Source organism: Aeromonas sp. 30P, from assembly GCF_051919805.1.
GTDB classification, from domain to species: Bacteria; Pseudomonadota; Gammaproteobacteria; order Enterobacterales; family Aeromonadaceae; genus Aeromonas; species Aeromonas veronii.
This window is the reverse complement of the sequence record NZ_JBQBEA010000001.1, coordinates 3,973,517-4,029,785: the sequence shown is the minus strand read 5'-3', so window position 1 is coordinate 4,029,785 and position 56,269 is coordinate 3,973,517. Positions and strand designations below refer to the sequence as shown.

General features: G+C 59.2%; 45 protein-coding genes, 12 tRNA genes and 4 pseudogenes (2 of these 61 cut by a window edge). 41 read left to right on the top strand and 20 right to left on the bottom strand.

The annotated features are described in order from the left end of the window. The 5 genes from ACTG2B_RS18835 to ACTG2B_RS18815 all read right to left on the bottom strand — a co-directional run. Positions 1 to 842: the 5' portion of an EAL and HDOD domain-containing protein gene (locus ACTG2B_RS18835; RefSeq protein ID WP_064335439.1), read on the bottom strand. The gene continues 262 nt to the left of window position 1, outside the view; only the first 842 of its 1,104 coding nucleotides appear in the window; it begins with the start codon at positions 840 to 842; the stop codon falls past the left edge of the window. Between the two features lie 4 nt (positions 843 to 846). Continuing rightward, positions 847 to 2,487 (bottom strand): sensor domain-containing diguanylate cyclase, encoded by a 1,641-nt coding sequence (locus tag ACTG2B_RS18830; RefSeq protein ID WP_439996613.1) that lies wholly within the window; start codon positions 2,485 to 2,487, stop codon positions 847 to 849. A gap of 254 nt (positions 2,488 to 2,741) precedes the next feature. After that, entirely contained in the window at positions 2,742 to 4,778 is a 2,037-nt protein-coding gene (locus tag ACTG2B_RS18825) for an exoribonuclease II (protein ID WP_429146848.1), read from the bottom strand. Positions 4,779 to 4,877: 99 nt separating this feature from the next. Further along, positions 4,878 to 5,777, bottom strand: coding sequence for a LysR family transcriptional regulator ArgP (locus ACTG2B_RS18820; RefSeq protein ID WP_439996612.1), 900 nt, complete (start codon positions 5,775 to 5,777; stop codon positions 4,878 to 4,880). Between the two features lie 201 nt (positions 5,778 to 5,978). Continuing rightward, a complete protein-coding gene (locus ACTG2B_RS18815; RefSeq protein ID WP_042081537.1) occupies positions 5,979 to 6,629 on the bottom strand; it encodes an acyl-homoserine-lactone synthase in 651 nt (216 codons plus the stop codon). 62 nt (positions 6,630 to 6,691) lie between these two features. Between ACTG2B_RS18815 and ACTG2B_RS18810 the strand changes: the two genes are divergently transcribed. Continuing rightward, positions 6,692 to 7,474, top strand: a complete 783-nt coding sequence (locus ACTG2B_RS18810; protein WP_005335753.1) for a LuxR family transcriptional regulator — start codon at positions 6,692 to 6,694, stop codon at positions 7,472 to 7,474. 207 nt (positions 7,475 to 7,681) lie between these two features. Continuing rightward, positions 7,682 to 8,290: an L-lysine exporter gene (gene lysE, locus ACTG2B_RS18805; RefSeq protein ID WP_439996959.1), complete on the top strand. Its 609-nt coding sequence runs from the start codon at positions 7,682 to 7,684 to the stop codon at positions 8,288 to 8,290. 81 nt (positions 8,291 to 8,371) lie between these two features. On the opposite strand, the gene ACTG2B_RS18800 is transcribed toward lysE, so the two are convergent. Continuing rightward, positions 8,372 to 10,381: a methyl-accepting chemotaxis protein gene (locus ACTG2B_RS18800; RefSeq protein ID WP_439996611.1), complete on the bottom strand. Its 2,010-nt coding sequence runs from the start codon at positions 10,379 to 10,381 to the stop codon at positions 8,372 to 8,374. A gap of 260 nt (positions 10,382 to 10,641) precedes the next feature. On the opposite strand from ACTG2B_RS18800, the gene ruvA reads away from it, so the two are divergent. From ruvA to ACTG2B_RS18675, 25 genes and pseudogenes are all read left to right on the top strand, one after another. Then, complete coding sequence (ruvA, locus tag ACTG2B_RS18795) at positions 10,642 to 11,256, top strand: Holliday junction branch migration protein RuvA (protein WP_005335746.1); 615 nt, start codon at positions 10,642 to 10,644, stop codon at positions 11,254 to 11,256. 8 nt (positions 11,257 to 11,264) lie between these two features. Next, a complete protein-coding gene (gene ruvB / locus ACTG2B_RS18790) occupies positions 11,265 to 12,275 on the top strand; it encodes a Holliday junction branch migration DNA helicase RuvB (RefSeq protein WP_005335744.1) in 1,011 nt (336 codons plus the stop codon). 934 nt (positions 12,276 to 13,209) lie between these two features. Further along, entirely contained in the window at positions 13,210 to 14,766 is a 1,557-nt protein-coding gene (locus ACTG2B_RS18785) for a cytochrome ubiquinol oxidase subunit I (protein ID WP_439996610.1), read from the top strand. Between the two features lie 11 nt (positions 14,767 to 14,777). Then, positions 14,778 to 15,914, top strand: a complete 1,137-nt coding sequence (cydB, locus tag ACTG2B_RS18780) for a cytochrome d ubiquinol oxidase subunit II (RefSeq protein WP_005335741.1) — start codon at positions 14,778 to 14,780, stop codon at positions 15,912 to 15,914. Positions 15,915 to 15,928: 14 nt separating this feature from the next. Then, entirely contained in the window at positions 15,929 to 16,045 is a 117-nt protein-coding gene (gene cydX / locus ACTG2B_RS18775) for a cytochrome bd-I oxidase subunit CydX (protein ID WP_005304933.1), read from the top strand. Further along, positions 16,032 to 16,343, top strand: coding sequence for a cyd operon YbgE family protein (locus ACTG2B_RS18770; RefSeq protein ID WP_374996054.1), 312 nt, complete (start codon positions 16,032 to 16,034; stop codon positions 16,341 to 16,343). The genes cydX and ACTG2B_RS18770 overlap by 14 nt, the downstream gene beginning before the upstream one ends. A 105-nt stretch (positions 16,344 to 16,448) precedes the next feature. After that, complete coding sequence (gene ybgC / locus ACTG2B_RS18765) at positions 16,449 to 16,856, top strand: tol-pal system-associated acyl-CoA thioesterase (protein WP_407957540.1); 408 nt, start codon at positions 16,449 to 16,451, stop codon at positions 16,854 to 16,856. Further along, positions 16,846 to 17,534, top strand: a pseudogene (gene tolQ, locus ACTG2B_RS18760) (protein TolQ). Before ybgC ends, tolQ begins: the two are co-directional and overlap by 11 nt. Beyond that, a complete protein-coding gene (tolR, locus tag ACTG2B_RS18755) occupies positions 17,534 to 17,980 on the top strand; it encodes a protein TolR (RefSeq protein WP_005354757.1) in 447 nt (148 codons plus the stop codon). The pseudogene tolQ and the gene tolR overlap by 1 nt, the downstream one beginning before the upstream one ends. Before the next feature lie 5 nt (positions 17,981 to 17,985). Beyond that, a complete protein-coding gene (gene tolA / locus ACTG2B_RS18750; RefSeq protein ID WP_013723471.1) occupies positions 17,986 to 19,119 on the top strand; it encodes a cell envelope integrity protein TolA in 1,134 nt (377 codons plus the stop codon). A gap of 95 nt (positions 19,120 to 19,214) precedes the next feature. After that, positions 19,215 to 20,537: a Tol-Pal system beta propeller repeat protein TolB gene (gene tolB / locus ACTG2B_RS18745; protein WP_439996609.1), complete on the top strand. Its 1,323-nt coding sequence runs from the start codon at positions 19,215 to 19,217 to the stop codon at positions 20,535 to 20,537. A 49-nt stretch (positions 20,538 to 20,586) separates the two neighbouring features. Continuing rightward, positions 20,587 to 21,111: a peptidoglycan-associated lipoprotein Pal gene (gene pal, locus ACTG2B_RS18740; protein ID WP_005304908.1), complete on the top strand. Its 525-nt coding sequence runs from the start codon at positions 20,587 to 20,589 to the stop codon at positions 21,109 to 21,111. A gap of 158 nt (positions 21,112 to 21,269) precedes the next feature. Beyond that, complete coding sequence (gene ybgF / locus ACTG2B_RS18735; protein WP_021231759.1) at positions 21,270 to 22,070, top strand: tol-pal system protein YbgF; 801 nt, start codon at positions 21,270 to 21,272, stop codon at positions 22,068 to 22,070. Positions 22,071 to 22,244: 174 nt separating this feature from the next. Continuing rightward, positions 22,245 to 22,320, top strand: a tRNA-Lys gene (locus tag ACTG2B_RS18730). Positions 22,321 to 22,351: 31 nt separating this feature from the next. Continuing rightward, positions 22,352 to 22,427: transfer RNA gene (locus ACTG2B_RS18725), tRNA-Val, on the top strand. A 23-nt stretch (positions 22,428 to 22,450) separates the two neighbouring features. Further along, a tRNA-Lys gene (locus ACTG2B_RS18720) sits at positions 22,451 to 22,526 on the top strand. 16 nt (positions 22,527 to 22,542) lie between these two features. Continuing rightward, positions 22,543 to 22,618, top strand: a tRNA-Val gene (locus ACTG2B_RS18715). Positions 22,619 to 22,640: 22 nt separating this feature from the next. Continuing rightward, positions 22,641 to 22,716, top strand: a tRNA-Lys gene (locus tag ACTG2B_RS18710). Positions 22,717 to 22,732: 16 nt separating this feature from the next. Continuing rightward, positions 22,733 to 22,808, top strand: a tRNA-Val gene (locus tag ACTG2B_RS18705). A 35-nt stretch (positions 22,809 to 22,843) separates the two neighbouring features. Next, positions 22,844 to 22,919, top strand: a tRNA-Lys gene (locus ACTG2B_RS18700). Positions 22,920 to 22,935: 16 nt separating this feature from the next. Further along, positions 22,936 to 23,011 (top strand) — tRNA-Val (locus ACTG2B_RS18695). 23 nt (positions 23,012 to 23,034) lie between these two features. After that, positions 23,035 to 23,110: transfer RNA gene (locus ACTG2B_RS18690), tRNA-Lys, on the top strand. A 16-nt stretch (positions 23,111 to 23,126) separates the two neighbouring features. Then, positions 23,127 to 23,202: transfer RNA gene (locus ACTG2B_RS18685), tRNA-Val, on the top strand. 22 nt (positions 23,203 to 23,224) lie between these two features. Next, positions 23,225 to 23,300, top strand: a tRNA-Lys gene (locus ACTG2B_RS18680). Positions 23,301 to 23,317: 17 nt separating this feature from the next. Continuing rightward, positions 23,318 to 23,393 (top strand) — tRNA-Val (locus ACTG2B_RS18675). A gap of 329 nt (positions 23,394 to 23,722) precedes the next feature. Here ACTG2B_RS18675 and ACTG2B_RS18670 read toward each other — a convergent pair. Beyond that, positions 23,723 to 25,036, bottom strand: coding sequence for a sodium-dependent transporter (locus ACTG2B_RS18670; RefSeq protein WP_439996608.1), 1,314 nt, complete (start codon positions 25,034 to 25,036; stop codon positions 23,723 to 23,725). A 431-nt stretch (positions 25,037 to 25,467) separates the two neighbouring features. Here ACTG2B_RS18670 and ACTG2B_RS18665 point away from each other — a divergent pair, with 431 nt between their 5' ends. Next, the gene (locus tag ACTG2B_RS18665) at positions 25,468 to 26,187 is read left to right on the top strand and encodes a substrate-binding periplasmic protein (protein WP_182963242.1); all 720 of its coding nucleotides are present in this window, start codon (positions 25,468 to 25,470) and stop codon (positions 26,185 to 26,187) included. Between the two features lie 3 nt (positions 26,188 to 26,190). On the opposite strand, the gene ACTG2B_RS18660 is transcribed toward ACTG2B_RS18665, so the two are convergent. Further along, on the bottom strand, positions 26,191 to 27,504 hold the full coding sequence (locus tag ACTG2B_RS18660; RefSeq protein ID WP_069554891.1) for a sodium-dependent transporter: 1,314 nt from the start codon (positions 27,502 to 27,504) through the stop codon (positions 26,191 to 26,193). Between the two features lie 211 nt (positions 27,505 to 27,715). Then, positions 27,716 to 28,554, bottom strand: a pseudogene (locus tag ACTG2B_RS18655) (isopenicillin N synthase family dioxygenase). A gap of 207 nt (positions 28,555 to 28,761) precedes the next feature. Here ACTG2B_RS18655 and ACTG2B_RS18650 point away from each other — a divergent pair. Next, positions 28,762 to 29,325 carry a DUF2799 domain-containing protein gene (locus ACTG2B_RS18650; RefSeq protein WP_005362971.1) on the top strand — a complete coding sequence of 188 codons (564 nt, stop codon included), beginning with the start codon at positions 28,762 to 28,764 and terminating at the stop codon, positions 29,323 to 29,325. A 51-nt stretch (positions 29,326 to 29,376) separates the two neighbouring features. Here ACTG2B_RS18650 and ACTG2B_RS18645 read toward each other — a convergent pair whose 3' ends face one another. Together ACTG2B_RS18645 and ACTG2B_RS18640 are read right to left on the bottom strand one after the other, a co-directional pair. Beyond that, on the bottom strand, positions 29,377 to 30,195 hold the full coding sequence (locus ACTG2B_RS18645; RefSeq protein WP_439996607.1) for a Cof-type HAD-IIB family hydrolase: 819 nt from the start codon (positions 30,193 to 30,195) through the stop codon (positions 29,377 to 29,379). Between the two features lie 110 nt (positions 30,196 to 30,305). Next, positions 30,306 to 31,535, bottom strand: coding sequence for an MFS transporter (locus tag ACTG2B_RS18640; RefSeq protein WP_439996606.1), 1,230 nt, complete (start codon positions 31,533 to 31,535; stop codon positions 30,306 to 30,308). Positions 31,536 to 31,641: 106 nt separating this feature from the next. Between ACTG2B_RS18640 and ACTG2B_RS18635 the strand changes: the two genes are divergently transcribed. Together ACTG2B_RS18635 and ACTG2B_RS18630 are read left to right on the top strand one after the other, a co-directional pair. Next, positions 31,642 to 32,265 carry a helix-turn-helix transcriptional regulator gene (locus ACTG2B_RS18635; protein ID WP_069529701.1) on the top strand — a complete coding sequence of 208 codons (624 nt, stop codon included), beginning with the start codon at positions 31,642 to 31,644 and terminating at the stop codon, positions 32,263 to 32,265. A 311-nt stretch (positions 32,266 to 32,576) separates the two neighbouring features. Continuing rightward, positions 32,577 to 33,053 carry an Lrp/AsnC family transcriptional regulator gene (locus tag ACTG2B_RS18630; RefSeq protein ID WP_005304871.1) on the top strand — a complete coding sequence of 159 codons (477 nt, stop codon included), beginning with the start codon at positions 32,577 to 32,579 and terminating at the stop codon, positions 33,051 to 33,053. Positions 33,054 to 33,172: 119 nt separating this feature from the next. Here the strand turns inward: ACTG2B_RS18630 and ACTG2B_RS18625 are convergent, their stop codons facing one another. Continuing rightward, the gene (locus ACTG2B_RS18625; protein WP_005343224.1) at positions 33,173 to 33,490 is read right to left on the bottom strand and encodes a hypothetical protein; all 318 of its coding nucleotides are present in this window, start codon (positions 33,488 to 33,490) and stop codon (positions 33,173 to 33,175) included. A 145-nt stretch (positions 33,491 to 33,635) separates the two neighbouring features. Further along, complete coding sequence (locus ACTG2B_RS18620; RefSeq protein ID WP_005335715.1) at positions 33,636 to 33,863, bottom strand: hypothetical protein; 228 nt, start codon at positions 33,861 to 33,863, stop codon at positions 33,636 to 33,638. 195 nt (positions 33,864 to 34,058) lie between these two features. Here ACTG2B_RS18620 and ACTG2B_RS18615 point away from each other — a divergent pair, with 195 nt between their 5' ends. Beyond that, positions 34,059 to 34,514: a nucleotide triphosphate diphosphatase NUDT15 gene (locus ACTG2B_RS18615; RefSeq protein ID WP_139474067.1), complete on the top strand. Its 456-nt coding sequence runs from the start codon at positions 34,059 to 34,061 to the stop codon at positions 34,512 to 34,514. A 58-nt stretch (positions 34,515 to 34,572) separates the two neighbouring features. After that, positions 34,573 to 35,739 (top strand): chromate efflux transporter, encoded by a 1,167-nt coding sequence (gene chrA, locus ACTG2B_RS18610; RefSeq protein ID WP_439996605.1) that lies wholly within the window; start codon positions 34,573 to 34,575, stop codon positions 35,737 to 35,739. Positions 35,740 to 35,813: 74 nt separating this feature from the next. Here chrA and msrB read toward each other — a convergent pair whose 3' ends face one another. The 4 genes from msrB to malQ all read right to left on the bottom strand — a co-directional run bounded on the left by msrB (position 35,814) and on the right by malQ (position 42,874). Next, positions 35,814 to 36,200: a peptide-methionine (R)-S-oxide reductase MsrB gene (msrB, locus tag ACTG2B_RS18605; RefSeq protein ID WP_005354730.1), complete on the bottom strand. Its 387-nt coding sequence runs from the start codon at positions 36,198 to 36,200 to the stop codon at positions 35,814 to 35,816. Positions 36,201 to 36,268: 68 nt separating this feature from the next. After that, positions 36,269 to 38,425: a glycogen debranching protein GlgX gene (gene glgX / locus ACTG2B_RS18600; protein ID WP_421284342.1), complete on the bottom strand. Its 2,157-nt coding sequence runs from the start codon at positions 38,423 to 38,425 to the stop codon at positions 36,269 to 36,271. Next, positions 38,425 to 40,602: a 1,4-alpha-glucan branching protein GlgB gene (gene glgB, locus ACTG2B_RS18595; protein ID WP_439996604.1), complete on the bottom strand. Its 2,178-nt coding sequence runs from the start codon at positions 40,600 to 40,602 to the stop codon at positions 38,425 to 38,427. Before glgB ends, glgX begins: the two co-directional genes overlap by 1 nt. 82 nt (positions 40,603 to 40,684) lie before the next feature. Continuing rightward, positions 40,685 to 42,874, bottom strand: a complete 2,190-nt coding sequence (gene malQ, locus ACTG2B_RS18590; protein WP_439996603.1) for a 4-alpha-glucanotransferase — start codon at positions 42,872 to 42,874, stop codon at positions 40,685 to 40,687. A 348-nt stretch (positions 42,875 to 43,222) separates the two neighbouring features. On the opposite strand from malQ, the gene gap reads away from it, so the two are divergent. Continuing rightward, positions 43,223 to 44,218 (top strand): type I glyceraldehyde-3-phosphate dehydrogenase, encoded by a 996-nt coding sequence (gap, locus tag ACTG2B_RS18585; protein WP_005335708.1) that lies wholly within the window; start codon positions 43,223 to 43,225, stop codon positions 44,216 to 44,218. 86 nt (positions 44,219 to 44,304) lie between these two features. Continuing rightward, a complete protein-coding gene (locus ACTG2B_RS18580) occupies positions 44,305 to 45,171 on the top strand; it encodes a D-hexose-6-phosphate mutarotase (RefSeq protein ID WP_139406780.1) in 867 nt (288 codons plus the stop codon). Positions 45,172 to 45,241: 70 nt separating this feature from the next. Here ACTG2B_RS18580 and nadA read toward each other — a convergent pair whose 3' ends face one another. Then, positions 45,242 to 46,315, bottom strand: coding sequence for a quinolinate synthase NadA (nadA, locus tag ACTG2B_RS18575; RefSeq protein WP_005335706.1), 1,074 nt, complete (start codon positions 46,313 to 46,315; stop codon positions 45,242 to 45,244). Positions 46,316 to 46,455: 140 nt separating this feature from the next. Here nadA and ACTG2B_RS18570 point away from each other — a divergent pair, with 140 nt between their 5' ends. Beyond that, positions 46,456 to 48,561: a methyl-accepting chemotaxis protein gene (locus tag ACTG2B_RS18570; RefSeq protein ID WP_439996602.1), complete on the top strand. Its 2,106-nt coding sequence runs from the start codon at positions 46,456 to 46,458 to the stop codon at positions 48,559 to 48,561. Between the two features lie 69 nt (positions 48,562 to 48,630). Here ACTG2B_RS18570 and ACTG2B_RS18565 read toward each other — a convergent pair whose 3' ends face one another. Beyond that, positions 48,631 to 49,086, bottom strand: a complete 456-nt coding sequence (locus ACTG2B_RS18565; RefSeq protein ID WP_005335704.1) for an NfeD family protein — start codon at positions 49,084 to 49,086, stop codon at positions 48,631 to 48,633. Further along, positions 49,083 to 50,006, bottom strand: a complete 924-nt coding sequence (locus tag ACTG2B_RS18560) for an SPFH domain-containing protein (protein WP_005335703.1) — start codon at positions 50,004 to 50,006, stop codon at positions 49,083 to 49,085. Before ACTG2B_RS18560 ends, ACTG2B_RS18565 begins: the two co-directional genes overlap by 4 nt. Positions 50,007 to 50,203: 197 nt before the next feature. On the opposite strand from ACTG2B_RS18560, the gene cysG reads away from it, so the two are divergent. The 5 genes and pseudogenes from cysG to cysC form a co-directional block, all read left to right on the top strand. After that, complete coding sequence (cysG, locus tag ACTG2B_RS18555; protein ID WP_439996601.1) at positions 50,204 to 51,640, top strand: siroheme synthase CysG; 1,437 nt, start codon at positions 50,204 to 50,206, stop codon at positions 51,638 to 51,640. A 72-nt stretch (positions 51,641 to 51,712) separates the two neighbouring features. Then, a complete protein-coding gene (cysD, locus tag ACTG2B_RS18550; RefSeq protein WP_439996958.1) occupies positions 51,713 to 52,645 on the top strand; it encodes a sulfate adenylyltransferase subunit CysD in 933 nt (310 codons plus the stop codon). Between the two features lie 12 nt (positions 52,646 to 52,657). Then, positions 52,658 to 54,084: pseudogene (gene cysN, locus ACTG2B_RS18545) on the top strand (sulfate adenylyltransferase subunit CysN). Positions 54,085 to 54,088: 4 nt separating this feature from the next. After that, positions 54,089 to 55,811 (top strand): annotated as a pseudogene (locus ACTG2B_RS18540) (SLC13 family permease). A 138-nt stretch (positions 55,812 to 55,949) separates the two neighbouring features. Beyond that, positions 55,950 to 56,269, top strand: the 5' portion of a protein-coding gene (cysC, locus tag ACTG2B_RS18535) for an adenylyl-sulfate kinase (protein ID WP_100645126.1). Its footprint extends 271 nt past the window's final position; only the first 320 of its 591 coding nucleotides appear in the window; it begins with the start codon at positions 55,950 to 55,952; its stop codon lies off the right edge, out of view.

Genomic DNA, 56,269 nt, shown 5'->3' with positions numbered 1-56,269 from the left:
CTTGCCTCCGCTTTACCGAGGGCGGTGAGGGCAATCAACTCGCAGAAGCGGCCGCGGGCGATGGCCATTCGGGTGCAGGCCTCCGGCATGTGCTGGCTTACCCGGGCCAGACCGTTGATCAGCACGAACTTGCGGATCTCCTGCTCCCCCAGATAGGAGAGGGCGCGGGGTACCGAGGTGATGGGGGCGGCATGATCGAAGCCGGGGGCGTTGACGTAGGTGAGCAGCAGGCCGGGCAGCCAGGCATCCTGCTCCAGCAGGCGGGCTACCTGGGCGAAGGAGAACTCCTCGTGGCAGATGAGCTGAAGGATCTGCTGCACCAGCGCCATATCGGGCTGGTTGGCCCGCTGATTGACCAGCTCCGGACGGGCGAGAAAGCCGCCGGCAAAGAAGTCGACCCCCGCCTCCCGCAGCGGGAGAAAATCCGCCCAGGTTTCGATGTTCAGCGCCATCCGCTTGTGCTCGGTGGGCTGGCAGATCCCCTCTTCCCCCATCCAGTACACCAGCAGGCGGCTGGCGCCGAGCCAGCGTGGATCCCGGTTGGCGCCATGTACCGCCAGTCTGCGCCGGCTGTCGCGCCACTGCTCCAGCACCGGGAACGAGTTGGGCTGGCGTTCACTGGAGGCTTCAACCAGCGGGATCGCGTCCTGATCCAGCAGCAGGGGACGCTGTTCATCGAGCTGTTCGTGGGTGAAGGGCACCAGATATTGGCGCCCCTGCGCCAGCAGGCGGCAATGTTGCGCCAGTGAAGGCCATTCGGCCGGTGAGCTGAGCTGATAGTCGATGCCGTAGGCCACCAGAGCCAGGCGACGATTGAAGATGGGGTAGCGACGCAACAGCATGGGATCACCGATAGGCCAGAGTGCGTGCCCTCCCTTGTGACTTGGCGTGGTAGAGCGCCTGGTCAGCCTGTTCAGTCAGGGTCTGCCATGCTCCGTCCTGGGAGGGAACCAGATAGCTAAAGCCTATGCTAACCGTAATGAAATCAGCAACCCGCGAGGCGGGATGGGGCATTTTCAAGCGGGCAAGACCATCGTGGATCCGTCCGGCCAGCTGTTCGGCCTCACCGGGTTGGGGGGCGCAGAGCAGAATGACGAACTCTTCCCCGCCGTAACGGGCGACCAGATTGGTGCAGCGCCGCTCTGCATCCCGCAGCACATGGGCCACCTGTTGCAGGCAGAGATCCCCCTTGGCATGGCCGAAGTGGTCGTTGTAGGCCTTGAACTCGTCGACGTCGATCATCAATACCGCCAGCAGGTTCTGGGTGCGCCGTGCCCACTCCCACTCCCGCTGCATGGTGATGTCCCACTGGCGCCGGTTGGCGATGCCGGTGAGGGGATCTTCCAGCGACAGCAGGGAGAGGCGGTGATTGGCCTCCTCCAGCGCACGGTTGGTCTCGGCCAGCTGCATGGTGCGTTCGGCGACCCGGGCCTCCAGCTGGCGGTTGAGGGTTTCCAACTGCTCCTGAGTACGCTGGCGGATCAGCAGTTGTGACAGAATGGCGGCGTACTGTTTGAAGATCTCGCTCTGATAGGCCTTGAGCGGACGGTGCCAGAGCAGGTTGTCGGCGGCGATCCAGCCGATGGGGGTGGTGCCATCCCACAGCGATATCATGGCGTTCCAGCCACGGCCCACCTGCTGCTTCTCGTAGTAGAGGGGGGTATCTTCCATCACCAGAACGTAATCCTTGCGCCTGAGCGCCTCTTGCACCGTGGGGTGATCCGGAATGGGGCTGATGAAGTTGTGTTCATCCATCAGCTCACCGTCCTCGCTGGTGCCCCAGGTGCCGCGCATGGTTTTGCCATCGGGTTCGATCAGGAAGATGGCGACCCGATCGAATTGCAGCTCCTTGCGGGCCAGCAGCACGGCATCCCGCAGCAGATCGTTCTCGCTGCGACTGCGGGAGAGGGTGACACTGACCATGTGCAGCGCCTGCAACATGGTGAGGAAGGAGCCCTGCAGTGCCTGACTCTGTACCAGATCGGTCTGGGTATGGAGCCGCTGGTCCCGCTCCTGATTGACCTGGCTGGAGAGCAGGTGATTGCTGAGCTCGGCCGTCAGATAGTGGATAAGGAGCTGGATGCCCTGACGCTGGTGGGAGGAGAGGCGGTCGATGCGGCGGCGGGTCTCCAGATAGATGACCCCTTCCAGTTTCATGTGACGCTTTAGAGGGAAACAGGCGCGTAACTGCGGCTGGGCAGGCTCCACATTTTCGTCGGGATCAGGCGGTGGTGGGAGCTGCTCGATCACCAGTTGTCCCTTCTCCATCGCCTTGTCGATCAGGTGGTGGGGCAGGGTCAGTTGGCCGAGATGGGCGAGATCAAGCGTGGTCAGCCCGTGATCGAGCTGAAAACTGTAGAGCTGCGGTTCGGGGGCTTTCAGCCAGAGGTAGAGGCGTTCGGCATCGGTCTTTTCACGGATGGTGGCGAGGCTCACTTCGCATAACTGAGCGAAGTTGGTGAAGTGTTCCGGGTCCCATTCCTGCATACCAATATCCCTTGGATTGTACCCAAGCGAGTATAGACATATTTCTCCTTGATTAATATGTCAGAAAGGAGAGGCAGCGCACATAACGGTTGCTTTCAGCCATTCTGGTGGAGACATTCACTGTGTTCTCTGCCAATCGTGGCTAGAACTGTGTGCCATAACGGTATATATGGCAGCTTGTAAGGCGGGGTGTTGGGTAAAAAAGAGCCCGCACGATGGCGGGCTCTCGGGCAGATCAGATGATTCTGCGCGGCTTATTCTGCCTTGGGGGCAGCCTCAGCGGGCGTTTCACTGCTATCGGTTGGCGCACTCTCGGCCGCCGGGGCTTCCGGTGCCGGACCCGGTACCAGATCTACCGCCGGTTTGGCGATGAGAGAGCGGGTCTCTTCTACCGCTTCGGTCAGCTTCACCTCGATGATCTGGCCGAGCTCGTAGACCACCTCGGTCTTGTCCAGATAGACGCGGCCGTTGTCCCAGTTGCACTCCAGCCGATCCTTGTTGTCGAGAATATGGCGGGCAGGCAGGAAGACCACAGCGCCGTTCTCCTGCAGACGGAGCTTGAGGCCGGCACGCATCACGTCGATGATCTCGGCGTTGAACACCTGATCGGTGCCAGCGGCGGCTTTCAGGTAACGGACATAGAGCCAGTCGCCGATGTCGCGCTCCACCATGCGGTGCAGACGGCGGCAGGCGGTCAGATGCTCGGTGAGCTCGGTGCTCGGGCGCTCACCCGGGGTCTTGCCGGCGATAACCGCTTTGAGCAGACGATGGTTGACCATATCGCCGTATTTACGGATCGGGGAGGTCCAGGTGGCGTAGGCATCCAGACCCAGACCGTAATGGGCGCCCGGTTCGGAGGACATCAGCGCATAGCTCTGGAAGCGGCGGATCTTGCCGTCCAGCCAGCGGGTGTCGAGGTTGTCGATCCAGCGGCGCAGGGCACAGAAGCCGGAGAGACTGGCGATCTCGTCGCGCTCGAACGGGGCTTCGGCACTCTTCAGCAGGTCGATTGCGCCGTCGAGAGACTCTTCGTCAAAGCCGGTGTGAACGTTGAAGATGCCGTAACCGACGCTCTTGCCCAGCACGCGACCAGCGCAGATGTTGGCAGCGATCATCGACTCTTCCACCATGCGGTTGGCGATGCGGCGCGGCTCGACGTGGATAGCCAGCACTTCGCCATTCTCGCCCAGCTCGAAGTCGTAGTCGGGACGATCCGGGAACACCAAGGCATGCTCGGTGCGCCACGCGATGCGCGCCTCGGTCATTGCCTTCATCAGCGGCAGCTGGGCCAGTACGCCTGCGTCTATGGACAGCTCTTTGCCATGCTCGGCCCAGTCGGAGACGTCGTCATAGTTGAGGCGGGCGTGGGAGCAGATGCGGGCGGCGAAGAACTCGGTCTCCTCCAGCAGCAGACCATCTTCGGCGATGAGCAGACGAGCGCACAGAGTGTTGCGCTCCTCACCCTCTTTCAGGGAGCAGAGCTCGTCGGAGAGGGTGCGCGGGATCATCGGCACGTTGCGGCCCGGCATGTAGACGGTAAAGGCGCGCTGGGCGGCCTCTTTGTCCAGCTCGCTCCCTTCGGCCACATAGGCGGTCGGGTCAGCGATGGCGACCAGCAGCTCCCAGCCGTTATCCAGCTTGGTGATGGCCAGCGCATCGTCCATGTCCTTGGTCTTGGCACCGTCGATGGTGAAGAAGGGCACCTTGGTCAGGTCACGACGGGGCAGCTCTTCCTCTTCGATCACCTTCCACTCCGGCAAGTCAGCCGGCTCGACCTGGGCCAGATTGTGGCGCGCCAGCACCACCCACCAGGGCACATTGTGATCTTCCTGGGCGGCGATCTTCTGGATAATCTCGGCAGAGAAGTTGCCGTCGACCAGCGCATGGCGCTTGAGGGTCGCCACCACCCAGTCACCTTCCTTGAACTCTTTCTCATCCAGACCCTTCTTGACGCGGGCCTTGATGGCATCCTTGATCAGCGGATGGTCGGCCACCACGTTGAGGCGGTCACGGAACATCTTGACCCGGGCCACGAAGCGGGTGACGGACTGCTCCAGCAGGGTATCCGGCTCGGCCACTTCCTTCTCTTTTTCAGTGCGGATCAGGGCGGTCACCCGGTCACCGTGCATCACCTTCTTCATGTAGGGAGGCGGCACGAAATAGCTGGTCTTCTCATCGACTTCCAGAAAGCCGAAGCCCCGGTCCGAGGCGCGGATAACACCCTCTTTCTTGGGGATGTTTTCGCGGATTTGTTGCTTGAGCTGGGCCAGCAGCGGATTGTCTTGGAACATAAGTGAGGAACCTGAAGTGAAAACCTGGGTGGAGACCTGATGAAGGATCGCCCAGCACTATACGTTTTTAGCCCTGCAAAGCCAAGGTGAATGGCCTGCTCAGCGTGGTTTCAACTGCGATCTGGCATGGTCGATAAGGCGTTGGGAGAGCTGCTTGTGAACCCCTTTTTCCAGTACCCAGCGGTGCCAGTAGAGGCGTTCCGTCAGGACGTGGTCGGGACTGAGGTTGAGCAGTGACCCGCCTGCGAGCTGGCCTCTTATCTGCAATTCGGGAATGAGACAGTAGGCCAACCCCTGCTCGGCCATGGCGACGAAGGCCTCTGACGAGTGGACCGTATGGCAGGGATAACCGCCCGGCTCCAGCCCGAAGTGTTCTCTCATAAAGCTCACATGCATGTCATCGCGCTGATCGAACGCCACCGCCGGTGCCTTGGCCAGCGCATCGCGGGTCAGGCCATGAGGGAAGTGGCGGGCTACGAAGGCGGGGCTGGCGGTAAGCAGATAGTTCATCTCACCGAGCTCGTCGACGCAGCAACCCGCCAGCGGCTGGGGATGCAGGCTGACCGCACCAAAGGCCTGACCCTCGCGGACCTTGTCGAGGGTGCGGCTTTCGTCATCGACCAGCAGGTTGAGTTCGATGGGGTGCTGTTTCAACAAGGGGGCAATGGCGGGCAAAAACCAGGTGGCCAGGCTATCGGCATTGACGGCGATGCTGATCCGGATTGGCCCTTGCGGCTGGTCGGGGGTCAGCTCCCCCGCCAGTTCGAGCTCAAGCTGATGTACTTGCCGATAGTGAGCCAGCAGCTTCTGGCCGAGTGGCGTGGCCTGCAGCGGCTGGCTGCGAATGAGCAGCGGCTCGGCAAATTGCTGCTCCAGCTGCTTGATCCGCTGGGAGATGGCCGACTGGGTGATATGGAGCGACTTGGCCGCCCGATCGAAGTTCTGCTCCTGCAGTACCGCATCCAGAGCCCGCAGCAGTTTGTAGTCCAGCTCTTTCATCTTCTCCCCCTTCCGTTGCCCAAGGGCTGACTCTACGTTACTCGGCAGGGGACAACAATGGGCGGTGGAAGGGGCGTTGCGCTGTGATTTTTGACAGTAGTGGTCAGGCCATTGAGGGAGGATACTCTCTGGTGCCGCATGGGGTAGCCCTGCGCAGATCGTAGCGACATCTTTATCCCGGGTCTGTTTTCCCGGGATTTTTTATGAGTGAACTGCCAACACCGGTGACGGTTGCTGCAGTGGATAATGGCTGGTTTGATAATGGCCCAGCAGAGGTTGGGAGACCGCCTGCGCGAAGCGCTCATCCAGATGGAAGCGGATGCCAACGCCCCTTACCGCACCCAGATCGACCGCCTGCCGATGACCGAGCCGCTCGATGGGCAGGCCAAGTCGGCGGAAGATGCGCTCCACCGGCAGGCTGACGACGGCGACCAGCTCCCGGATCCCGTGGGCATGGGCGAAGGCATAGACCTCGCGGAAGATGACACAAGTGAGTTCGCTGACGCCATTGCTCATGCGCGGTGCGCGCTGGGCATCGATAGCCAGACGGGTGAGTTCCCAGACATCGGGGGTGCGTGGCGCGCTTTCACCGGCAAGGGCGGTGGGGAAGATGGTGGGCAGCATATAGGCATCGGCACAGTTGAGCAGACGAATACAGCCACACAGCCCTTGTTCGTCCTCGATCAGAACCCAATGGGTGTCTGGCGTGTCGAAGCTGTCACGCTCCAGGCCCCGATGAGACTCGACATCCCAGCCTAGCCGGTCGGAAAAGACGCGATTTCGAAAGCGATAGAGTTCATTCTCCACCTCGTTTCGTGGATGTTCTCTCAATTTTCCTTTAAAAACCAACATTATGGACCCTCTATCTTGCTATTCGCCGTTATAATCACATGTCTGGCCAAGGGGGCTTTCATATGAACAGAGACCAACTGCTTGAGTACCTCGAACATTTCACTTCGGTGACGGACGGCAATCGTCTGGCCGAACTGATCGGTCGCTTTACGCTCGGGATGGGCTATGACTACTATCGCTTCGCCCTGATCCTGCCGATGTCGATGCAAAGGCCCAAGGTGGTGCTGTTCAACCAGTGCCCCGATTCCTGGGTGCAGGCCTATACCGAAAACAACATGCTGGCGTGCGATCCGGTGATCCGGCTGGCACGCAAGCAGACGCTGCCCATTTACTGGAACCGCCTCGATGAGCGGGCCAGTTTTCTGCAGGAGGGAACCATGGACGTGATGGGGTTGGCAGCCGAGTTCGGGTTGCGTAACGGCATCTCCTTCCCTCTGCACGGTGCTGCCGGGGAGAACGGTATTCTCTCCTTCATCACCTCCGAGCGGGCCTCGAGCGACCTGCTGCTGGAGTCCTCGCCGATCCTCTCCTGGATGTCCAATTACATCTTCGAGGCGGCCATTCGGGTGGTGCGTTTCAGCATGATGGACAGTGCGGGGAAAGACCCCTTGACCGAGCGCGAGACCGAGTGCCTGTTCTGGGCCAGCGAAGGGAAGACCTCTAGCGAGATCGCCTGCATCCTCGGGATCACGGAGCGCACGGTCAATTACCATCTCAATCAGGTCACCCGCAAAACCGGCTCCATGAACCGCTATCAGGCCATTGCCAAAGGGGTTAGTACGGGGCTTTTGCTACCCAATCTGGAGCAAGTTGTGGTTACCAACTTCCCCAGATTGCTGCAGTAGGCTGAGCCCACAGGCGCAACAGATTCTCCTGCCGCACTCTGAGGGTCACAATTGTCAGATCCGGTAATTGACAAGGGCTGGAACAGCGGCTGGGTATGCCGGTTTTTATTAGCAAAATGAATCAATCAGTAAATCAATGAATTTCTAAGAAGGAACCACCATCGCTATAGTGCCGCTCATTCATCATTTCGAACGGTGCTCTCCATGATGCTCGCAACGACACTACAAGGCTTCACCATCGGTCTGGCCATGATCATCCCCATCGGCGCCCAGAATGCCTTTGTGCTGAGTCGGGGCATCCATCGCAATCACCATCTGCTGACTGCCACGCTCTGCAGTTTCTGTGATCTCACCCTAATTGCTATCGGCGTATTTGGCGGAGCCAATGTGCTGGCCGTCAGCCCCCTCGGCATGGCGCTACTCACCTGGGGGGGCGTGCTGTTTCTCGGCTGGTTTGGTGGCCGTTCCCTGCTCAGTGCCTGGCGCGGTAAAGGGGAGGGAGTTGCCGATTCTGCTCAGCAGATGGGGGTCAAAAGCGTGCTGGCGATGACACTGGGAGTTACGCTGCTCAATCCTCACGTCTATCTCGATACCCTGATGCTGCTCGGCTCCCTTGGCAGTCAGGTGAGCGAGTCCCTGCGTCCGGCCTTTGCTGCGGGGGCCATGCTGGCCTCGTTGGTGTGGTTCTACTCGCTGGCGCTGGGGGCGGCGGCACTGGCGCCCTGGTTGGCCCGCGGCCGGGTGCAGCAGGGGATCGATCTGCTGGTAGGCATCATCATGTTGAGCCTGGCTGTTCAACTGGCCATAGGACATTGAGGAAGTTAAGGCGGCAGGAATGAGCGACCGGTAACAAAAAGATGCCACTCACATGAGTGGCATCTTTGCTATTGAAAGGGGTCAGACCCTGAACTGGGAGAGCAGGCGCTGTTGCAGCAGGCTGGCTTGATGGAGCGAGGAGGCGAGCTGCAGGCACTCCTGTGCCTCCTGTTCGCCGGTTCTGGCTTGCAGACTGATACCGGAGACCTTGTCAGAGGAGTGGCTCAGGGTGTGTGACAGCTGTCCTGTAGCCACGGCCACCTGTTGCACCATGTCGGCCAGCTGGTCGATGGCGCCTTCTACCTTGAACAGGATCTGTTTGGTGTTCTCGGAGTCCTGCATGCCGGACTCCACCGTCTTGAGGTTGCGCTGCATCATCAGGTAGGCGGTCTCGGTCTGCTGCTGGATACTGCTGATCACCTGGCTAATTTCGGCGCTTGATGTCGCCGTGCGATTGGCTAGGGTGCGCACCTCGTCCGCAACCACCGCAAAGCCACGTCCCATCTCCCCCGCGCGGGCCGCTTCGATGGCCGCATTGAGGGCCAGCAGGTTGGTCTGCTCCGAGATACCGCTGATGGTGGAGATGATCTGGCCAATCTGACCCGCCTGCTCCTTGAGGGAGTTGATGGCGATGGCACACTCGCTCACCTCCTGTACCACCCGCTGCATGCCCGCGCTGGCGGAGGCGACATACTGGCTGCTCTCGGTGGTCAGCTGGCGCACCTCGTTGGCATTGTGGGCCGCCATGCTGCAGTTGTCCGAGATACCTGTGGCGACTTGCACCATCTGTTCACTGTCGTGGTGCAGGGCCAGCGCATGTTCGGCGGTCTGGCGGCTGCTTTGGCTGATTGCCTCCACCCGGTTGACCGAGGTGTGAACGTGTTCGCTGATGTGCTGGTTGTTGTCCATGGTGGAGCTGATCATCTTCTGCAGTTTCTCGATGAAACGATCCACGCTGTTTGCCAGCGAGCCTATCTCGTCATCCCGTTGCAGGTTGATGCGGGCGTTGAGGTCTCCCTCGCCGGCGGCGATATCCTGCATTCGTTTGTCCACTTGCAGCAGCGGGGTCACCAGCTTGCGGGTCAGCCAGAAGCCGCAGAGGGTGACCATGATCAGGCTCAGCAACAGGCCACCCAGCAGCAGGGTTCGGGTCTGGCTGATGATGCCGTTGAGCTGGGCCACCTGATCCTCGACGGTGGCATCGCCGCTCTCCTCGATGGCAACCAGCTGTTGTCGCAGCTCATCGGCACTGACCTCATAGACGGACTGCTGGGCCTGATAGCTGCCGAGCGCATCGACCCACTGTCCCATCAGTTGCTGATGCCGGGCCAACAGGGCGCGATATTCTGCCGACAGTGTCTTGCCGGCAAATTCGCCGGTTCCCTCGATATCGAACAGCCCGGTGCCGAGCATGCTGTCGACCGCTTCGTGGTAGAAATCGGTCGCCTCTTTCAGCTCGGCCTTGATCGCCTCTGTGACTCCTTGTCTGCGCATCTTTTCCAGCGCATAGAGCTGGCGCAAAAAGCCTATGTTGGATTCCATCCCCCCATCGGCCGCTTCCCAGCGAGTGGAGAGGCCGCTGTTCCAGCTGATGGTCTGGTCGGGGGATTGGGTCAGCGCCTCGACCGCGCCATCGCCAATCACCTCCAGCTGGGTCGAGAGGCGAGCCATCAGATCGGCGTTGTGATGCAGGGTCTGATCCACCTCGGTATAGGCGTGATAGAGCGCCAGCAGCTTCTCTTGTTGCTGTTGATAGTCCTGCTTGTGCTGTTCCATGTTGGCAAGGGCTGCACCATCAATGAGCTGCCCTTGGCTGACCCGGGCCAGTGCGTCATCTGTCGCCGCCTTGGCTGCATCGAGTTCGGCGCGATTGAGCGGGGTGCCGTTTTGCATCTTCTGAATCTGTAGCTGTTGGTTGCCCAGCTCTATGGAGCCCTCCATGGCACCGTCGGCGGTCTGCCAGGCGGCGCCCAGGACATAGGAGAGCAGATTGGCTAGCCGCTGGCTGCCATACCAGCCAACGACCCCCATGCCCAGCGTACAGCCGAGCAATATGGCAAGACCCAGATTGGAGGTGGTAACAATTTTCATGTGATGGCCTTCCTTGGTATCGACATTGGCACCAGTTTCGGTTCCGAACGGGTTTAGTGTAGTGGTTTATCCCCCGCTCGGGGGCCGGTGCGGCGCTGAAACATCCCGTGCACTGGCTGCACCCGATCAAGCATGGTGGAAAATGGGATAAAAAGCCTCTCTGACTACGCGGGTGTTGCTGCCCTATGCTGGATACTTATCCAGTTATTCTTTATGCTATGAGCCAATTTACGAATAGTTGTATTGGTGAGGAGAGAGCCGTGATTGGTCGCTTGAGAGGCATTGTCATTGAAAAGCAGCCCCCCGAGGTCCTGCTGGAAGTGGGCGGGGTTGGCTATGAGGTACAGATGCCGATGAGCTGCTTCTATGATTTGCCGGAGATCGGCAAGGAAGCGACCATCCATACTCACTTCGTGGTGCGGGAAGATGCCCAGCTGCTCTATGGTTTTAACCACAAACAGGAGCGGGCGCTGTTCCGCGAGCTGATCAAGACCAACGGAGTCGGCCCCAAGCTGGCGCTGGCGATTCTTTCCGGCATGACAGCTACCCAGTTTGTGCTGAGTGTCGAACGTGAAGAGATAAGCTCTCTGGTCAAACTGCCGGGAGTCGGCAAGAAGACCGCCGAGCGGCTGGTGGTGGAGATGAAGGATCGCCTCAAGGGGTGGGTCAGTCACGACCTCTTCTCCCCAGCCATGGTCACCCTGCCAGCCAGTGAGCCCGAATTGCGGGCACCGGATGTGACCGAAGAGGCGGCCAGTGCGCTGGTGGCCCTCGGTTACAAGCCGCAGCAGGCGAGTCAGATTGTCAGCAAGATCGCCAAAGAGGGGATGTCGGTGGAAGATATCATCCGTGAATCCCTGCGTAGCCTGGTATGAGGTAGTTGATGATTGAAGCAGACCGCCTCATTTCGGCCAGTGCCGCCCGTGAGGATGACATTATTGACCGGGCTATCCGCCCCAAGAAGCTGGCTGACTACACCGGTCAGGATACCGTCTGCGAACAGATGGAGATCTTTATCGAAGCGGCCCGTCAGCGGGGTGAAGCACTCGATCACCTGCTGATCTTCGGTCCGCCGGGTCTGGGCAAGACTACCCTCGCCAACATCGTCGCCAACGAGATGGGGGTCAATATCAAGACCACCTCCGGCCCGGTACTGGAGAAAGCAGGGGATCTGGCCGCGCTGCTCACCAACCTCGAACCGAACGATGTGCTGTTCATCGATGAAATCCATCGCCTCAGCCCTGTGGTGGAGGAGGTGCTCTATCCAGCGATGGAGGATTACCAGCTCGACATCATGATCGGGGAGGGACCCGCAGCTCGCTCCATCAAGCTGGATCTGCCTCCCTTCACCCTGATTGGCGCTACCACCCGGGCAGGTTCACTGACCAGCCCGCTGCGGGATCGCTTCGGCATCGTCCAGCGGCTGGAGTTCTACAACGTCAAGGACCTGACCGATATCGTCTCCCGCAGTGCCCGTTGTCTGGGGCTAGACATGACGGAAGATGGTGCCATTGAGGTCGCCCGTCGCTCTCGCGGCACGCCGCGGATTGCTAACCGTTTGTTAAGGCGGGTGCGCGACTTTGCCCAGGTGAAATCCGATGGCCGGATCGACGGCCCCATTGCTGCTCGCGCCATGGACATGCTGGATGTCGATAACGAAGGCTTCGACTTCATGGACCGCAAGTTATTGTTGGCTGTGATAGACAAGTTTATGGGGGGCCCTGTGGGTCTCGATAATCTGGCCGCCGCGATCGGGGAAGAGAAAGATACTATCGAAGATGTGTTGGAGCCTTATCTGATCCAGCAAGGGTATCTGCAACGTACACCCAGAGGACGGATTGCGACCACACGAGCCTACGCTCATTTCGGTCTTCAGCGACCAGATGAGAAGTAAAAACAGTCGTTTGAACATGAAACCGCCGTCAAAGGCGGTTTTTTATTATCCGGGCAAAAAAAAGCCCACGGCGGATGCGGTGGGCAAAGACAATTCAGGATGGATGTTCACAGACAGTGAGTGCGTCTGGACACAGACCGGAAAATAAACAGGTGAGCCGTCGCGAGCTCTCAGAGTCGGTTCAGTTGATAGAGCTGAACAAAGGAAAGCTTGTAGTAACGGATGGTTTTAGCAACAAACTTTTTCATCTTCGATTCCAATAGACAGGTTCAAATTGATCGTCGAATACGTACCGTGAACCCGGATTAACCGGCCTGTATCCAAGGGTATGCCCTCACTGCGAGGCGCATTGTAGGAGTTCGAATCGACCCCGGCAAACAAGAAAAATTGCACTCTTCAAATTAGTTTATCTAATGTCTTTATTGATGAAATTGGTTCGCATGAGTATGCATTCTTTGCAATTTTAAATTGAGTTTTCGAATCAGATTGCCTGACTCGGATAACATGGAAAAAGGCGCGTCATTCACGCTTTTCAAATTAAACCGAGCGGTGGGATGTTAAATTCTTAAATTGATTTAAATCAATGTTTTACGCTTTATCGTGTTTTGTGATCTGGCTCGCGTCAATAATCGTGAAATAGATTAAAAATGCCTTTCAAAGCCATGTATGGCGGGTCCTTTTACATTGATTTCAATCAAATAAAGGTGATATAAAAACCCGGTCATCATGGGCGAGAATAAATTTAGGCTGATTGTTTTGGAATTGTTAAACATTAGCTTTATTTGTGTTCTCGTATTGCCTTGTTGTTAATGCCAGTGGTTACTGAACGCGTTTTGTTGTGACACGTCCCAATAAGGCTCATTCGCTAACCTCCAACGGAAGCTTTGTGCTTAAAACTTAAAATAGCCGTGCCAATAATCGGTGAGGAAACATCATGATTGCTGAGCATGTGGTAGACCTATCGCGGTTCCAGTTCGCTGCGACGGCCCTTTATCACTTTTTGTTTGTACCCCTGACGCTGGGAATGGCCTTTCTCCTGGCGATCATGGAATCCGTCTATGTGATGACCAACAACACCATCTACCGGGACATGACCAAATTCTGGGGTAAGTTGTTTGGTATCAACTTTGCCTTGGGGGTCACCACAGGTCTGGCCATGGAGTTCCAGTTCGGGACGAACTGGGCTTACTACTCCCATTATGTCGGCGATATCTTCGGGGCCCCGCTGGCTATCGAAGGGCTGATGGCCTTCTTCCTGGAGTCCACCTTCGTCGGTATGTTCTTCTTTGGTTGGGATCGTCTGAGCAAGCATCAGCATCTGGCTGCCACCTGGTTGATGGCGCTGGGTACCAACCTTTCAGCCCTCTGGATCCTGGTCGCCAACGGCTGGATGCAGAACCCGGTCGGTGCCGAGTTCAACTTCGAATCCATGCGGATGGAGATGATGAGCTTCGCTGACGTGGTGCTCAACCCGGTTGCTCAGGTCAAGTTCGTCCACACTGTGGCGGCTGGCTATACCTGTGGCGCCATGTTTGTGCTGGGTATCTCCTCCTACTACCTGCTGAAGAATCGTGATGTGGCGTTTGCCCGTCGCTCCTTCGCCATTGCCGCTGCGTTCGGTATGGCTTCCATCGTGTCCGTGCTGATCCTCGGTGACGAATCCGGTTACGAGACCGGTGAAGTGCAGAAGGTGAAACTGGCCGCTATCGAAGCTGAGTGGGACACTGAACCTGCTCCGGCTGCCTTTACCCTGTTCGGTATTCCGAATCAGGAAGAGATGCGCACCGACTACGCCATCAAGATCCCCTATGCGCTGGGCATTATCGCGACCCGTTCTCTGGACGGTCAGGTAACCGGTCTGAAGGATCTGAAGAGCGAGCACGAACTGCGCGTTCGTAACGGTATGACCGCTTACGACTTGCTGACCAAGCTGCAATCCGGTGACAAGTCTGACGAGACCCGCGCTCGCTTCGACGAAGTGAAACAGGATCTGGGCTACGGTCTGCTGCTCAAGCGCTACACCAGCAACGTGACCGATGCTACCGACGAGCAGATTAAGGCCGCCGTGGATGACTCCATCCCGCAGGTACTGCCGCTGTTCTTCGCCTTCCGCATCATGGTTGCCGTCGGCATGCTGATGCTGGTGCTGATTGGTATGGCCTTCTATGACAGTGCCCGTCACCAGATCGGCAAGCGCAAGTGGCTGCTCAAGGGTCTGCTGTGGGGTATCCCGCTGCCGTGGATCGCTATCGAAGCTGGCTGGTTTGTTGCTGAATATGGTCGCCAACCGTGGACCATTGCAGAGGTGTTGCCGACTTCCCTCTCTGCATCCAATTTGCCTGCAGCCGAGATCTGGTTCTCTCTGATCGGTATCTGCCTGTTCTATACCGTACTTCTGGTTATCGAGATGTACCTGATGTTCAAGTATGCCCGTCTTGGCCCCAGCAGCCTGAAGACTGGCAAGTATCACTTTGAACAGATCAAGGCATAAGGAGAGCGACCATGTTTGATTACGAAACTCTGCGTGTCATCTGGTGGGCTCTGGTCGGCGTACTGCTGATCGGTTTTGCCATCACTGACGGCTTCGACATGGGGGTAGGCGCACTGCTCCCGTTCGTCGGCAAGAAAGATGTCGAGCGCCGCGTGATGCTCAACACCATGGGACCGCACTGGGAAGGTAACCAGGTTTGGCTGGTCACTGCCGGTGGTGCCTTGTTCGCCGCCTGGCCGATGGTGTATGCCGCGACCTTCTCCGGCTTCTACATCGCCATGATCCTGACGCTGATGGCGCTGTTCCTGCGTCCGGTCGGTTTCAAGTACCGCTCCCTGCGTGCTGATGCCAAATGGCGCAGCAACTGGGACTGGGCCTTGTTCGCCGGCAGCGCCGTACCGCCCATCGTCTTTGGTGTGGCCTTTGGCAACCTGCTGCAAGGCGTTCCGTTCGAGTTTAACCAGTTCATGATGTTGACCTATCACGGCAACTTCTTTGGTCTGCTTAACCCGTTCGGCATTCTGGCTGGTCTGGTGAGTCTGTTCATGCTGCTCACCCAGGGCGCAACCTGGTTGATGATGAAGACCGACGGTGAAGTGCTGGCGCGTTCCCGCACTGCCGCCATGATCTGCTCACTGCTGACCCTGGTGCTGTTTGCTGCCGCGGGTTGGTGGGTAAGCGGTATGGAAGGGTATGTCATCGTCAAGGCTGCCGCGACTGACGCAGTATCCAACCCGATGAACAAGGAAGTTGTCCTGCAGGCTGGTGCCTGGATGAACAACTACACCCTCTATCCGTGGATGGTGGCTGCCCCTGTACTGGGTCTGGCCATGAGCCTGCTGACTGCGCTGTTTGCCCGCATGAACATCGGCTGGCTGGCGTTTACCAGCTCCTCGCTGGCGATTGCCGGGGTCATCCTCACTGCCGGTTTCTCCATGTTCCCGTTCGTGATGCCCTCAAGCCTTGAGCCGTCACTGAGCCTGACCATGTGGGATGCTACCGCCTCTTTCAACACCTTGCAGGTGATGACTGTGGCCGCAGCGATCTTCGTACCGATTGTGCTGGGTTACACCATCTGGACTTACATCAAGATGTTTGGCCGGGTAACCAACAAGCACATCGAAGATAACCAACAATCTCTCTATTAAGAGGTGCGCTGACAATGTGGTATTTCACCTGGATCCTGGGGCTGTTGCTGGCCTGTGCATTTGGCATCATCAATGCGCTGTGGCTGGAACACACCGAGAACATGGATCGTCAGATCGATGAGAACAAGTGATCGACTCGCCAGGCTCGCCGCTCCACTGGAGCGGCAGCCGTGGCAGGGGTTGATGTTACTCGCGGCGGCCTTGTTGGCCGTCGCTATTTTACAGGCCCCCAATCTGATCGCGGCCAACACCAGCGAGCATGGTCTCTGGCTTGCTCCCTGGCTGATGTGGGCCGTCTGTTGTGGCGTACTTAACGGGCTTGGCTTTCATCTGAAAAGCCTGCCCGGACGAGTGCTGTTCAACCCCTGGCTCGCCTGGCCCAGTTTGTTGTATGGCCTCTGGCTGACACATTCATATTTCCTTTCATAAAAAACGGGGGGAGGCAGGATTTCCCTGTCTCCCCCTGCTTCTTTCCTATTCAGCCCTGCGCTATGATAGCCCCCCATCTGACTGTCGAATGGATCACAGATTGTTATGGGGGAAGTCTTTGAGTTTCCGGTGCGTGTCTACTACGAAGACACCGACGCCGGGGGCATCGTCTACAACGCCAATTATCTCAAGTTTATGGAACGTGCTCGCACCGAGTTTCTTCGTGCCAAAGGGGTCGAACAGGACGTCTGGCTGCAGGAGGGATATGCCTTCGTGGTGAGCCGAACTGAGATCGATTTCCGCTCGGCGGCCCGTTTTAATGAACTATTGAATGTATTAACGCAAGTGATTGAAGTGAAACGCGCATCCCTGCGCTTTTCGCAGCAGATCCTGGCGGCTGATGGACGACTGATCACCCAGGCCATGGTACAGATAGCCTGTGTCAGTCATCCGCATATGAAACCTGTAGCTATACCTGAAAAAATCAAGGGAGTGCTGTTAAGTGCACGCTGAAATTTCGTTTATTGGCCTGTTTTGGCAAGCCAGCCTGTTGGTAAAACTGGTCATGATGACCCTGATGAGCATGTCTATGTCTCGTGGGCGCTGATTATCCAGCGTTCAAAGGCGATCAAGGCGGCCAATCTCGCATCGGAACAGTTTGAAGATCGCTTCTGGTCAGGGGTCGATCTCAATCGCCTCTATCAGGAGTCCTCTTCCCGCCGCGATGATATCGAAGGCATGGAAGATATCTTCTACTCCGGCTTCAAGGAGTATGCCCGCTTGCTCAAGGCCGGTGCCCGTGGTCAGGATGCGGTGATGGATGGTACCTACCGCGCCATGCGCGTCTCCCTCTCCCGCGCGGTGGATGATCTGGAATCCAACTTGCCGGTGCTGGCGACCATCGGCTCCATCAGCCCCTATATCGGTCTGTTTGGTACCGTATGGGGGATCATGAACGCCTTTATCGCCCTGGGTCAGGTGCAGCAGGCTACCTTGCAGATGGTGGCACCGGGTATCGCGGAAGCGCTGATCGCTACCGCCATGGGTCTGTTTGCCGCTATCCCGGCGGTTATCTTCTACAACCGCTTCTCCAACAAGGTCGAGCGGCTGGAGAACGCCTACGCCAACTTCATGGACGAGTTCACTACCATTCTGAACCGTCAAATTGCACAGCAGCAGGGTGATCAGTAATGCAAACCTATCAGCGGATCCGGCGTAAGAAGGTGGCCGAGATCAACGTGGTTCCCTATATCGACGTCATGCTGGTGCTGCTTATCATCTTTATGGCGGTCACGCCGGTGATCACGCAAGGGGTCAAGGTGGATCTGCCACAGGCTGAGTCCGAGCAGTTGCCGGAAGATGCCAAGCCGCCCTTCATCGTCAGCGTCAATACCGAAGGCGAGTATGTCATCAAGGCTGGCGAAGCCGATGACGAGCCGGTGCCAAGCGGCACGCCAGAGGCGATGCAGCAATACATCACCGAAAAAGCCATGGGCTATCTGGCGATCAACCAGAATGCCCCCGTGGTGGTCGCGGGTGACAAGGCCGTGCGCTACGAAGAGGTGATCCTGTTGATGGTGGCCCTCAAGAAAGCGGGTGTGCCTCAGGTTGGCCTGATGACAGATCCGGTGAACTAACGGAGATGGATGTGAAGCGTGGTATTTCCGGTTATCTCATCGCGTCGTTTCTGCTGCACCTGATCATCGGCATCATCCTGTTTGTCGGGCTCGATTTCAGCAAACCGAAACGACCCGAATCGAAGGGGCAGATCGTCAATGCCGTCATGCTCGATGAGAACTTCCTCAACGAACAGGCCAAGCAGATCCAGCAGCAGAAATCTCAGCCCAAGCCTCAAAAGGTAGAGAAAGAGAAGGATAAGGAAGACACGGATCTCGCCAAGCGCGAGCTGGCTCAGAAACAGGAGCAGCTTCGCATCGCCGAGACCAAGCGCAAGCAGGCCGAAGAGGCGACTCGCAAGGCCGAGGCCGAGAAGCAGAAGAAGGTGGCCGAGCAGAAGCAGGCGGAAGAGAAGGCCCAAAAAGCCGAGGAAGCCCGCAAGCTGGAAGAGCAGAAGGCCAAGAAGGCCGAAGCCGAGCGTAAAGCGGCGGAAGCCGAGAGCAAGGCGTTGGCGTTGAAGAAGAAAAAGGAACAAGAGAAGAAAGAGGCCGAAGAGAAGGCCAAGGCGGCAGAAGCCAAGGCCAAGAAAGCGGAAGCTGACAAGAAGGCCAAAGCCGAAGCCGAGAAGAAAGCCAAGGCAGAAGCAGAGAAAAAAGCCAAAGCCGAGGCCGAGAAGAAGGCCAAGGAAGAGGCTGAGAAAAAGGCAAAAGCTGACGCAGAGAAGAAAGCCAAGGCAGAGGCCGAAAAGCAGGCCAAGATCGCGGCTGAGCGCAAGCGTAAAGCGGCCGAGCAGGCCAAGCTGCAAAAAGAGATGGAAGAGATGATGCAGCAGCAGCTGTCGGCTGAGGCCAATGCTCGCAGTCAGGCGGCATCGGCAGCAGCCCAGGGCGAAGTCGACAAATATGCGGCGCTCATCAAGGCCACTGTTGAGCGGTATATGATTTTGGATCCCACCATGCGGGGCAAAACATGTACTATCGGCGTACGTCTTGCGAGCAGTGGCTTTGTCATATCGGTAGATAACGGCCAGGGTGACCCGGCGGTCTGTCGTTCCGGTAAGGCGGCTGTTCTGAAAGCCAATCAACTGCCTGTGCCCAAGGATCCTGCGGCATTCGAGATGTTGAAGGAATTTAACCTGAAGTTAGAACCGAGTATCTAAGCGTGATAAAACGAGGTTGCTTGCCTCCGGTTGGCAACCTCTCGCCGAGAAAGGAATTTAACCTCTCATCTATATTGGAACCGAGTATTTAAGCCATGATCAGAAAAGTATTTTTTGCTTTGGTTGGCTGTTTGTTGCTGGGCCAGAGTGCCCAGGCGGCCCTGGACATCGTCATCACCGGCGGTATTGATAGCGCACGCCCCATCGCCGTCGCCCCCTTCAAGTGGGAAGGTAACGGGCAGTTGCCGCAGGACATCGCGGAAGTGGTCTCCAACGACCTGATGCGCAGCGGCAAGTTCAAGCCGCTGGCCCGTGGCCAGATGCCGCAGACCCCGAGCAGCAGCAGCGAGATCAACTTCGCTCCCTGGGCCTCCCAAGGGGTTGAAGCCGTGGTGGTGGGTTCCATTTCGGCAGTCGGTGACGGCACCTACAAGGTCAACTTCGAGCTGGTCGATGTGCTGAAAGGCCAGCTGGCCAAGGCGCAAGGTGGCGAGAGCAACGGTTACATTCTGGATAGCCGCATGGCGACCATCCCGGGGGCCCAGATGCGCCAGTTTGCCCACCGTATCTCAGATATCGTCTATGAGCGTCTGACTGGCGAGCGCGGTGCCTTCCTGACCCGTCTGGCTTATGTCTCTGTACAGCAGGGTACCCAGTTCCCGTACCAGCTGCGTATTTCTGACTACGACGGTTACAACGAGAAAACCCTGCTGCGCTCCCGCGAACCGTTGATGTCTCCAGCCTGGTCGCCGGATGGCAGCAAGCTGGCTTACGTGAGCTTCGAGAACCAGAAGTCCGAAATCTACGTACAGGATTACACCCAGCAGCGCAGCCTGATCACCAGTTTCCGCGGTATCAACGGGGCGCCGGAGTGGTCTCCGGATGGTCGTCGTCTGGCTATCGTTCTCTCCAAAGATGGTTCACCGAACCTCTATGTGGTTGATGTCGCTAGCAAGCAGCTGACCCGCGTCACAACCAGCCGTGTGATCGACACCGAACCCTCCTGGATGCCGGACGGGCAAAATTTGTTGTTCACCTCTGAACGTGGTGGCAAACCCCAGATTTATAGCGTAAATTTGGCGACTGGTATGACTCGCCGGATGACTTGGGAAGGTGAATCCAACCAGGGTGCATCCATCACTCCTGATGGCAAAATCATGGTGATGGTGACCCGTGTTCAGGGACAGTATCGTATTGCCCGTCAGGACATGGAAAACAATGCCCTGTTGGTCCTTACCCAGAGTGCTCTGGATGAGTCGCCAAGTGTGGCTCCCAATGGCAGCATGATCATTTATGCCACCATCTATCAGGGTCGTAAGAGTCTCGCGTTGGTGTCGACTGATGGTCGCTTCAAGGCTGTGCTTCCGACCAGTAGCGGTGAAATTCGTGCACCAGCTTGGTCGCCCTTCTTGAATTGATAAAAATCCAATTGTTTTTTGTTTTGTTATAAAGGTTTAAGGAAATAGCATGCAACTCAATAAACTGCTCAAGGGTTTGGCCATCGCACTGCCACTGTTCACCCTGGCCGCTTGTAGTTCTTCTTCTGATTCTGACGCCGCTGGCGCTGAATCAGGTATGACCGACGGCATGGGCGGTGTACAAACCGGCGGCGCCAACGGCATGTTGTCCCCGGAAGAGCAGATGCGTCAGAAATTCGAAGCACTGCAGCGTGACAACGTGATCTACTTCCCGTTTGACGGTTACGATATCCAGGGTCAGTACGCTGATCTGCTGGATGCCCACGCCAGCTACCTGCGCGAGCGCCCGAGCGTTAAAGTCCTGATCGAAGGTCACGCCGATGAGCGCGGTACTCCGGAGTACAACATCGCCCTGGGCGAGCGTCGTGCCAAGGCTGTTGCCAAGTATCTGCAAACCCTGGGTGTGCAGGCCGAGCAGCTCTCCATCGTCAGCTATGGCGAAGAGAAGCCGCTGGACATGTCCCACACCGAGGATGCCTTTGCCAAAAACCGCCGCGCGGTTCTGGTTTACTAAGGTTTAAACCGAACGAAGTTCGTTTATATGCAAGCGGCCATTTCGATGGCCGTTTTATTTGCACTAAACGCCAAGGTTTGATCCGAATGAAATCTGCATATGCGAGCGACGATGGCGCTGGCCGTTTTATCTGTACTAAACGCTAAGGTTTGATCCGAATGAAATCTGTGTACAAGCAAGCTGTCGTTGCGCTGGCCGTATTGGTTGCTCTGAATGCGCAAGCTGCGGCTCCTGTCAGCGATCTGGGCGGTGACTCAAGTGGTGGGGTTGTCCTTAGCGGCAACAACGGCGCCATCGTGCCCACCGGTAGCCTGGAAGATCGGGTTGCCCTGCTGGAGCGCACCCTCAATGCCCGTCTGCGACTGCAAGCTGAATTGCAGCAACAGGTCGACTCCCTGCAAGGTGAGGTTTCCGAGCTGCGTGGTCAGCTGGAGCAGCAGACCTACCAGATGGAACAGTCGCAAGAGCGCCAGCGTCAGCTCTACCAGGAGCTCGACAAGGTTGCCAGCAGCCAGCAAGCTGCTCCAGCCGCCCCGGCCCCTGCTGCTGCCACACCGGCTGCTGCCGCCAATTACTCAACCAATCAGGATGAGAACCAAGCCTACGACGCAGCGGTCAACATGGTGCTCAAAGAGAAGAACTACGACAAAGCGATTCCGGCTTTCCAGGGCTTCATCAAGCAGTACCCCAATTCGGGCTATGTTCCCAATGCACACTACTGGCTCGGCCAGTTGCTGTTCAACAAGGGTGACAGAGCCGGTGCCTCGGCCCAGTTTTCGACCGTGGCCAACAAATACAGCAAATCCCCCAAGCGAGCCGATGCGCTGCTGAAGCTGGGTATGCTGGCGCAGCTGGATGGCAAGAAGGCGGAAGCCAAATCCTTCTATGAGCAGGTGATCAAGGGCTATCCCAACACCTCGCCGGCCCAGTTGGCCAAACAGAGTCTGGCCAAGCTGTAACATTGCTGTATGTCACTGTTTTCGTAACGCTACTGTAAAAACAGCCTGCATTTGTACGCACAGTGAGCAAACGGATTTAAATTACGAATTTTCTGTTGCACCGGAAATTTAAATCCGTAATATAGGCCGCCGTCAGAGCCGAAGCAGTAATGCAGTCGGAACTGGTCGTGGTGAGGGTCGTTAGCTCAGTCGGTAGAGCAGTTGACTTTTAATCAATTGGTCGCTGGTTCGAATCCAGCACGACCCACCATTTTCTCCACTCGGTGGAGACAGAATTCCCAGGTCGTTTAGCTCAGCTGGGAGAGCACCTCCCTTACAAGGAGGGGGTCACTGGTTCGATCCCAGTAACGACCACCAGTTTGTAAAAAAATGATTTAGATGGGTCGTTAGCTCAGTCGGTAGAGCAGTTGACTTTTAATCAATTGGTCGCTGGTTCGAATCCAGCACGACCCACCATCATTTCAGAATCCCAGGTCGTTTAGCTCAGCTGGGAGAGCACCTCCCTTACAAGGAGGGGGTCACTGGTTCGATACCAGTAACGACCACCAGTTTGTAAAAAATGATTTAGATGGGTCGTTAGCTCAGTCGGTAGAGCAGTTGACTTTTAATCAATTGGTCGCTGGTTCGAATCCAGCACGACCCACCATCATTTCAGAATCCCAGGTCGTTTAGCTCAGCTGGGAGAGCACCTCCCTTACAAGGAGGGGGTCACTGGTTCGATCCCAGTAACGACCACCATATTTGCAGTAAAAAGTTTAAAAAATGATTTAGATGGGTCGTTAGCTCAGTCGGTAGAGCAGTTGACTTTTAATCAATTGGTCGCTGGTTCGAATCCAGCACGACCCACCATCATTTCAGAATCCCAGGTCGTTTAGCTCAGCTGGGAGAGCACCTCCCTTACAAGGAGGGGGTCACTGGTTCGATCCCAGTAACGACCACCAGTTTGTAAAAAAATGATTTAGATGGGTCGTTAGCTCAGTCGGTAGAGCAGTTGACTTTTAATCAATTGGTCGCTGGTTCGAATCCAGCACGACCCACCATCATTTCAGAATCCCAGGTCGTTTAGCTCAGCTGGGAGAGCACCTCCCTTACAAGGAGGGGGTCACTGGTTCGATCCCAGTAACGACCACCAGTTTGTAAAAAATGATTTAGATGGGTCGTTAGCTCAGTCGGTAGAGCAGTTGACTTTTAATCAATTGGTCGCTGGTTCGAATCCAGCACGACCCACCATCATTTCAAGAATCCCAGGTCGTTTAGCTCAGCTGGGAGAGCACCTCCCTTACAAGGAGGGGGTCACTGGTTCGATCCCAGTAACGACCACCATATTCGCAAGCGATGCTGAGATATCAGCTGCGATTGCAGAGAAAGTCCCCATTCAGATGGGGATTTTTTTTGCCCGCAATTCAGTGCTTCAACTTCTTCTGTTGCCGTTGTGGCGAGCCGAACGCCACCTCTTATTGTGCCACTCTGCCACTCTGCCACTCTGCCACTCTGCCACTCTGCCACTCCGATCCTTCTTCATCCTGCTCTTCCGAGATTGCCCGACTGCACTCCTGTCCATCGTGATGCTGCTCATATGAATGCCTGTAATAAAGTGAACGCCAGCAATAAAAAGGGCAGGCCAAGGCCTGCCCGCAAAGATGCGCAAGGTGCTACATGATCCCGCGGATCAAGATCCCGCTGATCAGCAGCGGCGCCACCACGCGCCAGCACCAGAGCAGCGCCAGACGCAGGGCGGGTGACAGGCCTACAGGGAGAATGGCATCACCCAATCGCCAGCCCAGCAGCAGGGTCAGTACCAGACCAAACAGCGGCATCATCAGGTTGGAGGTCAGATAGTCGAGCAGCTCGAAGATGGTCTTGCCAAACAGGGTCAGATCACTCCATGGGCCGAACGACAGGCTCACCGGAATGCCGGAGGCCATGATGAGCAGAGTCAGTACCCTGCAGGCGCCACGACGCGACCAACCCCACTCCTCGGTAGTGAAGCGCACCAGATGCTCAAGCATGGAGATGGAAGAGGATAGGGCTGCGGCCAGCAGCAACAGGAAGAAGACCACACCTAATCCCTGACCGAACGGCAGATGACTGAACACGGCAGGCATGGTCATAAAGGTGAGCCCTGGGCCCGCGGTGGGATCGATGCCGGTGGAGGCCAGCGCCGGGAAGATCATCAAGCCCGCCAGCACCGAGATAAGGCTAGCCAGTGTGACCACCCAGACCCCGGAGCGCAGCACCCCTTCGCTATTGGGCAGGTAGGCGCCATAGGTCGTGTGTACCCCGAGCCCGATGGAGAGGGAGAAGAAGGCCAGTCCCAGCGCGTCCAGCACGCTCTGGCCGGTCAGCATGGAGAAGTCCGGCAGCAGCAGCTGGCGCACACCCGCCATGGAGCCCGGCATGGAGAGGCCAACCCCCACCAGCAACAACATCATGATGAAGAGCGCGGGCATCATCCAGCGCAGTGCCCGCTCCACCCCTTTCTGAATACCCCCCTGCACGAACCACCAGGTAAGTCCCGCGAAGATCAGATGGGTCAGCACCGGCCACCAGGGGTTGCTGACATAGCCGTTGAACAGGGCGGTGAGGGCGCTCCCCTCGCTCAGGTTGAGCTTGCCAGCCATCGCCAGCGCGGCGTAACCCACGGTCCAGCCACCGACCACGCTGTAGAAGCTGTAGATAAAGAAGCCGCAGGCGATCCCCATATACCCCATCCAGCGCCAGTTCAGCCCCACCAGTTTGCGAAAGGCGCCGAGCACCCCGCGCTGGCTATGGCTGCCGAGCAGAGTTTCGCCGACCTGTACCGCTACCCCCAAGGTGAAGCTGAACAGCAGAAACACCAGCAGAAAAGCGCCACCGCCATTGGTGGCGGTCACATAGGGAAACTTCCAGATGGCACCAAGGCCAATCGCTGTGCCTGCTGCGGCCAGCACATGACCGAGACGGGAAGACCACTGAACCTGGCTCATACAACCTCCGGGTAACACGACATCGAAGCAATACTCCTGAGTAGCAATAAACGACAGACCATAAAAAAGGCCGCCTGAGGCGACCTTTGCAATGAACATTCAGAAAAACTGTGCGTGCAAGGTCACCTCTCTTGCGAGCTAAAAAATCGACCAAACAGCACGAGGATGGCAGACATGAGGTGACAACCTGACTAATGAATGAGGAAACAGCCTAAACCATGGAAAGAATAATTGACACATAAAATCAAAAATTTTTTTGTGTGCCGCTGTCACCACTCTGGCTATACGTACAACTCAATGGGGGAAAACCTCGCCGGGCCGTATCTTTTCTACCTTGTGGCTATTTACTGGGCGATAATCGACGTAGCTTCTTCTGGAACTAGTGACCGCTACATGGCGCTGACGGGAACAACGATGAGACAGGATGTCGTATGAGATGGATGGTGCTGCCCTGGTTATTGATCAGCCTGAGTGTGTCGGCGCAGCCCGGATTAACCCTGCTGAGTCACGACTTACCCCCCTTTACCGAATACCGCGACGGCAAGCTCGATGGCTTCGCCATTCGTTTGATTGATGAGGTGCAGGAGGAGCTTGGCACCCGCTATCCGGTGCGGATTTACCCGCTCAAGCGGGCGCTGGCGCTGGCACGGGTCGAGCCCGGCTATGGATTGTTCGTGGTACAGCGGCTCCCGGAGCGGGAGTCCCATTTCAAATGGGTTGGCCCGCTCTTTATCAATCGGGTCTTTATCTATCAGGCGCCGGATAGTCGCCACCCGCTGACCTCGCTGGCGCAGCTGCGGGATCTGCCCAGAGTGGGGGTAGTGCTGGGCAATGCCGATGATGTGCGGCTGACCCATGAGGGCTACACCAATCTGGTGCGCTACAAGACGGTCGGGGAGGCGATAGAGCGGCTGATGCTGGGCAAGATCGATGCCTTGCCGATGGCGGAGCTGGTGATGGAAGCCACCCTCGACAAGATGGGGTTATCCCGGCGCAGCATCGTCAGCAGTGGTGTACTGCTCCATCAGGCCGGTCTTTATATCGTCTTCTCCAAGGGAACGGATGATGCCGAGATCACCCGCTGGCAGCATGCCCTGGAGGCCGTCAGAGCCGCACAGGGGCGGGCCGATGCGCCCACCCGCGAAGAGTAACCGTCACACCAGACCGCGAATCAAGATCCCGCCGATCAGCAAGGGGGCAATCCAGCGCCAGCAGTTCATCAGCAAGTGATGCCAGTGGCTGGCAATCCCCTGCGGCAGCGCCTTGCGTCCCAGCTTCCAGCCCAGCAGCAGCGTCAGCATCAGGCCGAACAGCGGCATCATCAGGTTGGAGGTGACAAAGTCCAGCAACTCGAAAATGGTTTTGCCAAACAGGGTGGCGTGTTGCAACGGGCCAAACGACAGGCTGACCGGAACACCGCTAACCATGACGAATCCAGTGATGGCGCTGCAAGCCGTGCGGCGTGACCAGCCCCAGGTCTCGCACAGGAAGCACTGCAAATGTTCCAGCAGGGAGATGGCCGAGGAGAGTGCCGCAAAGACCAGCAGGGCGAAGAAGATCACCTCAAGTACCTGACCGAAGGGCAGCAGCTGAAACACCGCCGGCATGGTCATGAAGGTGAGACCGGGGCCGGAGGCCGGGTCGATACCGGTCGAGGCCAGCACCGGGAAAATCATCAGCCCCGCCAGTACCGCCACCATGCTGGCCAGCAGCACCACCCAGAGGCTGGAGCGACCAACCCCTTCGCTGGTCGGCAGATAGGCGCCGTAGGTGGTGTGAATGCCCAGACCGATGGAGAGGGAGAAGAAGGCCAGCCCCATGGCATCGAGCACGCCGGACATCCCCAGCTTGCTGAAGTCGGGCATCAGGAAGTGACGAACCCCCGCCATCGCATTGGGCAGGGTGAGGCCAAAGGCGACCAGCATCAGGATCATCAGGAACAGGGCCGGCATCATCCAGCGCAAGGTGCGCTCCACCCCTTTCTGAATACCTCCTTGCACCACCATCCAGGTGAGGGCGGCAAACAGCAGATGGGTGAGAATGGGCCAGACGTCGCCGCTGACATAGTCATTGAAGCGGGCGGTGAGGGCTGCTGCATCACCATGGTTGAGATCGCCGGAGATGGCCATGCCGGTATAACCCAGGGTCCAGCCGCCCACCACGCTGTAGAAGCAGTAGATGAGCAGGGTTGAGATCACCCCCATTACCCCAACCCAGCGCCACTGTTTGCCGAGCAGATCGGAGAAGGCACCGACTACCCCACGGCGACTCATGCTGCCGAGCAGGGTCTCCCCCATCAGTACCGCAACCCCCAGGGTGAAGCTGAACAGCAGAAAGACCAGCAGGAAGGCGCCGCCGCCGTTGACGGCGGTGACATAGGGGAATTTCCAGATTGCGCCGATACCGACCGCGGAACCCGCTGCGGCGAGAATGTAGCCGAGTCGGGATGACCATTGGGACTGCTTCATAAGAACTCCAATCAAGCGCCCCTTGGCAGGGGCAGAATGGCGCTCATGTTACGGAGGTCACTGCGCAATCACTACGACAGTTATCAGGTGTAAATGCGATTTATTGGCATGATTTGCTAATTTAATTCTGTTTTTTGCCCAATCCTGCCACCAAATAAAAACCGGAGCGAGATTGCTCCGGTTTGGTCTCTGACAGCTGCTCGTCGGCGGACTAGATCACTCCCAGCTCCCGTAGCCGCTCCATCAGGTAGCTGTGGGCGGTATGGCGCTCGGAGAGCACCACATCCGGGCGCGGGTGGAGGAACAGCGGCAGGGAGATACGCGACTTGGCGGCACTGCCACCGGTCGGGTTGATGACGCGGTGAGTGGTGGAAGGGTAGTAGCCGCGAGAGGCCTCCTGCAGCATGTCGCCGATATTGATGATGAGGTGCCAAAGTCGCACGGCACGTCCATCCACTCGCCATCGGAGCCCTTCACCTGCAGCCCCGGCTCGTTGGCGGCGGGCAGAATGGTAAGCAGGTTGATATCCTCGTGGGCGGCGGCGCGGATGGCGCCCGGCTCCTCGGTGCCATCGAACGGCGGATAGTGCAGCACCCGTAGCAGGGTCTTCTGGCTCTCTTCGATCATCGAGGAGAGGGGGCAGCTGTAGTTGGCGGCGATATCGGCCGGGGTGTGCTGCTCGACCCAGCCCAGCAACTCGGCGGCCAGACCGTTGGCGAGACGGTAGTACTCCATCGCCTGCTCTTTCAGCTCTTCCGGCATCTGGCCCCAGGGGTAGATGTGGAAGTACTCCTTGATGTCTTTCTGGCTATGGCCCTTGGCCACCTCGGAGACCGAGGGCGGGAAGTAGCCATCCTGGGTTTCGCGGTTGAACAGGAAATCCTGCTTCTGCTCGCTCATGAAGAAGCGATACCAGTTGTCGTAGATGGATTGCACCAGCTCTTTCGGGATGGGGTGGTTGGTCAGCACACCAAAGCCGGTGGTACGCAGGGATTCGGTGAAGCGTTGGGCCGCATCGGGTGAGCGGTAATCGACGGTCAGGACTTTCATTGTTTTTGTTGCGCGCCAGTTAAAAGATGGCGCAGTTTACCTTGCACCTGATAACAAGGAAAGCGGGTTGGCCGCCCTGTCTGGCACGGCGTTGAATAGTGACAAAAACATCAAATAAACCGCGCCAGACCGCACGGGAGCGCATCCCTTGTTATGGCCTTTTATCCTCTCTAGAATGCCGGTCACTATCTTTTCCGGAGTCTGTTCATGTCCCCCAAAATCCTGTTGCTGACCCTGCCGGTATTGCTGGCGGGATGCAGTGCCCTGTCAGAAGATGAGTGCCGCACCATGAGCTGGTACAACCTGGGTTATCAGGATGGATCGGAAGGCAAAACCCGTCAGGCGACCCGCGATTACGTTTCGTCTTGCAGTGAATATGGCCTCAAAGTGGATGAAGCCGAGTGGAAACGGGGCTACGACAAGGGGCTGGAGCTCTACTGCATTCCCGAGCTGGCTTACAGCAAGGGCAAGGAGGGGCAGGCCTATCTGGGGGTATGCCCCAATGATGCCAGCTTCCTCAAGCAGTATCAGCGTGGCTACGAAGAGTACAAACTGGCTGCCCGCCTGCGGGAGATCAGCGACGAGCTGGAGCGTACCGAGCGGGATATCGATACGCTGGAGCGCAGCATCCGCAACGAAACCAACACGGAACAGCGCGACTACTACCGCGCCAAGCGCGATCGGGCCATTCGCCACTACGAATCCCTGCGCCGGGAGTACAACCGTCTGCGCTATCCGGATCGGGTGATCCAGTTCTCCTTCGGCGGTTAATCCCTCTCTTCATGGCCAGCCCGCGTGCTGGCCATGTTGCACCTTGTCAGATCAGGGTAGTACCCAGCGCTGCAGTGCCAGTGCGATACCATCTTCGTTGTGGTCGGCCGTGACCTGGTGTGCATGGCTCTGGATCTGCGGGGCCGCATTGCCCATGGCCACCGCCAGCCCAACTTGCTCGAACATGCTGATGTCGTTGTTGTTGTCACCAAACGCCACCACCTGCTCCATCGCAATCCCTTCGCTGGCTGCCCACTGGGCCAGCCGGTTGCCCTTGCTGCAACCGGGCTGTACCAGCTCCACCGCATAGGGGGCCGCCCAGTCGCGGGTAAAGGGCATCTGCTCGACCACCTCGCCCATAAAGGTGTGCAGACGTGCCGGATCCTGATTGAACAGCTCCAGCTTCCAGACCGGGTTGTCGAGCCAGCCTGCCAGCTCCTCGACCGGGTGGAGGGCGATCTTGAGGTGGTCCGGCTGATTGGCCGACCAGTGGCGGATGCGGGTGATATGATCTTCACAGCCGATGTAGCCAATGCCCTCGCTCAGGTGGAACAGGGCCCCCATTTGCTGCGCCTCGACCGCGGCCAGCAGCTCGGTAAGCGGGGCGGTCGCCAGCGGGTCGCCGCTGAGGATCCGGTTCTGCACCGGATCATAGAGATAGGCGCCATTGCTGCAGATGAGGGGGGTATCGAGGGCCAGCTCGTGGTGGAAGGGGCGTGCCGTCATGTAGTGGCGCCCCGTGACCAGCAGCACCTTGATGCCGTGGGCGCGGGCCTGCGCCAGGGCTGCCCGGGTGGCCGACGAGATCTTGTGATCCCGGGTCAGCAGGGTGCCATCCATATCGAGCGCGATGGTCTTGTACTCACTCATAGCTCCTCCAGCATCGAACAAATCCGCAAAGAGCTTTACCGTCCCAGACCCGGCGCCCCGATGCAAGTCTTGCCCGCGGCCGAAGCGCCGAACTGTGATCCCTTCGTGGCTCAGGTGCAGCTGGCCAGTTGTTGACGACGGTCGGCACGGCGACGCAGCAGATAGAAACCGGCGGCGCTGGCAAGGGAGCAGAGGGTGGCGAGATAGAAGGGCCACTCGGTACCGGCCAGCAGCACCAGACTGCCGAGCAGCACCGCCAGGATCTCGCTACCCACGGCGAGGGCGCGGTAGAGCCCCATCGCCTGCCCCTGCTGCTCCGGGTGACTGCGGTTGGAGATCGCCACCGAAGTGGCCAGCTCCCCCAGACTCATGCCGATGCCAGCGGGAACGAAGGTAAGCGCCAGCCCCCACCAGTGCACGGGCAGGATAAAGAGCAGCATGCCGCTCGCCATCACCAGATGGCCGACAATCCCGAGGGAGCTGCCGCGCCAGTGGCGGGCGATGCGAGAGCCGAGCCAGGAGCCCGCCATCATGGGCAAACTCACCAGCACCGCCGCCTGCGCCAGCTGGGCCGGATCCCACGCCAGCCGCTCCACCAGCCAGATATTGAAGTAGGTGAAATAGAGCTGCACGGCGCCATAGCTGATCAGGGTAAGTGCGAAGTAGGGCAGCAGGGCCGGTTGCAGCAGCAACTGGCGGCTGGAGAGGGTCGCAGTCTGATGGGTGGTCGCCACCGGAGGACGATAGGGGATCAGCCAGTAGACCAGCAGCAGGTTGATCAGGGTCATTCCTACCGCCAGCCAGGCGGCCAGACTGTAATCCCCCGAGATCACCGCGGCGTAGCCCCCGATCATCGGCCCCACGACCCAGCCCAGATTCATGCCGATGTTGATCCAGGCGAAGCTGCGGGCCTTGTGCTCCTTGCCGGCGAGATCCTCTGCCATCGCTTGCACGATGGCGATGTTGCCGTTGCATAGCCCCTCCACAATCCGGCTGAGCAGCAGCAGGGGGAGGGAGCGCCAGGCGATACCGAGTGCCATCAGGGCATAGCCTGCCAGAACCCCCGCCAGCGAGAGCAACAGCAGTGGCTTGCGGCCATAGCGGTCGGAGAGGCGCCCGAGCCAGGGGCTGCCCACCAGCTGGAACAGGGGATAGAGCCCCATGATGACCCCCAGCCACACTTTGCGGCTCCAGTCTGAGGCCTCCGGCGTCAGCATGCCGTGGGCCGGATCCAGCAGCAAAGGAGCCAACACCGGGGAGGGGAGACTGAAGCCTGCAACTGCCAGCGTGACCGTCATGACCAGCACCCAAAGGGGATTTTTGTGCTCGTGTTTCTCCATGCTGCACCCATTAAGTAAAGTTATTGGTTTATTTATGCTGGTTCATAGACGGGATTAAGTAAAGTGAATTGTTGATTTAATAAAGGGCGCTCCCCATAATGAGATCATGAACGCAAGCACCGACAAGATCCTGTTTCTGCTCAAGAGCCATGGCCCGCAGAGCGCCGCCGCGCTGGGGGAGCAGTTGCAGATGACCTCCATGGGCGCCCGCCAGCACCTGCTCACGCTCGAGCAGGAGGGGTGGGTCACATTCAGCGACGAGGCGCGCGGGCGCGGTCGTCCTGTGCGGCTGTGGCAGCTCACCGAGCAGGCTTGGCAGCGCTTCCCCGATAGCCATAGCGACCTGACCGTGCAGCTGATCGACAACGTGCGCGAGCTGTTTGGCGAGGAGGGGATGGAACGGCTGATCCAGCAGCGGGAGCAGCAGATGCTTGCTCGCTATCAGGAGGCGCTGGGGTCCCATGGTCTCTCTGGCCGGCTGGCGGCGCTCAGGGAGCTGCGCAGCCGCGAGGGCTATATGGCGGAGATCCGCCGCGAAGAGGATGGCAGCTGGCTGCTGTGGGAGAGCCACTGTCCCATCTGTGCGGCGGCGCGCACCTGCCGCGGTTTCTGTCGCAGCGAACTGGCGCTGTTTCGCCAGCTGCTGGCGCCGGCGACGGTGGAGCGGGAGCAATATCTGCTGGAGGGGGCACACCGCTGCCTCTATCGCATCACGCCGCCCGCGCTCTGATTTCGTCAAACGCCCAAAAACAACAAAGCAGGCGCCGGGATGCCTGCTTTGTTGCCTTCGGGGAGGGGGTTCTCTCGTTCCAGCCCGTCGTTTCCCGATAAGGTAAGACGGCTGATGGGGCTCTTGACCCGGTAAGGTCCTTCACCGCAGAGACCCGGTCAGGTATCTGCTTTGCCACCGGAAGATGTAACCATAGTATCCCTCCCGTGCCGGTGAGTGGTTGCAAAGTAACCACTTATTTCGGTTGTTTTTGCAATAGTTCACCCTTAATCTAGGAAAAGTGGATTAGTCATTGCAACGAGGAAGGGTAAATGCTGAAACTTGATCGCATAGACAGACATATTCTCGAGCTGATGCAGGAGAATGGCCGCATCAGCAATCTGGAACTGGCCGAGCTGGTCGGGCTCTCCCCGTCCCCCTGCTCCCGCCGGGTCAAGGCGCTGGAGGATGCCGGTCTCATCGACACCCACGTTACTCTGCTCAACGCCCGCCAGCTTGGCCTCACCCTCACCGCCTACATTCACATTTCCATGGACAGACATACGCCCGAGCGGTTCGAAAACTTCGATCGCGCCATCAGCGAACTGCCCGAAGTGCTGGAGTGTGACCTCATCACCGGCAATGATGCCGACTACCAGCTCAAGGTGGTGGTGCGCGACATGGAGCACTACCAGCACTTCCTGCTGGACAAGCTGACCCATATTCCGGGGGTGACCGGAGTGCGCTCCAGCTTCGTGCTGCGTCGCATCAAGCACAAGACGGCGCTGCCGCTCAACCATCTGGGTTAAGGCTGCGCAAACCGCTTATAGAAACAGAAAGAGGAGGCCAGTGGCCTCTTCTTTCTGTTATGCGGTATTGGTTATTCGGTTCTGGATTAGTTGTCGCGGTGATGGGGCGACTGCCGTGGTCAGACGCTGACCTGGCTGATGTCTTCCACCTGCAGCAGCCAGCCGCTCTGCTCCTGCTGCGGTTCGCCGCTGACCCGCAGCCGCTCGCCGGTCGGCACCCACTGCCCCTCGGGCAGGGATACCAGCAGGCTCTCGCTGCCGTTGTCGAACAGCCAGCGATCTTCGCCAAGCGATTCAATCAGATAACCTTCCATCTCCACTCTGGACTCGGCTTGCCAGGATGGCGCAACGGAATCACGGCTCTCGATGAAATCCCCCTGAACACCAAAACTGGCTAGCCCCCACAGAATGGAGAGCCCGACGATGGATGTTTGCATCTTGTCTCTCCTCTTTTGGAACTGTAGGGCCAGTATGGGAACAGAAAACTGAGCGCACCATGAACAAGGTGGCAAAGTGCTGGCGAGATCGCGAAAAAATCCGGCCAATTGGCCGGCAGTGTCATTTTATGGTGCCTGGATCACACTATTTGGCGGCTTCTTCTGCCATCCGTTCAGCTCTTGGCTTATTCGTCCACATGGCTACCCCGCGATGATCCCCACAGATCCCCTCTGCCACCACGGCGCGAACCCGGGTGCCATCTTTGCAAATGGCCTGCCAGGCGTCGGCATCATCGATGGCGAGCGAGTTGGGGGGCGGCGTGGTTTGGCAAGCCGTGAGCAGCAGGGCGCACAGGGGGAGCAATTTTTTCATGGCGGACTCCTCGGGGTGATGGGGGACTGAGAGGATTGGGATGACCTCTCCACTCCCCAGCATCAGTGATAACCGGTTAAGGGGCAAGGGGAGGAGCCACCGACAGGCGCAGGTGCCGTGCAGCCGGGGCTTGCCCTGTGCCCTCCTTGGGCCTAAGGTGGGGCCGTTTTACTGCCTTATTGAAGGAGCATTTTCATGTCCACTCTCTATCCCCGCGTCGGGGTCGGCGTCATCCTGACCAACGCCCAAGGCCAGGTGCTGCTTGGCAAACGCAAAGGGAGCCATGCCCCCTACTGGTCGATCCCGGGTGGTCATCTGGAGTTGGGGGAGAGCTTCGAGTCGGCGGCGATCCGCGAGGTGGCCGAGGAGACCGGACTTGAGATCCACGGGCCCGAGGTGGTGGCGGTGACCAACAATCTGGAGACCTGGCGCGAGAGCGGGCTGCACTATATCTCGGTGACGCTGCATGCCAAGGCCGATGGCGAACCGCAACTGCTGGAGCCGGAGAAGTGCGAAGGCTGGGTCTGGTGCGATCCGCGCGAGTTGCCCGAGCCCCATTTCGACGCCAGCCGTCAGTCAATCGCCTGCTGGCTGGCGGGACGCTGCTATCTGCCGGGTGATGTGCCCATGGTGTCGGCCGAATCAGCCTGATTGTCATAAAACGATCATCGCGCTGTCATAATATCCCCTCTCTATCGGGAGAAGAGAGATGAGGGAGAAGAGCGTGGGACAGGTATTTATTCAGTTTTTATGGCTGGGATGCATCAGCTTTGGTGGTCCGGCCGCTCATATCGGCTATTTCCAGCGCACCTTCGTCCAGCGGCTCGGCTGGCTGACACAGGCCGAGTTTGCCCGCCTGCTGGCGCTGTGCCAGCTGCTGCCGGGGCCCGCCTCCAGCCAGCTGGGTTTCGCCATCGGTCGTCATCGCGCCGGTCTGGGCGGGGCGCTCTCTGCTTTTGTTGGCTTCACGCTGCCCTCATTTCTTCTGCTACTGGCGGCTGCGATCGGTATCGGTCAGCTGGGCAGCAATCTGTGGCTTGATGCGGCGCTGCACGGCCTCAAGCTGTTGGCGCTCATCGTGGTGGCCGATGCAGTGCTCACCATGAGTCGTCAGTTCTGTGCCACGGGAATGACCCAGGGGATTATGGTGGTGACCGCTGCTGCACTCTGGTGGCAGCCCGGTCTGCTGACTCAACTGTTGATGCTGGCGGGAGCTGCGCTGATCTGCGCCCGCAGCCAGAGCGGGGCGGGTAGTGTGCCAGCCTCCGCCGAGCTGCCTTCTGCCGCCAGCAGTCAGCCTCATTGGCCGACCCTGCTGCTGTTTGGCATCCTTTTTATCGGTCTGCCGCTGCTCGGTAGCCCGATTGGCCAGCTGGTTGCCGACTTCTATCGTGCCGGTAGTCTGGTGTTTGGCGGTGGCCATGTGGTGTTGCCGCTGCTGCAAGAGAGCGTGGGCCACACTCTCAACGAGCAGCAGTTTCTGACCGGTTACAGCTTGGCCCAGTTGGTGCCAGGCCCCATGTTTACCCTTGCCACCTATCTTGGCGCCCAGTTGCAGCCCGAGATGCCGATGACCGGGGCCCTGTTGGCGACCCTGGCGCTCTTTGTGCCCGGCTTTCTGCTGCTCTGGGCGGTGGGCCCCTGCTGGCAACAGTGGCTGGCCCAGCCCCGTCTGGCGGGGGCCGTCACCGGCATCAATGCTGCCGTAGTGGGCTTGTTGCTGGCGGCCCTCTATCAGCCGGTGTGGCAGAGTGCGGTGCTGGCGCCGACCGATCTGGCGCTGGCGGCCATCGGCTTTTATCTGCTGCGGGTGTTGAAGTTGCCGGTGCCGGCCATCGCGGCCCTGTTGGTGATGGCTGCTATCCTGCTGGCGTGAATGCGGTGAAATCCCGATAAAAAAACGGCGCCTCCATAATGGAGGCGCCGTTTTTATTGCGATGGGTCAGCCGCTTAAGCGTCGGGATCGAAATCCAGACTCAGGCTGTTGACGCAGTAGCGCTGGCCTGTCTCGGTCGGGCCGTCGGGGAAGACGTGACCGAGGTGAGAGCCGCACTGGCGGCAGGTGATCTCCACTCGCTTCATGCCGTGGCTGTTGTCCTCGGTGTACTCCACCGTCCCCTCGATGGCCTTGTCGAACGAGGGCCAGCCGCAGCCGGAATCAAACTTGGCTCCTGAGTGAAACAGCACGCTCTTGCAGCAGACACAGAGGTAGTCGCCGCTCTTGCGATTGTGGAGCAGGGCGCCGCTGTAGGGGCGCTCGGTGCCCTTCTCCCAGCAGACGTGAAACTGCTCGGGGGTCAGTTTGCTGCGCCACTGTTCCGGATTGTTACTGCTCATACCGACTCCTTGCCATCCATACCGGAGCCCAGCATAGCGGCTCCGTAAAGCTGACTCCAGCATGCCTGTTATGCTTTGCCTGTATCTGTGATCGAGGTGGCAACCATCTCCTCACCGGATGCAGGGAGAATTTCCTGCTGCGGTGGCTGGGCATCCTCCGCCGTGCTGGCCAGCGCCACCCGCTCCAGCAGTTTGAGGGAGTGGGCCCGGCCGACCGCCACCTGCCGTTTGATGTCATCGGGCAGGAAGGGCAGCCCATCGTTAGTGGCGGTGTCGATGGTCTGGATCCACTCCAGCCCTTCCCCCGGAGGCGGCAGGCGGAACTGGATGTCATAATCGCTGGCGTTGAACAGCACGTACCAGCGCTCGCCGACACAGTTGATCATGCCGATATCCATGGCGAACGCCTGCCCCATGGGGGCGTGCCAATCCTGATCGGTGAGCTGGTGGCCGTCCGGGTGATACCAGTTGACCTGATGGCAGCTGGATGGGGTGCCATTCCAGCTGTCGTCGCTCAGCTGCAGGTTGGAGAAGACGCAGGACTCCGCCCGCAGCGCCATCATCTGCTGGGTGAAGGCGAACAGCCGCTCATCCTCCGGTCGCCACTGCCAGTTGACCCAGCTGATCTGGTTGTCCTGACAGTAGGCGTTGTTGTTGCCAAGCTGGCTGCGTCCCATCTCGTCGCCGGCGAGGAAGTGGGGAGTGCCTTGGGAGAGCAGCAGGGTGGCAATCAGATTGCGCTTCTGCTGCTGGCGCAGGCTGTTGACCCGCGGATCCAGGGTCGGCCCCTCTACCCCGTGGTTATAGGAGAGGTTGTTGCCGTGGCCGTCCCGATTGTCTTCACCGTTGGCCTGATTGTGGCGCTGGTTGTAGGAGACCAGATCCTCCAGAGTGAAACCGTCGTGATAGCAGAGGTAGTTGACGCTGGTGTGGGGGGAGCGCCAGTTCTTCGGGAAGATATCCCGCGAGCCTACCAAGCGGGTGGCAAAGTCCCCCATCTTGCCCGCATCACCGCGCCAGAAGGCGCGCACCGTGTCGCGGTAGCGGTCGTTGATCTCCTGCCACTGGCTCGGGAATTGACCCAGCCGGTAGCCGAAGGGGCCGATATCCCAGGGTTCGGCGATGAGCTTGACCTGTGACAGCACTGGGTCGGCCATCACGGCTTTGAAGAAGGCGCCCATAGGCTCGAACTCTCCCGCTTCCCGCGCCAGCGTCACCGCCAGATCGAAACGGAAGCCATCCACCTGCATCTCGGTGACCCAGTAGCGCAGGGCATCGAGCACCAGCCGCAGGGTGTTGGGATGATCCAGATTGACGCTGTTGCCACAGCCGGTCACGTTGGCGTGACGGGTGTAGTCCGGGCCGTGGGGGCCCGCTTCGAAGGCGTAGTAACCGGCGTTGTCAAAGCCCTTGAACGAGAGGGTGGGGCCGTCGAAGCCAGAGGCTGCAGTGTGGTTGTAGACCACATCCAGAATCACCTCGAGCCCGGCCCGGTGCAGCTCGCGCACCATGGTCTTGAACTCGGTCACCGCCTCGTCGGCTCGGGTGCTGTAACGCGGCTCCGGGGCGAAGAAGGCGATGGGGTTGTAGCCCCAGTAGTTGGTCAGTCCCAGCTGCTCCAGTCGCGGTTCCGACATGAAGGCGGCCACCGGCATCAGCTGCACCGAGGTGATGCCGAGGCTCTTCATATGCTCGATAACCAGCGGATGACTGATGCCAAGGTAGGTGCCCTGCAGCGCTTTGGGGATCCCCGGGTGCTGCTTGGTAAAGCCCTTGACGTGGGTCTCGTAGATAATGGTGCGGGCCGGGCTGATCCCGGGTTTGCCAACCCCTTGCCAGTCAAAACGGTCATCCACTACCACCGACTTGGCAATCATCCCGGCACTGTCCCCCTGATAGAGGGCTTCATCCCAGTAGGTGGGACGGCTGAGCGCCTTGGCGTAGGGGTCAATCAGCAGTTTTTGCGGATCGAACAGCATCCCCTCCTGCGGAGTACCATAGACCCGATAGCCGTAGCGCTGACCGGCCTTTACGCCGCGCACGTAGCCAAAGCGATACTGGCCACGGCGGCCGGGCAGCTCCAGCCGCATCAGCTCCTGCTCCTGCTCGTCGTACAGGCAGATCTCCACCTTGTCCGACTGGGGGGCCCAGACGCAGAAGTGGCAACCGTTCTCGTCAAGGCGGGCCCCCAGCGGGTGGCCCACCCCTTTTTCCATTACAAGCATCAAGACTCCTGTTTGATAAACAAGGTCGCCAGCGGCGGCAGATCCAGCACTATGCTGTGCGCCATCCCCTGCCAGGGGGTCGGCTCGGCAGCGAATACCAGACCTACATCATAGTTACTGCCCCAGTAATACTCGCTGTCGGTGTTGAGCACCACCCGATAGTGGCCTCCAGCTGGGACGCCGATCCGATATTCGAGACGGGGCACCGGGGTGAAGTTGCAAGCGACCACAATAGCCTGCTTGCCCTCTTTGTCCGCCCGCAGCCAGGCAAAGATGCTGTTGTCGGCATCGTTGTGATCCAGCCAGCGGAAGCCGGTCTGCTCATAATCGGCCTGATACAAGGCAGGCTCATGACGGTAGAGGTGGTTGAGATCGTGGATCAGCCGCTGCTGACCGGCATGCTTGGGATATTGCAGCAGATGCCATGGCAGCTGGGCATCGTGGTTCCACTCGTTGCTCTGGGCGATTTCGGTGCCCATGAAGTTGAGCTTCTTGCCCGGGTGGGCGTACATAAAGCCCATGTAGGCCCGCAGGTTGGCGGCTTGCTGCCACTCGTCACCGGGCATCTTGTAGAGCATGGAGTGCTTGCCGTGTACCACTTCGTCGTGGGAGAGCGACAGGATGAAGTTCTCGTCATAGTGGTAAACCATGGAGAAGGTCATGTCGTTGTGGTGGTAGCGGCGGTGGATCGGCTCTTTCTGCATGTAGGTGAGGGTGTCGTGCATCCAGCCCATATTCCACTTGAAGCCAAAGCCGAGGCCGCCGAGGAAGGTGGGGCGGGAGACACCGGCAAAGGCGGTGGACTCTTCGGCGATGGTCATGGCGTGGGGATACTTGCCGTAGACCTCCTCGTTGGTCCACTTGAGCAGACTGATCGCCTCGTAGTTGTGGTTGCCGCCATCGACGTTCGGTACCCACTCACCGGCGTTGCGGGAGTAGTCCAGATAGAGCATGGAGGCGACCGCATCCACCCGCAGGCCGTCGATGTGGAACTTGTCGAGCCAGAACAGGGCGCTCGCTACCAGGAACTGGCGCACTGTGTCGCGGCCAAAGTCATAGATGTAGGAGTTCCAGTCCGGGTGCCAGCCACGGCGCGGATCTTCATATTCGTAGAGCGGGGTGCCATCGAAACGGGCCAGACCGTGGGCATCGGACGGGAAGTGGGCGGGCACCCAGTCCAGAATGATGCCGATGCCGGCCTGGTGGCACTGGTCGACGAAGTATTTGAAGTCATCAGCGGTGCCGTAGCGGCTGGTAGGGGAGAACATGCCCACCGGCTGGTAGCCCCAGGAGCCGCTGAAGGGGTGCTCGGAGACCGGCAGCAGCTCGATGTGGGTGTACTCCATCGCCTTGACGTAGGCGACCAGCTCCACTGCCAGTTCGCGCCAGCTCAGGCTGTCGCCGTTGGGGTGGCGCTTCCAGGAGCCGACATGGAGCTCATAGATGGAGAGCGGTTGCTCACGCTTGTCGTTGTGCTGGCTGGCAATCCACTCGGCATCCTGCCACTGGTACTGGGCGTGGTCATAGACCACGGAGGCGAACGACGGATACTGCTCGCAGTAGAAGCCGACCGGATCGCTCTTGTGGGGCAGCCGGTTGCCCATGGGATCCTTGAGCTCGAACTTGTAGCGATCCCCGGCCTTGAGGCCCGGCACAAACAGCACCCAGTGACCGCACAGGCTGCGCTGCATCGGATGGCGGCGGCCATCCCAGAAGTTGAAATCGCCGATGAGGCTCACGGCGGTGGCGCTCGGCGCATAGACCGCAAAACGCACCCCTTCCACTTGCTGGCCAAGATGCTCCACGGTGCGTAGCTGGGCGCCAAGGGTGTGGTAGAGGTTTTCCGGCTGGGCGGTCAGTTCGGCCAGGCCTGCCCAGGCGGCATCCTGAAACTGATAGGGGTCGATGACCTCGGTGGTGGCATCTTGGTAGCTGGCGATCAGCTGATAGGGGAAGGAGTTTTTGCGGCGGGTGAAAACAGTTTCAAAAAGACCCGATTCATCGGTGGGCGCCAGGGTGGCAACGACTTTGCCCGACTTGAGATCCTTGACGCGGACTTCGAGGGCATCAGGCAACCAGGCGGTCAGTTTGAGGCCGGGCCCATCCGGATTGGCCTGCAGGCCTAAGTGAGAGAAGGGATCGGAACAGCGGGCAGCAACCAAACGTTCAACGAGCATCGAGATTTCCTTTCATGACAGAGCATCCACTCCGGCCGAAGCCGGAGTGGATTTAGGTGAGAGCGCTGTGGGAGACAGCGTCTCAACGACTGGCCTCATCACGGGCTTGGCTCATCTTGCCAGCCAGTGCCTTGAGTGCCTCATTGGCAAAAATATCTTCCAGATCAGCGGAAAGCTTGCGGCGCCAGTTGGGGTATTCGTAACTGGTGCCCGGTACGTTGACCGGCTTGTCCATCTCCAGCCAGTCTTCCAGCTGGGTACTGAACAGGGCGCAGCTGCCGCGGGACATGTGGATCTGCAGACCGTGGTTGAGTTCGGTGTTCATACCGACCCAGTTGACGTCATGACTGATGTTGTCAGAGATGACCTTGTGGGCATGCAAGCTGTCGAGGATCCGCTGTTTGGCCTGGTGACGATCAGCATACAGAGTCTTCAATACATCTTCATCCGGATACAGACCCAGTTGACGGCCGAGTGCCAGATCATCGCAGTGCCAGAAGCCCTTGAGGGTCGGCATGTCGTGGGTGGTCAGGGCCGACATCGCCTGCTCGGTGTAGTGCGCCGGGGAGATAAAGCCGCCATCTTCCTTGGAGCGCTCGAAGAAGAACACCTTGTAGGAGTGAACGCCGTTCTCTTTCAGAGTCACGTCGATCCCCTCCGGCACGGTGCCCAGATCCTCGCCGATCAGCAGGCACTGATTACGGTGGGATTCGAGGGCCAGAATGCCCAGCAGATCGTTGACCGGATAGTAGATGTAGGCGCCCTTGGCGGCGGACGCTCCGGGCGGTACCCACCACAGGCGCAGCAAGGCCATTACGTGGTCGATGCGCAGAGCGCCACAGGAGCGCATGTTGGCACGGAACAAGTCCACCATCGGCTGGTAGGCCGCTTCAAACAGCTTGTTCGGGTTCATCGGGGGCAGGCCCCAGTTCTGACCAAGCGGGCCGAGGATATCGGGCGGCGCACCGACCGAGGCTTTCGGGCAGTAGAGATCCTGGTTGGCCCAGATCTCGGTGGAGCCTTCGGAGACGCCCACTGCCAGATCCCGGTAGATCCCCATCACCATGCCGGCAGCCTTGGCACGGGCATCGGCTTGCGCCAGCTGCTCGTCGGCCAGGAACTGCAGATAGAGGTAGAAGTTGACATCTTGCGGGTGCGCGGCCATCCAGGCAGCAACGGCAGGATTGTGGTAATCGCGCAGCTCCTGCGGCCATACCGGCCAGCCCCAGGCATTTTCGCCTTTGGCATAGAAGTGGGCCTGCAGGGCATCAAATGCTGCTTGCTGTTGCAGGCTGTCGCCACCGGCGGCCACGAAGGCATCAAAGGCGGCCTGACGCTCGGCGCTCAGGGTGGCTTCATCGAACACCTGACGCAGCATGCCGAGTTTGGTCTGGATCACGCCGGTGTAATCGACGTTCTCTTTGGCGCGCAGATCGGCCAGATGTTGCTGGAAGGCAGGACTTGCCACTTCCGCCTTCAGGCGATCGCTCTGCTGGAATTCGGGCACCGCTTCCACATTGATATAGGCCACGTTGAGCCAGCGACGGGAAGAGGGGCTGTAGGGACTGGCGCTCTCCGGATTGGCCGGATAGAGGGCGTGGATTGGGTTGAGGCCGACGAAGTGGGCACCCCAAGCGGCGGCTTTCTCGACCAGCTGGCCCAGATCGCTGAAATCACCGATACCCCAGTTGTGGCGGCTGCGCAGGCAGTAGAGCTGCACGCTCGGACCCCATACCTTGCGGCCATCGGCAATCGGCGCCTGCTTGTAGCAGGCCTTGGGGGCGACAATGAGGCGCATGGTGGCCAGCGGCTCGTCATTGCCCTCTTCCAGCAGTACCAACTGGTGATAACCCAGCTCCGGGGCCATCTCCAACGTGACGCGATAGGCCTGGCACTCCATCTCTTCAAATTCGGCCACGCCGACCAGCTCACCCTCGATGGGGGTGAATTGACCGGACAACACAGCACCCTGCTCCTGCTGGAGCTGCCAGGTGAGGGTATCGTTGACGAATTCGATGGGGAGGCGAACCTCAAGGGTAACGGCGTCGCCGGTGCGAACCACCATCACAGGATCCAGCGCCCGCAGCCAGTGCTGGCGATGTTCCTCTTCCAGCTGCTGCACCAGTGCGGCCTCGTCATCGACGCGGTAGCCCATGGCGCCCAGCATGGCGGCCTTGCTCTCTTCTGATACCTGGGCCGGGTGGCCCCAGGCATCGACATACTCGCTGGCGATACCTTTTGCGGCAGCCAGCTGTTCAATCAGGGTGGTCATAGTTTGAGAATTCCCGCTGTGGATTCTATCTATACTATTTTGTTTGATTTTTATGGGGTGGTACTTGAACAGTGGCTCTATGGGCCATGCTAAACCGCGCACATTTTTACATATCTCTGTGAATGGTTGTGTGACCGAGTAGGCACTATTGTTGATATCTGCGCGATGCCACGATCTGGCACTTTTTTCGTCAAAACGTGGTAATCAGTTACATAAACAGAAAATTAATTTCACAGTTTTTCATGATATAGCGCAATTTCAGACAGAATGTTGGTTGACTCACCGGAGAGTTCTAGTAAATTTACAAGCGGAATTTTCTTTGACTACTGAACAGTTAGGTAACTAAATATGACTATCAAAGTAGGTATTAACGGTTTTGGCCGTATCGGTCGTTTCGTATTCCGTCTGGCTTGCGAGCGTGCAGACATCGAAGTTGTTGGTATCAACGACCTGATCGATGTTGACTACATGGCTTACATGCTGAAGTACGATTCAACTCACGGTCGTTTCAACGGTACCGTTGAAGTTAAAGACGGCAACCTGGTTGTAAACGGCAAAACCGTACGTGTTACCGCTGAGCGTGACCCGGCCAACCTGAAGTGGGGCGAAATCGGTGTTGACGTTGTTGCTGAAGCTACCGGTCTGTTCCTGACCGACGAGACTGCTCGTAAGCACATCGCTGCTGGTGCCAAGAAAGTTGTTCTGACTGGCCCGTCCAAAGACGCCACCCCGATGTTCGTAATGGGTGTTAACGACTCTACCTACGCTGGCCAGGACATCGTTTCCAACGCTTCCTGCACCACCAACTGCCTGGCCCCGATCGCCAAGGTTCTGAACGATACCTTCGGTATCGAGTCTGGCCTGATGACCACCGTTCACGCTACCACTGCTACCCAGAAGACCGTTGATGGTCCGTCTGCCAAAGACTGGCGCGGTGGCCGCGGTGCGGCTCAGAACATCATCCCGTCCTCTACCGGTGCAGCCAAAGCTGTTGGCGTAGTTATCCCGGAACTGAAAGGCCTGCTGACCGGTATGGCTTTCCGTGTTCCGACTCCGGACGTGTCTGTTGTTGACCTGACCGTTAACCTGAAGAAAGCTGCCACCTACGCAGAAATCTGCGAAGCGATGAAAGCTGCTTCCGAAGGCGCTATGAAAGGCGTTCTGGGCTACACCGAAGACGAAGTTGTATCTACCGACTTCCTGGGTGAGCGTCAGACCTCCGTATTCGACGCCAAGGCTGGTATCCAGCTGAACGACAAATTCGTTAAAGTTGTATCCTGGTACGACAACGAAATGGGCTACTCCAGCAAAGTTCTGGACCTGATCGCTCACATCTCCAAGTAATTTGGGATGCGCAATCGCGTAGCTTGAAAAAGGCGGCCATTGGCCGCCTTTTTGTTTTTCGGTTTCCCCTGATGACAGGAGTCCACATGCAATCCATTCGTCCCCTGACAGCCAATTGCAAGCTTGCCAACAATGCGGCCGGTCTGCCGGTTCTCACCATCAACAACGACTATGCCAAGGCAGAAATCAGCCTGTTTGGCGCCCATGTGCTGAGCTATCAGCGCCATGGCGAGCCAGCCTCCATCTGGCTGAGCGACAAGGCGGTGCTGGATGGCAGCAAGCCTGTTCGCGGTGGTATCCCGATCTGCTGGCCATGGTTTGGCCCGGCGCCCGCCCGCGTTGGTAGCGGCAAGCCCTCCCACGGTTTTGCCCGTACCACCCTCTGGATGCTGGACGGGGTTTCCGATCACGCTGACGGCACGCTTGTTCATCTCTCCCTGCGCGACAGCGATGCGACCCGCGCCCTGTGGGATCACCCCTTCGAGCTGGAACTGGACGTGCTGGTGGGCAAAGAGCTTTCGCTGGTGCTGACCACTCGCAACACCGGTAGCCAGCCGCTGACTTATAGCGGTGCGCTGCATACCTATTTGCAAATCAGTGCGCCGGAAGCGGTTAGCGTCACCGGTCTGGGCGAGCCCTATGCCGACAAGCTGACCGGGCAGGATGCCAAGCAGCAGGGTGCATTGACCCTGAGCGGGCCGCTGGATCGGGTCTACTGGCAGCCAGAGGCGTTGGTGAGCGTGCAGGATGGTGAGCGCGAGACCCGGGTTGTCAGTGGCAACCACGACAGCGTGGTGGTCTGGACCCCCTGGCTGGAAGGGGCTACCGCCATGGCCGACATGAGCGACGATGGCTATCGCACCATGCTCTGCGTCGAAGCGGCCATCGCCGGCGAGGCGGGTGTGACCGTCGCGCCGGATGAAGAGCACAGCCTCTCCACCGTGATCATCTGAGTAGGATGAGGCTCAGATAAATAAAGAGGGCTCCCGCGGGAGCCCTCTTTGCATCTCGTGACGGCGGCAATCAGGCGTTGCCCTGGGTCTTGAGCTTGAGTTCGGCGGCGAAATTGAGCATCCGATCGAGGGGGATCAAGGCTTTGACCCGCAGATCTTCGTCGACATGGATCTCGTGGCGCTCGGCACCATCGGTGAGGGCCTCCTTGATCGCCACCAGACCGTTCATCGCCATCCAGGGGCAATGGGCGCAGCTGCGGCAGGTAGCGCCATCGCCACCGGTCGGGGCTTCCACCATCTCTTTCTCCGGACAAGCCTGCTGCATCTTGTAGAAGATGCCCCGATCGGTCGCCACGATCAGCTTCTGCTGGGGCAGCTCCTTGGCTGCCTTGATCAGCTGACTGGTGGATCCCACCGCATCGGCCAGCTCGATCACCGAGGCGGGGGATTCCGGATGAACCAGCACGGCGGCATCCGGATTCTGCTCTTTCAGCTCGCGCAGGGCACGGGCCTTGAACTCGTCGTGGACGATGCAGTGGCCCTGCCAGCGCAGCATCTGCGCCCCGGTCTTCTTCTCGATATAGGCGCCCAGATGGCGATCCGGGCCCCAGATGATCTTGTGACCCAGACTGTCGAGGTGTTCGACGATCTCCAGCGCAATGCTGGAGGTCACCACCCAGTCAGCCCGTGCTTTGACGGCGGCCGAGGTATTGGCATAGACCACCACGGTATGGTCGGGATTGGCATCGCAGAAGGCGGAGAACTGCTCGATAGGACAGCCCAGATCGAGGGAGCATTCGGCCTCCAGAGTCGGCATCAGCACCCGCTTGTGGGGGCTCAGGATCTTGGAGGTTTCCCCCATGAAACGTACCCCGGCGACGATCAGGGTCTGCGCCTCGTGATCGCGGCCAAAGCGGGCCATCTCCAGCGAGTCACCGACGAAACCGCCGGTGGCTTCGGCCAGCGCCTGGATCTCGGGATCCGTGTAGTAATGGGCGACCAGTACCGCCTTGCGCTCCTTGAGCAGCGCCTTGATTTCTGTGGTCAAGGTCGTTCTCTGCTCGGCACTCAGGGGAAGAGGTTTGGCCGGAAAGGGGTAGTCCATCGCGACTACCGGCGGGACACTGCTCAGTGCATTGCTCATTGCGACTGTTCCATCAACGCTCGGGAAGGCAAAAATTATAACCAGAAGCCTGCCACAAACCCATCAACAAATCGGGTGAAGCGCAAGTGGGCGAATATACTCAAGTAATTCGTTGTTATTCTGCCATAAGGAGTTGTCGCATGAAGCAACGTTCCCTCAAGTTCAAGTTGTTGTGCCTTACCATGGGGCTATTTCTGCTGACCGGGCTGGCCATGACCCTGTTGCAATCAGCCTCTTTCAGCTCCCTTCGCAACATGGTGATGACCCAGACCAGCGATGCACTGGAAGAGGAGGTCTCCCGCAGCCTGCAGTATCAGGCAGAGCGCTATGCCATCCAGATTGCCTCGCTGATGCAGAACTCCTATCAGATCCCCCTGACCGTGACCGCCCAGATTGAAGCCGGGATGGCCAAACCGGAACTGCGGTTGTCGCGGCCCCAAGTGGAGTCTCTGCTCGGCAGCAGCCTGCAGCAGGCGAGCGGGATCAGCTCCATCTACGCCCAGTTTGAACCGGATGGCTATGATGGCGAAGATGGCAACTGGCTGGGCGGGGCCAGCCACTCGGTGGCAGGCAAGGGGAGTCTGGAGGTCTATTTCACCAAGGATCAGGGAGGGGACGTCGCTCAGCAAGCGGTGGACGCCGCTGCCAGCGAGGCCAAGTTTGATACCTCCCTCAACGAGTTTGGCATTCGCAACAGCGAGTGGTATCTCTGTGGTCGCGATACCCGCCAGCCCTGCCTGATGGAGCCCTACCTCTACGAAATCAACCCGGGCAACAAGATGCTGATGACCAGTCTGACGGTGCCCGTGCTGCGTGACGGCAAGTTTGTCGGGCTGGCCGGGGTGGATATGAACCTGCCCATCTTCCAGCAACTGGCTGAAAACCTTGGCAAGAGCCTCTATGACAACAAGGCGGACGTGACCCTGGTCAGCAAGATGGGGCTGATTGTGGGCAGCAACCGCTATGCCGACAAGCTGGGCCGTCCACTCAAGGAGGTGGGCCTGACCCTGCCTGACGGTCAGCCGGTCAGCAGCGACAGTGACTTCATTCTTCATCAGCCCATCCGGGTCGAGGCAGCCAATACCCAGTGGTGGTTGATGATCAAGGTGCCCAAGGTGCTGGCGCTGAGCAAGGCGCACGCCATCAGCAATGAACTGGGCACCCTGCTGGTGGATGCGCAGCGGCAGCAGATCATCGCCATGGGCGGGATTACCCTGTTGGTGCTGGGGTTGTTGGTCTGGTTTATCCAGACCATTACTGCGCCACTTTCTCTTATCAGCCGCCATGTGGGCCATCTCTCCAGCAACGAGGGGGACCTGACCCAGCAGATGGAGATCGACACCCATCAGGAGCTGATCGATCTGGGGTCCCAGCTCAATGCCTTCCTCGGCAAGCTGCGGGGCATGGTGCAAATGAGCAAGGGGATTGGTCAGCAGGTCTACCAGCAGGCGCGGGAGATGAAACATACCGCCGACACCATGCGCAACAGTCTGGACGAGCAGAATCTGGAGCTGGAGAGCGTGGTGAGCGCCATGCACCAGATGAGCACCACGGCAGTCAGCGTGGCAGGTTATGCCGAGCAGGCGGCGCAGGAGTCGGAAGCGGCGACCCACCACATCAATACCGCCCAGCAGACCCTCAGCAATGCCCGCAACGAGATCCATACTCTGGTCGGCGATATGCATGAGGCGGATAAAGCGGTGGCGCTGGTGGCCCAGCGCAGCACCAATATCAGCAGGATCCTCGATGTGATCCGCGCCATTGCCGAGCAGACCAATCTACTGGCCCTCAATGCCGCCATCGAGGCGGCGCGGGCAGGGGACATGGGGCGTGGCTTTGCAGTGGTGGCGGACGAGGTTCGGGCGCTGGCGACCAAGACCCGTGAATCGACCGACGAGATCGGCCAGCTTATCGGTAGCCTGCAGACCGAGGTGAGCAGCAGTCAACGTCTGATGAATACCGGCATCGAGCGTTCCACCACCACGGTGCAGGGTACCGAGCAGGCGTTCGAGGCGCTCAATCGGGTGGTGGCGCAGATCCAGCAGATCCACGACCACATCAGTCAGGTAGCTACCGCCGCCGAGCAGCAGAGTGCGGTGAGCGATACCATCAACCAGAACCTGATGCGGATTGGCGATACCGCCAACGTGATCGGGCAGGAGGCCAGCTCCAGCCATCAGCTGAGCGAAGCGCTGGAGCAAGCGGCCACGGCGCTCGCCAGTCAGCTCGATCGGTTGCGTACCTGAGTGGCGGCCAGAGAGACAAAAGCCCGCGAGCGATCGCGGGCTTTTTTATGACTCGATGGCAGAGTTGCGTCAGTTGCGGGGTTCAACCAGCAGGATGTGGGAGTCGGCCCCCACTACCCTGACCTTGCTGCCAGCTGGCAGCGACTCGTCGCAGCGCACCGTCCAGACCGTATCGTCCAGATGTACCCGGCTGGTGCCTTGGGTGACATCATCCAGCAGGGTCAGCTCGCGGCCCATATAGCTCTGCATCCGCTCGTTGATGGTGCTGGCGGCATCCTGACCCGAGTTGTCACGCTGGTGTTGCCAGCGCCACCAGGCCCAGGTGGTGAGCAGGGATTGCACCGCAAACAGCAGCAACTGCGCCTGCCAGCCAAAGGGCCAAATCAGCAGCAGCAGGCCCACTTCCAGCGCGGCGATGCCGGTCCAGAGCAAGAAGCCCACCGAGCCGAGCACCTCGATGGCCAGCAGAATGAAGCCGAGCCCCAGCCAGTGCCAGTGGGTCAGCCCCTCTAACAAGGCTGTCATGACTTGCTGCCCTTGCCATCTTTGTTGAACAGCTCGGCCATGCCAGCCACAGAGCCAATCAGGCTGCCTGCTTCCAGCGGCATCATGATGATCTTGCTGTTGGGGCCTTCACCGATGCGGGCCAGTGCCTCGGTATATTTCTGGGCCACGAAGTAGTTGATGGCCTGCAGGTCTCCTTCCGCAATTGCCTGGGAAACCATATGGGTCGCCTTGGCTTCCGCCTCGGCTGCCCGCTCCCGTGCTTCGGCGGCGAGGAAGGCGGCCTGACGCTCACCTTCGGCTTTGAGGATCTGGGACTGTTTCTCCCCTTCCGCTTTCAGGATCTTGGACTGGCGCACCCCTTCGGCCTCCAGTACCTCGGCCCGTTTCTGGCGCTCGGCCTTCATCTGGGCGTTCATCGCCTCGACCAGTGCCAGCGGCGGGCGCACATCTTTAATTTCGATGCGGGTCACCTTGATGCCCCAGGGGGCGGTGGCGGCATCCATGGTGCGCAACAGCTTCTCGTTGATGGTGTCGCGCTGGGAGAGCATCTCATCCAGCTCCATGGCGCCGAGCACGGTCCGCATATTGGTCATGGTGAGATTGCGGATGGCGCTGGTGAGATCGTTGACCTCGTAGCCCGCTTTGCGGGCATCCACCACCTGCACAAAGCTGATGGCGTCGATGGTGACGTTGGCGTTATCGCGGGAGATCACCTCTTGTGCCGGGATGTCCAGCACCTGCTCCATCATGATGATCTTGTGGCCGACCCGATCCACGTAGGGGATCAGCAGGTTGAGGCCCGGGGTCAGGGTGCGGGTGTAGCGGCCGAAGCGCTCCACCGTCCAGTTGTAGCCCTGGGGCACTATCTTGATGCCCGCGCTCAGGGTGGCGAGCACCAGGAACACGAAAATCCCTAGCACAATCAATGATTCATTCATCATTTAGCTCCTTATGAAACACAGTCCCTAGCCTATGGTCTGGCGTCAGGTACCACAAGTGACTTTGTACGCCTTTGTCATGAATGGGCTTTGCTAATTACCAAAACGCATTAAAAAGCATTTTTTATTATTTTGAGGGATAAGCTGCCCTGCCTATAGTCGCCCCATATTAGTCGTGTTCCGAGGGATGGGCCGAAATGGATTATTTACCTATGTTTGCCAAGTTGGAAGGCCGCCCGGTACTGCTGGTGGGCGGGGGCGAGGTTGCCCTGCGCAAGGCGCGCCTGCTGCTGGCAGCCGGTGCCCGGCTGACCCTGGTCTCCCCGGAGCTTGAACCGGAATTTGCGGAATTCAGCGGTCGTTTCACCCATCTGGCGGAGCGCTTCACCCCGGCCCATCTGGCAGGCCAGATTTTGGTGGTGGCGGCGACCGACAACCTCGAAGTCAACGCACTGGTTTATCAAAGTGCCAACCAGCTGGGTCTGTTCGTCAATGTGGTGGATGACCCCAAACGCTCCAGCTTTATCTTCCCCTCGATCATCGATCGCTCGCCGCTGATGGTGGCGGTCTCCAGCGGCGGCAAGGCGCCGGTGCTGGTGCGCCTGCTGCGCGAACGGCTGGAGAGCCTGCTGCCGCGCCATCTTGGCGGGCTGACCGAGCTCTCCGGCCGGGTCCGTGACAAGGCGAAGCGGGTGCTCTCATCGATTTCCGATCGCCGCCGCTTCTGGGAGCGCGCCTTTGCCTCCAACACCCTCGCCAGCCTGATTGAAAAAGAGGATTGGCAAGGTGCCGAGCAGTGGCTGAGCGATGGCCTCGACCAGGCGAAAAGCGAAGTGGGCGAGGTGGTGCTGGTCGGCGCGGGCCCCGGCGATCCGGGCCTCTTGACCCTCAAGGCGCTGCAACAGATTCAACAGGCCGAAGTGGTGCTCTACGACCAACTGGTCTCCGCCGAGATCCTCGATCTGGTGCGCCGCGACGCCACCCTGGTGTCGGTTGGCAAGAAGGCGGGCGCCCACAGCGTGCCGCAGGAGGAGACCAATCGCCTGCTGGTGGAATACGCCAAGGCGGGCAACCGTGTGGTGCGGCTGAAAGGGGGCGATCCCTTTATGTTTGGCCGGGGTGGCGAGGAGCTGGAAGTGCTGGCCGATGAAGGCATCCCCTTCTCGGTGGTGCCCGGCATCACGGCCGCTGCCGGTGCCACCGCCTATGCCGGTATTCCGCTCACTCACCGTGATTACGCCCAGAGCGCCGTATTTATTACCGGCCATTGCCAGAAGGAGAGCAAGGAGCCCGACTGGCAGCAGCTCGCCGCTACCAGTCAGACCCTGGTCATCTACATGGGGCTGATGCGCTCCGAGCATATTCAGCAGCAGCTGGTGGATCATGGCCGAAGCCAAGCCACCCCCATCGCTATCATCGAGCGCGGCACCACATCCCGCCAGCGGGTGCTGACCGGCACGCTGGCCGACTTGGCCGCGCTGGCCAAACAGGCGGTGAGCCCGTCGCTTATCGTCATCGGCGAAGTGGTTGCCCTGCGCGAGCGGCTGGCCTGGTTTGGAGAGCAGGACGGCAAGCAGCAGCACGCTAATCCGGATCTCGATGGTTGCGACCTCAAGCTGGTGCAGCTGGCCTGACCCAAAAAGAGATATTTGATGCGGCTGCCAGCGCGGCCGCGCACTGAACCACCCAGCGCCCCGAGCAGGCGCATAAGCAATGACCCGAGGACCAACATGGACCGTGAAAGATTGACGCACTTGCAGCAGCTGGAAGCCGAGAGCATCCATATCATCCGCGAGGTGGCTGCCGAATTTGAAAACCCGGTGATGATGTACTCCATCGGCAAGGACTCCTCCGTCATGCTGCACCTGGCCCGCAAGGCCTTCTATCCGGGCAAGATCCCGTTCCCCTTGCTGCACGTCGACACCGACTGGAAGTTCAAGGAGATGATCAAATTCCGCGACGAGACCGCCAGGAAGTACGGGCTGGATCTCATCGTCCACAAGAACCCGGAAGGGCTCGCCATGGGCATCAACCCCTTCGTCCACGGCAGCGGCAAGCATACCGACATCATGAAGACAGAGGGGCTCAAGCAGGCGCTCAACAAATATGGCTTCGATGCCGCCTTCGGTGGCGCCCGCCGCGACGAAGAGAAGTCTCGTGCCAAGGAGCGGGTCTACTCCTTCCGTGACAAGTCCCACCGCTGGGATCCGAAGAACCAGCGCCCCGAGCTGTGGCGCGTCTACAACAGCCAGGTCAACAAGGGGGAGAGTATCCGGGTGTTCCCGCTCTCCAACTGGACCGAACTGGATATCTGGCAATACATCTATCTGGAAAACATCGACATAGTGCCGCTCTACTTCGCGGCCATGCGTCCGGTGGTGGAGCGCAACGGCATCAAGATCATGGTGGATGACGAGCGCATGCCGCTGACCGCCGAGGATGAAGTGAAGCAGGAGCTGGTGCGCTTCCGTACTCTCGGCTGCTACCCGCTGACCGGGGCCATCGAATCCGATGCCACCACCTTGCCGGAAATTATTGAAGAGATGCTGCTCACCACTTCGAGCGAGCGGCAAGGGCGGCTGATTGACTACGATCAGGCCGGCTCCATGGAGCAGAAGAAGCGTCAGGGATATTTCTAAGGAGTCGTCAGCATGAACAGCCATATTCAGACCGCCATCACCGAACAGGGCATCGAAGCCTATCTGCACGCCCAGCAGCACAAGAGTCTGCTGCGTTTTCTCACCTGCGGCAGCGTGGATGACGGCAAGAGCACCCTTATCGGTCGCCTGCTGCACGACTCCCAGCAGATTTATGAAGATCAGCTCAAAGCGCTGGAGTCCGACAGCCAGAAACTCGGCACCACCGGCGAGAAGCTGGACCTGGCACTGCTGGTAGACGGCCTGCAAGCGGAGCGCGAGCAGGGCATACCATCGACGTGGCCTACCGCTATTTCTCCACTGCCAAGCGCAAATTCATCATCTCGGATACCCCGGGCCACGAGCAGTACACCCGCAACATGGCCACCGGCGCCTCCACCTGCGATCTGGCCATCATCCTGATCGACGCCCGCAAAGGCGTGCTGGATCAGACCCGTCGCCACAGCTTTATTGCGAGCCTGCTTGGCATCAAGCAGTTCGTGGTGGCGGTCAACAAGATGGATCTGGTGGAGTTCAGTCAGGAGGTGTTCGAGCGCATCAGTGCAGACTACCGTGAGTTCGCCAAGAAGCTCAGCGTCGACACCATCCATATCGTGCCGGTCTCGGCGCTGGACGGTGACAACGTGGTCAACCCAAGCGACAAGCTGGCTTGGTATCAGGGTGAAACCCTGCTTGCGCTGCTGGAGTCTGCCGAGGTTGAGCGCGAGCTGGAACGCCATCCGGTGCGCCTGCCGGTGCAGTATGTGAATCGCCCCAACCTCGATTTTCGCGGCTTCGCGGGGACGCTCGCCTCCGGCATTCTGCGGGTGGGCGACCGGCTTGCTGTGTTGCCGTCGGGCAAGGAGAGCACGGTGACTCGCATCGTCACCTTCGATGGCGATCTGGAGTACGCCCTGCCGGGTCAGGCCATCACAGTCACCTTCGCCGATGAAATCGACATCAGCCGCGGCGACCTGCTGGTGGATGCCGCCAACCGTCCGCAAGTGACCCAGAATGTGCTGGCCCATATCGTCTGGATGGGGGAGGAGTCCCTGCAACCGGGCCGGGTCTACGACGTCAAGCTGGCCACCAAGAAGAGTCGCGGTCAGGTGGAGGCCATCCGCCACCGCATCGAGATCAACAAGCTCGACGAGCTGCCCGCCAGCGAACTCAAGCTCAACGAGATCGGCCTGTGCGAGCTGAGCCTCACCGACCCGGTGGCGTTCGACCCGTATCAGGAGATCCGCGATACCGGCAGCTTTATCCTGATCGACCGGCTGACCAACGTCACTGTCGGCGCCGGCATGATAGTGGAAGGCTTGGCCGCCAAAGCGGTAAAAGGGCACTACAGCGAGTTCGAAATCGAGCTCAACGCCCTGGTACGCAAGCACTTCCCGCACTGGCAAGCCCTTGCCATCGGTAACGACACAAGCAAGGAGTAAGCCCATGACCTGGCAACAATTCCTGGTGCTGGGTCTGCTGGCTGCTCTCGTGGCCCTGCTGATCCAGGGCAAACTCCGCCCGGCGCTGCTCTTCTCGGGCGCCGTGCTCATCACCTACCTGAGCGGGCTGGCGGATATCAACGCCGTGGTGGCGGGTTACACCAACAGTGCCCTGCTGACGCTGGTGCTGTTGCTGCTGGTGTCGCTGGCGGTGGAGAAGACCCGCATCATGAGCTGGTTCGCCAATCTGGTGGGCACGGGTTCATTCAACAAGGTGCTGGTGAAGGTGTGGTTCTCCACCGCCTTCCTGTCGGCCTTCGTCAACAACACTGCCGTGGTGGCCTCCATGCTGGGAGCGGTCAAACGCAACCCCAACCACGCGCCGTCGCGGCTGCTGCTGCCCATGTGCTTCGCGGCCACCTTTGGCGGCGTGCTGACCCTGATCGGCACCTCCACCAACCTGATCGTCAACAGCTTCCTCATCAAGATGGGGGCGCCGCCGCTCGGCATGTTCGACTTCTTTATGGTGGGGGCGGGCACCTTACTGACCGGTCTGGTGGCCGTGCTGCTGTTTGCTCGTCACCTGCCGGAGCAGGATACCGAGATGAGCCGCGAATCAGGCTATTTTCTCGAAGCCAAGGTGGGCGCTGGTTCACCGCTGGCGGGGCGCAGCGTCAAGGAGAACGGCCTGCGCAGCCTGAAAAGCCTCTATCTGGCGGAAATTATTCGCGGCGATCAGGTGATCTGCCCGGTGCAGCCGGAACACGAGCTGCACGAAGGGACGTGCTGCTGTTTTGCGGCGACGTGGAGAGCGTCGGCGTATTGCAGGAGATGAAGGGGCTGGATCTCTACGGCCAGCACCGCCTCAACGGCCAGCATCTGGTGGAGGTGATCGTCAGCCACAGCTCGCGGCTGGTGGGTCAGACCATCAAGGATGCCGAATTTCGCACTCACTTTGATGCGGTGGTGCTAGCGGTGCGCCGCGGCGAAACCCAGCTCACCGGCGGTCTCGGCCAGATTGAACTGCACGCCGGTGATACCCTGCTGCTGGCCCCCGGCCCCCAGTTTGCCCGCAACAAATCGCTGGGGCGGGAGTTTGTGGTGGTGAGCGGGCTGGAAGCCTCCACCCGTCTCGATGGCAAGCGCAGCGCCGCCGTGGTGCTGGGTTTTCTCGGGGTGCTGGCGCTCTCGGTATTCGATCTGGTGCCGCTGTTCAAGGGCTTGCTGCTGATGCTGGTGGCGCTGCTGCTCACCCGCATTCTGACCCTGGACGAGATCCGCCGCCGCTTTCCGCTGGATATCTGGCTGGTGGTGGGCGGGGCGCTCGCCATCGCCGATCAGCTGGAAAGAGCGGACTGGCCAAGCTTATCGCCGACTGGCTGATGGGGGAGTTCAATGGTGCCAGCCCCATCATCGCCTTTATCGGTATCTATGTGTTTACGTTGGTGCTGACCGAGCTGATGAGCAACAACGCCGCCGCCGCGCTGGCCTTCCCCATGGGTTACCAGCTGGCGCTCAGCATGGATGTCTCGACCATGCCGTTTATTCTGGCGGTGCTGTTCGGGGCCAGCTCCAGCTTTATCCTGCCCTACGGCTACCAGACCAACCTGATGGTCTATGCCGCGGGCAACTACAAGATGCCGGACTACCTCAAGCTGGCCCTGCCGGTCTCGTTGGCCTATAGCCTCGGGGTGATTGTGATGGTGCCCCTGCTGTTTCCGTTTTAAGGCGTAAATGCCAATCAAGGGGTGTTGGATGAGCAATATCATGGCACCAGCACGTTGTCGGCGGATAGTCCGAGGCGGCTCCCCGTGGTGCTGGACAGTTTAAGTTTTGAGGCGTGAGCGCCAAGCAAGGAGTGTGGGATGAGCAATATCGTGTGGCACAAGCATGCCGTCGACAAACAGAGCCGGGCCGAATTGAAAGGGCAAAAACCGCTGGTGATCTGGTTTACCGGGCTGTCGGGGGCGGGTAAATCGACCCTGGCGGGGGCGCTGGAGCAGGCGCTGGCGGCACAAGGCAAGCACACCTATCTGCTGGATGGGGACAATGTGCGCCACGGCCTCTGCGGCGATCTAGGTTTCGATGATGCCGCGCGGCAGGAGAATATCCGCCGGGTAGGCGAGGTGGCGAAACTGATGGTGGATGCGGGACTTATCGTGCTCACCGCCTTTATCTCGCCGTT

What these genes read in the sequence shown, in the direction of transcription:
- ACTG2B_RS18830 (WP_439996613.1), bottom strand. Translation starts at nt 2,487, where the DNA reads ATGCAGGAATGGGACCCGGAACACTTCACCAACTTCGCTCAGTTATGC.
- ACTG2B_RS18825 (WP_429146848.1), bottom strand. Translation starts at nt 4,778, where the DNA reads ATGTTCCAAGACAATCCGCTGCTGGCCCAGCTCAAGCAACAAATCCGC.
- ACTG2B_RS18820 (WP_439996612.1), bottom strand. Translation starts at nt 5,777, where the DNA reads ATGAAAGAGCTGGACTACAAACTGCTGCGGGCTCTGGATGCGGTACTG.
- ACTG2B_RS18815 (WP_042081537.1), bottom strand. Translation starts at nt 6,629, where the DNA reads ATGTTGGTTTTTAAAGGAAAATTGAGAGAACATCCACGAAACGAGGTG.
- ACTG2B_RS18810 (WP_005335753.1), top strand. Translation starts at nt 6,692, where the DNA reads ATGAACAGAGACCAACTGCTTGAGTACCTCGAACATTTCACTTCGGTG.
- lysE (WP_439996959.1), top strand. Translation starts at nt 7,682, where the DNA reads ATGCTCGCAACGACACTACAAGGCTTCACCATCGGTCTGGCCATGATC.
- ACTG2B_RS18800 (WP_439996611.1), bottom strand. Translation starts at nt 10,381, where the DNA reads ATGAAAATTGTTACCACCTCCAATCTGGGTCTTGCCATATTGCTCGGC.
- ruvB (WP_005335744.1), top strand. Translation starts at nt 11,265, where the DNA reads ATGATTGAAGCAGACCGCCTCATTTCGGCCAGTGCCGCCCGTGAGGAT.
- ACTG2B_RS18785 (WP_439996610.1), top strand. Translation starts at nt 13,210, where the DNA reads ATGATTGCTGAGCATGTGGTAGACCTATCGCGGTTCCAGTTCGCTGCG.
- cydB (WP_005335741.1), top strand. Translation starts at nt 14,778, where the DNA reads ATGTTTGATTACGAAACTCTGCGTGTCATCTGGTGGGCTCTGGTCGGC.
- cydX (WP_005304933.1), top strand. Translation starts at nt 15,929, where the DNA reads ATGTGGTATTTCACCTGGATCCTGGGGCTGTTGCTGGCCTGTGCATTT.
- ACTG2B_RS18770 (WP_374996054.1), top strand. Translation starts at nt 16,032, where the DNA reads ATGAGAACAAGTGATCGACTCGCCAGGCTCGCCGCTCCACTGGAGCGG.
- ybgC (WP_407957540.1), top strand. Translation starts at nt 16,449, where the DNA reads ATGGGGGAAGTCTTTGAGTTTCCGGTGCGTGTCTACTACGAAGACACC.
- tolR (WP_005354757.1), top strand. Translation starts at nt 17,534, where the DNA reads ATGCAAACCTATCAGCGGATCCGGCGTAAGAAGGTGGCCGAGATCAAC.
- tolA (WP_013723471.1), top strand. Translation starts at nt 17,986, where the DNA reads ATGGATGTGAAGCGTGGTATTTCCGGTTATCTCATCGCGTCGTTTCTG.
- tolB (WP_439996609.1), top strand. Translation starts at nt 19,215, where the DNA reads ATGATCAGAAAAGTATTTTTTGCTTTGGTTGGCTGTTTGTTGCTGGGC.
- pal (WP_005304908.1), top strand. Translation starts at nt 20,587, where the DNA reads ATGCAACTCAATAAACTGCTCAAGGGTTTGGCCATCGCACTGCCACTG.
- ybgF (WP_021231759.1), top strand. Translation starts at nt 21,270, where the DNA reads ATGAAATCTGTGTACAAGCAAGCTGTCGTTGCGCTGGCCGTATTGGTT.
- ACTG2B_RS18670 (WP_439996608.1), bottom strand. Translation starts at nt 25,036, where the DNA reads ATGAGCCAGGTTCAGTGGTCTTCCCGTCTCGGTCATGTGCTGGCCGCA.
- ACTG2B_RS18665 (WP_182963242.1), top strand. Translation starts at nt 25,468, where the DNA reads ATGAGATGGATGGTGCTGCCCTGGTTATTGATCAGCCTGAGTGTGTCG.
- ACTG2B_RS18660 (WP_069554891.1), bottom strand. Translation starts at nt 27,504, where the DNA reads ATGAAGCAGTCCCAATGGTCATCCCGACTCGGCTACATTCTCGCCGCA.
- ACTG2B_RS18650 (WP_005362971.1), top strand. Translation starts at nt 28,762, where the DNA reads ATGTCCCCCAAAATCCTGTTGCTGACCCTGCCGGTATTGCTGGCGGGA.
- ACTG2B_RS18645 (WP_439996607.1), bottom strand. Translation starts at nt 30,195, where the DNA reads ATGAGTGAGTACAAGACCATCGCGCTCGATATGGATGGCACCCTGCTG.
- ACTG2B_RS18640 (WP_439996606.1), bottom strand. Translation starts at nt 31,535, where the DNA reads ATGGAGAAACACGAGCACAAAAATCCCCTTTGGGTGCTGGTCATGACG.
- ACTG2B_RS18635 (WP_069529701.1), top strand. Translation starts at nt 31,642, where the DNA reads ATGAACGCAAGCACCGACAAGATCCTGTTTCTGCTCAAGAGCCATGGC.
- ACTG2B_RS18630 (WP_005304871.1), top strand. Translation starts at nt 32,577, where the DNA reads ATGCTGAAACTTGATCGCATAGACAGACATATTCTCGAGCTGATGCAG.
- ACTG2B_RS18625 (WP_005343224.1), bottom strand. Translation starts at nt 33,490, where the DNA reads ATGCAAACATCCATCGTCGGGCTCTCCATTCTGTGGGGGCTAGCCAGT.
- ACTG2B_RS18620 (WP_005335715.1), bottom strand. Translation starts at nt 33,863, where the DNA reads ATGAAAAAATTGCTCCCCCTGTGCGCCCTGCTGCTCACGGCTTGCCAA.
- ACTG2B_RS18615 (WP_139474067.1), top strand. Translation starts at nt 34,059, where the DNA reads ATGTCCACTCTCTATCCCCGCGTCGGGGTCGGCGTCATCCTGACCAAC.
- chrA (WP_439996605.1), top strand. Translation starts at nt 34,573, where the DNA reads ATGAGGGAGAAGAGCGTGGGACAGGTATTTATTCAGTTTTTATGGCTG.
- msrB (WP_005354730.1), bottom strand. Translation starts at nt 36,200, where the DNA reads ATGAGCAGTAACAATCCGGAACAGTGGCGCAGCAAACTGACCCCCGAG.
- glgX (WP_421284342.1), bottom strand. Translation starts at nt 38,425, where the DNA reads ATGCTTGTAATGGAAAAAGGGGTGGGCCACCCGCTGGGGGCCCGCCTT.
- glgB (WP_439996604.1), bottom strand. Translation starts at nt 40,602, where the DNA reads ATGCTCGTTGAACGTTTGGTTGCTGCCCGCTGTTCCGATCCCTTCTCT.
- malQ (WP_439996603.1), bottom strand. Translation starts at nt 42,874, where the DNA reads ATGACCACCCTGATTGAACAGCTGGCTGCCGCAAAAGGTATCGCCAGC.
- gap (WP_005335708.1), top strand. Translation starts at nt 43,223, where the DNA reads ATGACTATCAAAGTAGGTATTAACGGTTTTGGCCGTATCGGTCGTTTC.
- ACTG2B_RS18580 (WP_139406780.1), top strand. Translation starts at nt 44,305, where the DNA reads ATGCAATCCATTCGTCCCCTGACAGCCAATTGCAAGCTTGCCAACAAT.
- nadA (WP_005335706.1), bottom strand. Translation starts at nt 46,315, where the DNA reads ATGAGCAATGCACTGAGCAGTGTCCCGCCGGTAGTCGCGATGGACTAC.
- ACTG2B_RS18570 (WP_439996602.1), top strand. Translation starts at nt 46,456, where the DNA reads ATGAAGCAACGTTCCCTCAAGTTCAAGTTGTTGTGCCTTACCATGGGG.
- ACTG2B_RS18565 (WP_005335704.1), bottom strand. Translation starts at nt 49,086, where the DNA reads ATGACAGCCTTGTTAGAGGGGCTGACCCACTGGCACTGGCTGGGGCTC.
- ACTG2B_RS18560 (WP_005335703.1), bottom strand. Translation starts at nt 50,006, where the DNA reads ATGAATGAATCATTGATTGTGCTAGGGATTTTCGTGTTCCTGGTGCTC.
- cysG (WP_439996601.1), top strand. Translation starts at nt 50,204, where the DNA reads ATGGATTATTTACCTATGTTTGCCAAGTTGGAAGGCCGCCCGGTACTG.